General features: G+C 32.6%; 46 protein-coding genes and 2 tRNA genes (1 of these 48 running past the window's edge). 24 read left to right on the top strand and 24 right to left on the bottom strand.

The features are described from left to right. Nucleotides 1–236 carry the start of a peptidylprolyl isomerase gene (locus EYD46_RS16115; protein WP_130938201.1) on the bottom strand. The gene continues 463 nt to the left of window position 1, outside the view, so 236 of the gene's 699 nt are visible here — the first part of the coding sequence; it begins with the start codon at nucleotides 234–236; its stop codon lies beyond the left edge, outside the window. Between the two features lie 5 nt (nucleotides 237–241). Here EYD46_RS16115 and EYD46_RS16110 point away from each other — a divergent pair, with 5 nt between their 5' ends. The 3 genes from EYD46_RS16110 (at nucleotide 242) to EYD46_RS16100 (ending at nucleotide 3355) form a co-directional block, all read left to right on the top strand. Then, nucleotides 242–883: an NUDIX hydrolase gene (locus EYD46_RS16110; protein WP_130938200.1), complete on the top strand. Its 642-nt coding sequence runs from the start codon at nucleotides 242–244 to the stop codon at nucleotides 881–883. Nucleotides 884–932: 49 nt separating this feature from the next. Continuing rightward, nucleotides 933–1730, top strand: coding sequence for a lysophospholipid acyltransferase family protein (locus EYD46_RS16105; protein WP_130938199.1), 798 nt, complete (start codon nucleotides 933–935; stop codon nucleotides 1728–1730). A gap of 161 nt (nucleotides 1731–1891) precedes the next feature. Next, on the top strand, nucleotides 1892–3355 hold the full coding sequence (locus EYD46_RS16100) for a PQQ-dependent sugar dehydrogenase (RefSeq protein ID WP_130938198.1): 1464 nt from the start codon (nucleotides 1892–1894) through the stop codon (nucleotides 3353–3355). Between the two features lie 224 nt (nucleotides 3356–3579). Here EYD46_RS16100 and EYD46_RS16095 read toward each other — a convergent pair whose 3' ends face one another. Next, nucleotides 3580–4260, bottom strand: coding sequence for an SIR2 family NAD-dependent protein deacylase (locus EYD46_RS16095; protein WP_130938197.1), 681 nt, complete (start codon nucleotides 4258–4260; stop codon nucleotides 3580–3582). Between the two features lie 135 nt (nucleotides 4261–4395). On the opposite strand from EYD46_RS16095, the gene EYD46_RS16090 reads away from it, so the two are divergent. Continuing rightward, the gene (locus tag EYD46_RS16090; protein WP_130938196.1) at nucleotides 4396–5058 is read left to right on the top strand and encodes a TrmH family RNA methyltransferase; all 663 of its coding nucleotides are present in this window, start codon (nucleotides 4396–4398) and stop codon (nucleotides 5056–5058) included. Nucleotides 5059–5065: 7 nt separating this feature from the next. Here the strand turns inward: EYD46_RS16090 and EYD46_RS16085 are convergent, their stop codons facing one another. The 4 genes from EYD46_RS16085 to EYD46_RS16070 all read right to left on the bottom strand — a co-directional run bounded on the left by EYD46_RS16085 (nucleotide 5066) and on the right by EYD46_RS16070 (nucleotide 9610). Further along, the gene (locus EYD46_RS16085; RefSeq protein WP_130938195.1) at nucleotides 5066–5842 is read right to left on the bottom strand and encodes a carboxypeptidase-like regulatory domain-containing protein; all 777 of its coding nucleotides are present in this window, start codon (nucleotides 5840–5842) and stop codon (nucleotides 5066–5068) included. Nucleotides 5843–5989: 147 nt separating this feature from the next. Beyond that, nucleotides 5990–7753 (bottom strand): DEAD/DEAH box helicase, encoded by a 1764-nt coding sequence (locus EYD46_RS16080; RefSeq protein WP_130938194.1) that lies wholly within the window; start codon nucleotides 7751–7753, stop codon nucleotides 5990–5992. A gap of 252 nt (nucleotides 7754–8005) precedes the next feature. Then, nucleotides 8006–8974, bottom strand: coding sequence for an alpha/beta hydrolase family protein (locus EYD46_RS16075; protein WP_130938193.1), 969 nt, complete (start codon nucleotides 8972–8974; stop codon nucleotides 8006–8008). Nucleotides 8975–9052: 78 nt separating this feature from the next. Further along, nucleotides 9053–9610, bottom strand: coding sequence for a Crp/Fnr family transcriptional regulator (locus EYD46_RS16070; RefSeq protein ID WP_130938192.1), 558 nt, complete (start codon nucleotides 9608–9610; stop codon nucleotides 9053–9055). Between the two features lie 193 nt (nucleotides 9611–9803). On the opposite strand from EYD46_RS16070, the gene mazG reads away from it, so the two are divergent. Genes mazG through EYD46_RS16055 form a run of 3 tightly spaced genes read left to right on the top strand, consistent with a single transcriptional unit; the run spans nucleotide 9804 to nucleotide 13654 of the window. Then, a complete protein-coding gene (gene mazG / locus EYD46_RS16065) occupies nucleotides 9804–10583 on the top strand; it encodes a nucleoside triphosphate pyrophosphohydrolase (RefSeq protein ID WP_130938191.1) in 780 nt (259 codons plus the stop codon). Between the two features lie 52 nt (nucleotides 10584–10635). Continuing rightward, nucleotides 10636–12195 carry an NAD(P)/FAD-dependent oxidoreductase gene (locus EYD46_RS16060; protein ID WP_130938190.1) on the top strand — a complete coding sequence of 520 codons (1560 nt, stop codon included), beginning with the start codon at nucleotides 10636–10638 and terminating at the stop codon, nucleotides 12193–12195. Beyond that, on the top strand, nucleotides 12182–13654 hold the full coding sequence (locus EYD46_RS16055; protein WP_130938189.1) for an ArnT family glycosyltransferase: 1473 nt from the start codon (nucleotides 12182–12184) through the stop codon (nucleotides 13652–13654). The genes EYD46_RS16060 and EYD46_RS16055 overlap by 14 nt, the downstream gene beginning before the upstream one ends. A 14-nt stretch (nucleotides 13655–13668) precedes the next feature. Here EYD46_RS16055 and EYD46_RS16050 read toward each other — a convergent pair whose 3' ends face one another. The 5 genes from EYD46_RS16050 to EYD46_RS16030 are packed head-to-tail and all read right to left on the bottom strand — an operon-like array spanning nucleotide 13669 to nucleotide 18529. Beyond that, nucleotides 13669–14811 carry a lycopene cyclase family protein gene (locus tag EYD46_RS16050; RefSeq protein WP_130938188.1) on the bottom strand — a complete coding sequence of 381 codons (1143 nt, stop codon included), beginning with the start codon at nucleotides 14809–14811 and terminating at the stop codon, nucleotides 13669–13671. A 6-nt stretch (nucleotides 14812–14817) separates the two neighbouring features. Further along, on the bottom strand, nucleotides 14818–15270 hold the full coding sequence (locus EYD46_RS16045) for a sterol desaturase family protein (RefSeq protein ID WP_130938187.1): 453 nt from the start codon (nucleotides 15268–15270) through the stop codon (nucleotides 14818–14820). A gap of 9 nt (nucleotides 15271–15279) precedes the next feature. Then, nucleotides 15280–16119 carry a phytoene/squalene synthase family protein gene (locus tag EYD46_RS16040; RefSeq protein ID WP_130938186.1) on the bottom strand — a complete coding sequence of 280 codons (840 nt, stop codon included), beginning with the start codon at nucleotides 16117–16119 and terminating at the stop codon, nucleotides 15280–15282. A gap of 1 nt (nucleotide 16120) precedes the next feature. Further along, complete coding sequence (locus tag EYD46_RS16035; protein ID WP_130938185.1) at nucleotides 16121–17584, bottom strand: phytoene desaturase family protein; 1464 nt, start codon at nucleotides 17582–17584, stop codon at nucleotides 16121–16123. A 42-nt stretch (nucleotides 17585–17626) separates the two neighbouring features. Continuing rightward, nucleotides 17627–18529, bottom strand: a complete 903-nt coding sequence (locus tag EYD46_RS16030; protein WP_130938184.1) for a MerR family transcriptional regulator — start codon at nucleotides 18527–18529, stop codon at nucleotides 17627–17629. A gap of 248 nt (nucleotides 18530–18777) precedes the next feature. Between EYD46_RS16030 and EYD46_RS16025 the strand changes: the two genes are divergently transcribed. Next, complete coding sequence (locus tag EYD46_RS16025) at nucleotides 18778–21021, top strand: tetratricopeptide repeat protein (protein WP_130938183.1); 2244 nt, start codon at nucleotides 18778–18780, stop codon at nucleotides 21019–21021. A 49-nt stretch (nucleotides 21022–21070) separates the two neighbouring features. Here EYD46_RS16025 and EYD46_RS16020 read toward each other — a convergent pair. Then, nucleotides 21071–21154, bottom strand: a tRNA-Leu gene (locus tag EYD46_RS16020). A gap of 54 nt (nucleotides 21155–21208) precedes the next feature. After that, nucleotides 21209–21281 (bottom strand) — tRNA-Lys (locus tag EYD46_RS16015). Nucleotides 21282–21421: 140 nt separating this feature from the next. Here EYD46_RS16015 and EYD46_RS16010 point away from each other — a divergent pair. Beyond that, nucleotides 21422–21943 (top strand): shikimate kinase, encoded by a 522-nt coding sequence (locus EYD46_RS16010; protein WP_130938182.1) that lies wholly within the window; start codon nucleotides 21422–21424, stop codon nucleotides 21941–21943. Here EYD46_RS16010 and EYD46_RS16005 read toward each other — a convergent pair. Then, complete coding sequence (locus EYD46_RS16005) at nucleotides 21935–22438, bottom strand: phosphoribosyltransferase family protein (RefSeq protein WP_130938181.1); 504 nt, start codon at nucleotides 22436–22438, stop codon at nucleotides 21935–21937. The two genes, EYD46_RS16010 and EYD46_RS16005, sit on opposite strands and share 9 nt — an antisense overlap. Before the next feature lie 27 nt (nucleotides 22439–22465). After that, entirely contained in the window at nucleotides 22466–22837 is a 372-nt protein-coding gene (locus EYD46_RS16000; protein ID WP_130938180.1) for an RNA-binding S4 domain-containing protein, read from the bottom strand. An 81-nt stretch (nucleotides 22838–22918) separates the two neighbouring features. On the opposite strand from EYD46_RS16000, the gene EYD46_RS15995 reads away from it, so the two are divergent. Then, nucleotides 22919–24007: an FKBP-type peptidyl-prolyl cis-trans isomerase gene (locus tag EYD46_RS15995; RefSeq protein WP_130938179.1), complete on the top strand. Its 1089-nt coding sequence runs from the start codon at nucleotides 22919–22921 to the stop codon at nucleotides 24005–24007. A gap of 82 nt (nucleotides 24008–24089) precedes the next feature. Here the strand turns inward: EYD46_RS15995 and EYD46_RS15990 are convergent, their stop codons facing one another. The 3 genes from EYD46_RS15990 to EYD46_RS15980 form a co-directional block, all read right to left on the bottom strand. After that, nucleotides 24090–24725, bottom strand: coding sequence for an outer membrane beta-barrel protein (locus tag EYD46_RS15990; RefSeq protein ID WP_130938178.1), 636 nt, complete (start codon nucleotides 24723–24725; stop codon nucleotides 24090–24092). A 143-nt stretch (nucleotides 24726–24868) separates the two neighbouring features. After that, on the bottom strand, nucleotides 24869–25822 hold the full coding sequence (locus EYD46_RS15985) for a transketolase family protein (RefSeq protein WP_130938177.1): 954 nt from the start codon (nucleotides 25820–25822) through the stop codon (nucleotides 24869–24871). An 18-nt stretch (nucleotides 25823–25840) separates the two neighbouring features. Further along, nucleotides 25841–26686: a transketolase gene (locus EYD46_RS15980; protein WP_130938176.1), complete on the bottom strand. Its 846-nt coding sequence runs from the start codon at nucleotides 26684–26686 to the stop codon at nucleotides 25841–25843. A 160-nt stretch (nucleotides 26687–26846) separates the two neighbouring features. Here EYD46_RS15980 and tgt point away from each other — a divergent pair, with 160 nt between their 5' ends. The 6 genes from tgt to EYD46_RS15950 all read left to right on the top strand — a co-directional run bounded on the left by tgt (nucleotide 26847) and on the right by EYD46_RS15950 (nucleotide 33989). Beyond that, nucleotides 26847–27977 (top strand): tRNA guanosine(34) transglycosylase Tgt, encoded by a 1131-nt coding sequence (gene tgt, locus EYD46_RS15975; RefSeq protein ID WP_130938175.1) that lies wholly within the window; start codon nucleotides 26847–26849, stop codon nucleotides 27975–27977. 12 nt (nucleotides 27978–27989) lie between these two features. Further along, nucleotides 27990–29066, top strand: a complete 1077-nt coding sequence (locus EYD46_RS15970) for an LptF/LptG family permease (RefSeq protein ID WP_130938174.1) — start codon at nucleotides 27990–27992, stop codon at nucleotides 29064–29066. Beyond that, nucleotides 29053–29952, top strand: a complete 900-nt coding sequence (locus EYD46_RS15965; RefSeq protein ID WP_130938173.1) for a DMT family transporter — start codon at nucleotides 29053–29055, stop codon at nucleotides 29950–29952. The genes EYD46_RS15970 and EYD46_RS15965 overlap by 14 nt, the downstream gene beginning before the upstream one ends. A gap of 67 nt (nucleotides 29953–30019) precedes the next feature. Next, nucleotides 30020–30973, top strand: coding sequence for an acetyl-CoA carboxylase carboxyltransferase subunit alpha (locus EYD46_RS15960; RefSeq protein ID WP_130938172.1), 954 nt, complete (start codon nucleotides 30020–30022; stop codon nucleotides 30971–30973). 167 nt (nucleotides 30974–31140) lie between these two features. Continuing rightward, nucleotides 31141–32682, top strand: coding sequence for a replicative DNA helicase (dnaB, locus tag EYD46_RS15955; protein WP_130938171.1), 1542 nt, complete (start codon nucleotides 31141–31143; stop codon nucleotides 32680–32682). 122 nt (nucleotides 32683–32804) lie between these two features. Further along, nucleotides 32805–33989 carry an asparagine synthetase B gene (locus tag EYD46_RS15950; protein ID WP_130938375.1) on the top strand — a complete coding sequence of 395 codons (1185 nt, stop codon included), beginning with the start codon at nucleotides 32805–32807 and terminating at the stop codon, nucleotides 33987–33989. On the opposite strand, the gene EYD46_RS15945 is transcribed toward EYD46_RS15950, so the two are convergent. Together EYD46_RS15945 and EYD46_RS15940 are read right to left on the bottom strand one after the other, a co-directional pair. Continuing rightward, nucleotides 33990–34460 (bottom strand): hypothetical protein, encoded by a 471-nt coding sequence (locus EYD46_RS15945; protein WP_130938170.1) that lies wholly within the window; start codon nucleotides 34458–34460, stop codon nucleotides 33990–33992. Nucleotides 34461–34543: 83 nt separating this feature from the next. After that, nucleotides 34544–35350 (bottom strand): HAD family hydrolase, encoded by an 807-nt coding sequence (locus EYD46_RS15940; RefSeq protein WP_130938169.1) that lies wholly within the window; start codon nucleotides 35348–35350, stop codon nucleotides 34544–34546. A gap of 203 nt (nucleotides 35351–35553) precedes the next feature. On the opposite strand from EYD46_RS15940, the gene EYD46_RS15935 reads away from it, so the two are divergent. The 8 genes from EYD46_RS15935 to EYD46_RS15900 all read left to right on the top strand — a co-directional run bounded on the left by EYD46_RS15935 (nucleotide 35554) and on the right by EYD46_RS15900 (nucleotide 53194). Next, entirely contained in the window at nucleotides 35554–36000 is a 447-nt protein-coding gene (locus EYD46_RS15935; protein ID WP_130938168.1) for a hypothetical protein, read from the top strand. A gap of 274 nt (nucleotides 36001–36274) precedes the next feature. After that, the gene (locus EYD46_RS15930) at nucleotides 36275–37597 is read left to right on the top strand and encodes a hypothetical protein (protein ID WP_308807871.1); all 1323 of its coding nucleotides are present in this window, start codon (nucleotides 36275–36277) and stop codon (nucleotides 37595–37597) included. Nucleotides 37598–37715: 118 nt separating this feature from the next. Beyond that, nucleotides 37716–39155 carry a T9SS type B sorting domain-containing protein gene (locus tag EYD46_RS15925; protein ID WP_130938167.1) on the top strand — a complete coding sequence of 480 codons (1440 nt, stop codon included), beginning with the start codon at nucleotides 37716–37718 and terminating at the stop codon, nucleotides 39153–39155. A 1-nt stretch (nucleotide 39156) separates the two neighbouring features. Continuing rightward, nucleotides 39157–41940, top strand: a complete 2784-nt coding sequence (locus EYD46_RS15920) for a PorP/SprF family type IX secretion system membrane protein (protein WP_130938166.1) — start codon at nucleotides 39157–39159, stop codon at nucleotides 41938–41940. A 70-nt stretch (nucleotides 41941–42010) separates the two neighbouring features. Continuing rightward, nucleotides 42011–50257 carry a T9SS type B sorting domain-containing protein gene (locus EYD46_RS15915; protein ID WP_130938165.1) on the top strand — a complete coding sequence of 2749 codons (8247 nt, stop codon included), beginning with the start codon at nucleotides 42011–42013 and terminating at the stop codon, nucleotides 50255–50257. 40 nt (nucleotides 50258–50297) lie between these two features. After that, on the top strand, nucleotides 50298–51275 hold the full coding sequence (locus EYD46_RS15910) for a PorP/SprF family type IX secretion system membrane protein (RefSeq protein WP_130938164.1): 978 nt from the start codon (nucleotides 50298–50300) through the stop codon (nucleotides 51273–51275). Nucleotides 51276–51676: 401 nt separating this feature from the next. After that, nucleotides 51677–52099, top strand: coding sequence for a secondary thiamine-phosphate synthase enzyme YjbQ (locus EYD46_RS15905; protein WP_130938163.1), 423 nt, complete (start codon nucleotides 51677–51679; stop codon nucleotides 52097–52099). Nucleotides 52100–52111: 12 nt separating this feature from the next. Further along, on the top strand, nucleotides 52112–53194 hold the full coding sequence (locus tag EYD46_RS15900) for an adenylate/guanylate cyclase domain-containing protein (protein ID WP_130938162.1): 1083 nt from the start codon (nucleotides 52112–52114) through the stop codon (nucleotides 53192–53194). Between the two features lie 282 nt (nucleotides 53195–53476). Here the strand turns inward: EYD46_RS15900 and rplT are convergent, their stop codons facing one another. From rplT to thrS, 4 genes are all read right to left on the bottom strand, one after another. Continuing rightward, nucleotides 53477–53821, bottom strand: a complete 345-nt coding sequence (gene rplT / locus EYD46_RS15895; RefSeq protein ID WP_130938161.1) for a 50S ribosomal protein L20 — start codon at nucleotides 53819–53821, stop codon at nucleotides 53477–53479. Between the two features lie 99 nt (nucleotides 53822–53920). Further along, entirely contained in the window at nucleotides 53921–54118 is a 198-nt protein-coding gene (rpmI, locus tag EYD46_RS15890) for a 50S ribosomal protein L35 (protein WP_019388182.1), read from the bottom strand. 68 nt (nucleotides 54119–54186) lie between these two features. Then, nucleotides 54187–54657, bottom strand: coding sequence for a translation initiation factor IF-3 (infC, locus tag EYD46_RS15880; RefSeq protein WP_229731371.1), 471 nt, complete (start codon nucleotides 54655–54657; stop codon nucleotides 54187–54189). A 118-nt stretch (nucleotides 54658–54775) separates the two neighbouring features. Further along, the gene (gene thrS, locus EYD46_RS15875) at nucleotides 54776–56710 is read right to left on the bottom strand and encodes a threonine--tRNA ligase (RefSeq protein WP_130938159.1); all 1935 of its coding nucleotides are present in this window, start codon (nucleotides 56708–56710) and stop codon (nucleotides 54776–54778) included. Between the last annotated feature and the right edge of the window lie 961 nt (nucleotides 56711–57671).

The following is a 57671-nucleotide window of genomic DNA, read 5'->3' as shown; positions in this document are numbered from 1 at the left end:
TAATCTGTAGAAATTCTAACTTTATTTTCTTTGTTTTCTGTATCGTATTGTAAAAAGAATTCCATTGCCATTTTACTGTCTAGTAAAGGAAATTCTTCAGCTTTCTTTGTTATAGTATCCTTTATCTTTTTTGCTTGCTTTTTTACTGTAGTAGTATCTTTTGCTTTGCTTTTAGATTGTTTATCTTCACAATTGAAAAGACATAAAAAGAGACTTAACAAAACTATAATACGCATAAAGAATGAATTTTGATGAGTTCGTAACATTGCTTTCAAAAATAAAAAATATAGAGCTACCAGCCGAATCATCACATTTTAAAATGGTGCCGCCAACTAGAAAAGATTTTGCAAAATACTCGAAAGAACAGCTAGAAAATGCTAAAAGAGCTGGAGTTCTGGCATTATTTTATCCGAATAATATAAATGAAACATATTTTGTGCTTATGTTACGAAAAACCTATAAAGGCGTACATTCTGCTCAAGTATCCTTTCCGGGAGGGAAGTTAGAACCAGATGACAAAAATATAGAAGAAACTGCCTTGAGAGAAACATTTGAGGAAGTTGGTGTGCCAATATCAGATATTGAAGTGATAAGACCATTATCTCAAGTGTATATACCACCAAGTAATTTTTGTGTACAGCCTTTTGTTGGTATTTTAGAGAAACCTCCTGTTTTTAAAAAGGAGGAAAATGAAGTTGAACAAATAATTGAAGTAAAATTATCTGATTTAATGAATGATGACAACTTTACTCAAACTACCATGAAAACTTCATATAGTATTGGTATAGAGGTACCTGCATTTGTTCTTAATGGGTTTATTGTTTGGGGGGCAACAGCTATGATGTTAAGCGAAGTTAAAGATGTACTTACAAAATTGACATAGATAATAGTTTTATTACCTTTGCCGTCCAACTCTAACAAGATAGCAGTACATGGGATTGTTTAAAAAAAATCCTTTCGGACACATATTATTTCTCAAAAAATGGCTCATTCGTATTTTAGGAGCCATGACCCACAGACGTTTTAGAGGGTTTAACGAGCTACAAATAGAAGGCTCGGAAATTATAAAAGGTCTTCCGGATAGAAAGGTACTTTTTATATCTAATCATCAAACCTATTTTGCAGATGTTGTAGCAATGTTTCATGTGTTTAATGCGAGTTTAAGTGGACGTACAGATTCTATAAAAAATGTAGGTTACCTCTGGAATCCAAAACTCAATATATATTATGTAGCGGCTAAAGAAACTATGAAGGCTGGTTTATTGCCAAAAGTTCTCGCTTATGTGGGGTCAGTGAGTATAGAGCGTACATGGCGTTCAGAAGGTAAAGATGTACAGCGACAGGTTAAAATGAGTGATATTTCTAATATAGGGAAAGCGCTAGATGATGGTTGGGTGATTACTTTTCCGCAAGGCACCACAACACCATTTAAGCCCATTAGAAAGGGTACAGCACATATTATAAAGCGCTATAAACCTATTGTTGTTCCTATTGTAATAGATGGTTTTAGACGTTCGTTCGATAAGAAAGGGCTTCGCATAAAAAAGAAAAACATACTACAAAGTATGGAAATAAAAGCGCCTTTAGAGATTGATTACGATAATGAAACTACTGATGAAATTGTAAAGAAAATAGAATTTGCTATTGAGCAGCATCCATCTTTCCTAAAAGTTATTCCAGAAAAAGAGTTGAAAGCCCAGCTTGAATTAGATAAACTACGAGAATGGTAGTCCGTTTTAATTGAAAAAATGATATAGTATTTTGATTTGCAATAATTTAACAATAAAATTCGTTATATTAGTATTGCAAAATTGTTAGACTGTTAGTTCTATAAACTTGTGTTTTTTAGGATTTAGATCAGAGCTAGCGGCAACCCCAAAACCTATCTGCTATGAAATATCTTAACCATTTTAAATTAGCTTTTTTAAGCGTTCTCCTCATTACTTTTGTATTTAATTGCTCTAATCAAACAGAGACTACTAGTCAAGATGATTTACAAGAAGAAGAGGAGGAAGAAGTAGTAACTGACTTAACTAAAGCAGCTGTAAATTATACAAACCATTGTGGTGGTTGTCATGGACAGAAATTTGAGTCTTTTATAGAAAGGCAATGGCTATATGGCAATGCCTCTGCCGATATTGCTAACTCCATTACTGTTGGATATGAGCCCAATGGTATGCCTGCTTACGAAAACACGTTTTCTACACAAGAAATAAAGGATTTGGCAGATTATATTCTTCAAGAAATCGAAGGGAAAACCAAAGCTGATATTGAAGTTGAAAACCCTAACCTTTCTGGGATTATAGAATCAGACGATCTTATTTTTAGATTAGAAACAATAACTAATGAAATTAACGGTGTGCCTTGGGGTATGGTACAGCTACCAAACGGAGATTTTTTAGTTACACAACGAGAAGGAAACCTTTTTAGGGTTACCAGTGAAGGTGTAATATCAGAAATTAGCGGTACTCCCAATGTTGTTGCACAAGGTCAAGGCGGTTTACTAGATGTAACGTTGCATCCTGATTTTGAGAATAATACTTATATATATTTATCTTATTCTAGCCCAAACCCAAATAACTCCAATCAAAGGACAACAGCTGTAGCGCGTGGACGTTTGTCTGGCAATACTTTAGAAGGGGGCCAGGAAATTTTTACGGCCTTACCATATCTTACTAGTGGAAACCATTTTGGTTCAAGATTGGTATTTGATAATGCAGGTTACCTTTATGTAACAGTAGGAGACCGTGGTAATAGAGATACGTATCCTCAAGCTTTAAATAATGGTGTAGGCAAGGTGCATAGGTTAGTGGATGACGGGACAATACCAACTGATAATCCATTTTACAATATGCAAGATCACGAATGGTCTGTTTTTAGCTATGGCGTTAGAAACCCTCAAGGTTTAACAAAACATCCCGTTACTGGTGCTATTTGGGAGGGAGAGCATGGCCCTCAAGGAGGCGATGAAATTAATATTTTAGATTCTGGAAATAATTATGGTTGGCCTACAATTACTTACGGTATTAATTATAATGGGACACCTATTACAGATCAAACTGCAATGGCGGGAATGGAACAACCAATTCACTATTGGGTGCCCTCAATTGCGCCATGTGGTATGGATTTTATGTCTGGTAACTTTTATGGCAAATGGCAAAATGATCTTTTCGTAGGGTCTTTAAAATTTAGATATTTACATCGTTTAAAAATGAACGGAAATGAAGTTATAGGGCATGAAGAGTTACTCAACGATATAGGTCGTGTTAGGGATGTTCATATGGGTATTGACGGATATATGTACGTTTTAGTTGAAGGACCAGGAAGACTTATAAGGCTTGTGCCAGAGCAATAATAATATTTTTATGATGTTTTGGGCGTTACCCACAAGGGGTCAGGCTTTCCGCTATATCTTTTTTAAAGAATACATCATTATTGGGAGCTGTAAGTGCTAACCTCAATGATATGAGTTCTAAATAAACTTTGGTTTTCAAAATTTAAAAAAGGATGCCGCTGCAATCCTTAACGCAGATTCGGATCTATATTTACATGAGGTTTTATATATGTATATTGGAAGTACTAATTCAATAAATTAATAAACTCTTGCATACCAACTGTGGCTGTTTCAGCAATTACAGTAATACGGTTGTTACTCTCAATATTGGGCTTTGGATCAATAAAATAAATAGGAGTATTGCTTGGTGCATAATGCATTAAACCAGCAGCAGGATACACTTGCATAGATGTCCCAACAATTAATAAAATATCTGCTGTTTCACAAATTTGAGCAGCTTTTTCAATAAGCGGGACATCTTCCCCAAACCAAACAATATGTGGGCGTAATTGATGTCCTTTTTTACAAAAATCTCCCAAAACTAAATCAGTTTTCCATTCTTGTATATCATTTGAATCAAAGGTGCTACGTACTTTTAATAATTCGCCATGTAAGTGTATTACATTTGTGCTACCAGCGCGTTCATGCAAGTCATCAACATTTTGTGTGATTATGGTAATGTTATGTTCGTTTTCTAATTTAGCAATATCTATATGTGCAGCATTAGGGGTAACTTCAAACAGCTGTCGTCGCCGTTGATTATAAAAATCTAAAACTAATTCTGGATTTTTCGCAAACCCTTCGGGAGTTGCTACTTCCATAACATCATGACCTTCCCATAATCCGTTTTCATCTCTAAAGGTCTTTACGCCACTTTCAGCACTCATGCCAGCACCAGTAAGTATAACTATATGTTTTTTCTTCATATTATTTTTCTATGCACTACATAACTTAGGGTATGCTAAAGCTAATAAAATATTCTCTTCAACAACCTTTAAAACACCAATTATATGCATCATGCGTTAAATTGTATCTTTATCCAATAAATATTGTTGAATTACATGATAGATCAAGATTTACTGCATCATTTAGAAGGATATTTAACCGAAAACAGAAGAAATAAATTTATAAAAGTACTTGCCCAGCGTACAAAACATTTTACTGTTGCTATTGAAGATGTGTACCAATTACATAATACTAGTGCTGTAATAAGAAGTTGTGATGTGTTTGGAATACAAGACGTTAATATTATAGAAGAGCAAAACACTAAACGTATAGACAGAGAAATAGCCATGGGTGCTCAGAAGTGGGTAGATTTAAATAGATATAATTCTGTAAAGTCTTGTATTACAGATTTGAAACAAAATGGCTATCAAATAGTAGCTACAACACCTCATAAAAACGATTGTGATTTACAAGATTTTGATGTTACTGAGAAGGCTTGTATTTTTTTTGGACGGGAAACTGAAGGCTTATCAGATGAGGTTTTAAATGCAGCCGATAGCTTTTTAAAAATTCCAATGGTAGGTTTTACAGAAAGTTTAAACATATCAGTATCTGCTGCCATTATATTACAGCATATTACAAGTGAGTTGAAAATCACTAAAATACCTTGGCAATTATCTGAAAATGAACAGTTAGAAAAGCGAATTGATTGGTGTAAAAAAACGATTAAGAGCTTTGATGAGATTGTAGAGCGTTTTCATCACACTAAAAATATATAACTTCTTACTAAATACGGTCTTTTCGTCTATTACTTAGTAATTTGTACTCTTCGTAGCATTCACTTATGGCATCCAGTATTTGCAAGTCATTTGCTGTTTGAATAAAGCCTTTAGAATAGTTACATTGACTTACTATTTCATCAAGATCTACACGTTCAACTTTTAAAAGTGCAGTTAACATTTCTCTGTCAAAACGAGAAGCTAGTAAATTACGTATCTCGTCATTTTTTTTCATTTGCTTAAGTTTTCTAAGCTCATTAGGCTTTTTGCCAAACATACGATGTAAAAAGTCAGCCGGATTAAAAATAGATCCAATAATCTTAGTTAATCCGGATTTTTTACCAGCCTCATATCCTTTTGATAAACCAGCAATTTGATAACGATAATTATCATTTATTTGCGGTACTTGTTTAATGTCTACTTCCAGATAACCCGTTAGTTTTAGTTGATTTACAACAACCTCTTCTAAAGCCAAAGCCAGTTCTGTTAATTCAATAGTAGAACTTCCATATTTCAACCAGTCATTCGTTACTCTAACTTTTATAGATTTAAATCCAATAAAGGAGAAGTGTAAAGTATCATTTACTTCAGCAGTAATCGCAAATTCTCCTTTACTATTGGTGGTAGTACCTTTAACTTTATTCAAGTTAACAATATTAACACTTTCTAAGGGTTTATCATCTGCTGCATTTACCACTACACCAATGGCCTTAGCATCATCCTGTTGAGCAAATACAATTGTACTGACAAAAAGTAGTATAATAATACTTAAAATGCGTTTCATGAGTGGTATAATCACAGTTATGAGATGTTAAAAATACTAAACAAAACCCTAACATGTTGGTGTTATGGTTTTAATTTGACTAAAAATTAACAAAAAGCATACCTAAATGGTAGTTTTATGTTGTTAGTCGGTTTTCTCATAAAAAACTTAACGTCTAGAACGTCTAGGTCTAGAACTTGCAAAATCTCCTCCCGACTTAGAACGTCTGGATTTTGATTTATTATCGCGTTTGCGATCATCTTTTCTGCCGCCAGAACTAAAGTTTGCTTTTCTGTCATCTCGACGTCTACCTCTATTTCTGTCACGTTTTCTGCCCCTCCCACGATTTTCAGAAATCTCTACATTCACAAAGCGTCCATTATATTTAAAATCGGTAAAGAACCCGAGTATTTTTTCTTGTAGTTCTTTTTCTGTATTAAAAAATGAAAACGTATCCTTGGCTTCTACCTTAAACACATCATCTTGTCCCAATTCTAAGACTTCTTTTAGAAAGTCCTTTAAGCTCATCCAGTCAAAACCGTCTTTCTTTCCAACATTAATGAAGTAACGAACTGAATTTCCAGAATCCTTATGATCGTCGTTAGATGTAGAAATATTTAAGTCTAAAGCTTTTTGGTAATAATTATAAAACCTAGAAAACTCAACAGAGAAGAATTTTTTAATCAATTCGTCTTTGCTGGTATCTTCAAATAAGGCATTAATATCCCCTAAGTAAGTATCAATATCATGATTAACCTCAGTATGGTGTACTTTTTTAGCAAGAGACATTAATTGCACTTCGCAAATTTGCATTCCATTTGGGATGTCTTTCTTTTCAAATTGTCTCTTTATAATACGTTCTATACCCTTAATTTTGCGTACTTCACTTTTAGAAACAATAACCATAGAAACCCCCGTTTTTCCTGCACGACCTGTTCGTCCAGAGCGATGTGTATAGGTTTCAATCTCATCAGGTAATTGATAATTAATTACATGAGTAATATCGTCCACATCAATCCCACGAGCAGCTACATCAGTAGCAACTAACATTTGTATTTGCTTATTTCTAAAAGATTTCATAACCAAATCTCGCTGATTCTGACTCAAATCACCATGCAATGCTCCAGCGCTATATCCATCTTCAATTAAACGCTCAGCTACTTTTTGGGTATCGCGCTTTGTTCTACAAAAAATTACAGAAAAAATATCTGGGTTAGCATCAGCTAAACGTTTTAAAGCTTGGTAACGGTCTCTAGCATTAACTAGATAATATTCGTGCGAAACTTGGCTAGTACTTTCATTTTTACGTCCCACAGTAATTTCCTGTGGGTCATACATAAAGTTCTTAGCAATTGCAGCTACTTCGCGTGGCATAGTAGCCGAAAATAGCCATGTGTTTTTATCTTCAGGAGTATGCGATAAAATTGAAGTAATATCTTCTTTAAACCCCATATTTAACATTTCATCAGCCTCATCTAAAACTGAATATTCAATTTTAGAAATATCTACCAAACGTCTGTTAATCATATCTTTCATACGACCAGGAGTGGCAACAATAATTTGGGCACCACGTTTTATCTCTCTAGCTTGTTCCGTAATACTCGCACCACCATAAACAGCAACTACATTTAAACCTTTACAGTATTTACCATAAAGCTTCATTTCGTTAGTAATTTGCAGACAAAGTTCTCTGGTAGGTGATAAAATTAAGCCTTGTGTTGTACGACTGTTAACATCAATTTTTTGAAGCATAGGGAAACCAAATGCGGCGGTTTTACCTGTTCCCGTCTGTGCTAACGCAACTAAATCAGTTTCGGAATTTAATAAAATGGGGATGGCTTTTTCTTGGACTTCACTAGGTTTCTCAAAACCTAAATCAGTAATAGCTTGTAATAGATCGTTATTTAGACCTAAATCTTGGAATGTGCTCATGTGTATTATGTATGCGATATTTATTATGCGGTGTTGCATAAGAAGCGCATCGACATACGTAACCTAAACTTCTAGCAACACATCCTCACCCTGAGGAATTAGATCGGCAAAGATACATTAATATTTTTAGTATTTATGATGATCTTTACATTGTTACATCACAAAGAAGAGGAATTAATCAATCTTCTCTATTGAATTTCAAAATAATAAAAAGCATAAACCTGAAATAGGTTTATGCTTTTTATTATATAATTATTTTGTTTCAATTTTTCCAAGAGGATTTTCTGTTAAAGAAAGTTCTGTTTTTATGTGTTCCCAATCCCTATTTTTGTGATATAGTTGTGATTTTAAATAGGCTGTGGTTAATTTTTGAATAAAAGATACACGTTCAGGATTTTCGTCTGTTGTTTCTGCAGCATCATATCCCGAAAGGCCCCCAAGTAAATGTTCTCCACCAAATACAGTAACTAATGCTTTAGGCCTTGGACTTAAAAAATAGGGATCAGTAGCCCAATCTGCTTCTCGAATACTTAAATACGTAGAAATGTCATTATCGCCTGCTATAACTAAAGTGTTTGTTTTCATAGTAGTGAAATTAGAATTTTTTAAAAAAGGATAATTTTCATTAGCAATTTTACTCAAATCTTTTCCTCCATTCCCATTTCCAACTGAAGAGAACAATATTCCAGCTTTAATTCGGTTATCCCTTAAACTTATTACTGAATTACCATCTTCAGGATCGTCATATTCTGCTCCTAGTAATAGGCTAGTAGTGTGTGCTCCCATTGATAAGCCAGCTGCGACTATTTTATCATAATCCACTCTGTTTTTTATTTCAGGTATAATAGATTCTATCCTTTTAAGCTGATTTAAAATATGTATCATATCTTCGGCTCTGGATCTCCAAAATAAGGGCCAACCAGTTATATTTTCCCCTAACTTTAGGGTTTTAGAATCTAAATGTGTGGGTTGTATAACAATAAAACCTTGTTCTGCCCAATAATTGGTAAGAGGCAAATTTCCATTTAAAGATGAGAGGTAATTTGACATCCCATGTCCATGAGAAAACAAAATAACTGGTAAGTTTTCTCCTTGTATTGTGGCTGAAATTCTCAATTGCAATTTTACTGGTCTTTCAGGAATAGTAATTTCTATTGGGCTTAAAGAAATTATTGAGTTTTGCGTTAAATTAACTTCTAATACCTTACTTTGATGTATCATTTTATAGATTTTAAGATTAATACAACAAATATGTAGGGTATAACAATTAAATTATTTACCATTTGGTAAATAATGATTCTAGTGAATATTTCTTCTTATTCTACTGAGAGATTGTTGGGTAATTCCTAAGTATGATGCTATGTAAGAAAGCGGAATTCTATTAGCTAGCATAGGGTATTTTTTCATAAACTCTAAATATCGAGTAGTAGCATTTTGAGATACTAAAGGAGATACTCTTTCGAGTTTCTGGGATAAAGCCTTGTTAGTAATTCTTTGAATTATATTTTTCCAATCAATAATTGTGTCTGATATTTCATTCCAATCGGAATTGGAAAATACAAGTAACTTACAATCAGTTGCAGCTTGAATATATTCAGTAGAAGGTACATTGTTTAAGTTAAATAATAAGTGGTGTTCTTCAATGAAAATTTTTGCAATCTCGTCTCCTTTATTGTTATAGTAACATATCCTGAGTATGCCATCAAGGACAAATCCCACTTGTTTTAATACACTACCAGCTTCTACAAAATACTGTTCTTTACAGAGTTTTATTTCTTTGGCTTTTTTAGATATGAGGTCTATTTGTTGCTGGTTTAAATTACCATATTGTAATATGTATTCTATAAATTCTTCCATTGGAACAATTTAAAAAAGTTTACCCAATAAGAATTTACCAATTGGTAAAAAATGTTTTCTTTACAGGCTATTTACATGTAGATATTCTTTTATTGCACTAATTTATTACAACCCTTGATTGATATATTAATTTTTTAAGCGAATTGTAACAGACCAAACATAACCAAATTGTATTTTTACCAAAACATCTTATATGAATTCTAGACAAGATCAACTCAAAGCTTTTGATAGATTGCTAACCATTATGGATGAGTTAAGGGAACAATGCCCATGGGATAAAAAGCAAACCATGGAAACGTTACGGCACCTTACCATTGAAGAGACTTATGAATTAGGCAATGCTATTTTAGATAAGGATTTAGAGGAAGTTAAAAAAGAGTTAGGAGATGTATTACTGCATATTGTATTTTATTCTAAAATAGGGAGTGAGACCAACGATTTTGATATAGCCGATGTATGTCATGCTATATGCGAAAAATTAATAAATAGGCATCCGCACATATACGGAGATGTAGCTGTTGAAAACGAAGATGATGTAAAACGTAATTGGGAAAATTTAAAACTAAAAGAAGGTAAAAAAAGCGTTTTAGAAGGAGTGCCAAAAAGTTTACCAGCACTGGTAAAAGCCAATCGTATTCAAGAAAAAGTAGCAGGCGTTGGTTTTGATTGGGAACAACCAGAACAAGTTTGGGAAAAAGTACAAGAAGAACTAAATGAACTAAATACCGAAATTAAAATAGGTAACCCAGACAACATAGAAAGCGAGTTTGGAGATGTATTATTTTCTATGGTAAATTATGCTAGGTTTTTAAATGTAAACCCAGAGAATGCTTTAGAACGTACTAATAAAAAATTCTCAAAGCGCTTTCAATATCTAGAAGAAAAAGCAAAGGAATTAAATAAACCGCTAACCGATATGACACTTGCTGAAATGGATGTGTTTTGGGAGGAAGCAAAAGGGCAGTTTAAATAATAATACTATATGATTTGCAATTATAAAGAGTAAGAAGTTGCAATAAGAAGATATGAATAAATATGCTATAATAATAGGAGCAGGACCAGCTGGGCTTACTGCAGCTTATGAATTTTTGACTAAAACTGATATTGTTCCTATCGTTTTGGAAAAGACTGATAAAATAGGAGGAATTTCAAGAACTGAGGTTTATAAGGGTAATAGAATTGATATCGGAGGTCATCGTTTTTTTTCCAAGTCTGATACTGTTATGGATTGGTGGCGAAATATTCTACCTGTCCAAGGATTTCCATCAAAAGATGAAATTACTAACACAAAAAAGAATAATATATCAAAATTTAAAAAAGGAGGTCCAGACCCAGAAAAAGAAGATCTGGTAATGCTAATAAGATCACGATTATCTAGAATCTTTTTTTTAAGAAAGTTTTTTGATTACCCGATAGCAATAAACTGGGAGACTTTATCCTCGTTAGGTTTTAAGAAGATTTTAAAAATTGGATGGACTTATCTACAAATACGATTTTTTCCAATTAAGAATATCCAAAACTTGGAACAATTTTTTATTAGTAGGTTTGGAAAAGAACTGTACGAGACGTTTTTTAAGGATTATACAGAAAAGGTTTGGGGAGTGCCTTGTTCTCAAATTGATGCAAATTGGGGGTCACAACGTATTAAAAAGCTTTCTATCTCTCGTACCATTATTCATTTTGTAAAATCTCTTTTTACAAGTAATCAGTCTATTGATCAGAAAAAATTAGACACAAGTTTAATTGAGCAATTTATGTATCCTAAGTTAGGACCTGGACAAATGTGGGAGACTGTCGCTAAACTTGTAAAAGAAAAAGGAGGTCAGGTAATAATTAATGCAGAAGTTATTGGCATACAACTTACTGATGGATTGATAAATAGTGTATCCTACAAAGATATTTCTAGCAATAAAGATACAACTGTAGAAGGGAGTTATTTTTTCTCTTCAATGCCTGTAAAACATTTAATTAGAAGTATGTCTAGCACGATAGTCCCTAATAATGTAAAGAGAGTTAGTGAAGGTTTGGTGTATAGAGATTTTATTACTGTTGGGTTGCTTCTTAAGGATTTAAAAATAGGAGATCGAGAGAACCTCATTAAAGATAACTGGATATATATTCAAGAAAAAGAAGTTAAGGTTGGTAGATTACAAATATTTAATAATTGGTCTCCATACTTGGTTGCACAACCAGATAATGTTTGGATAGGACTTGAGTATTTTTCTAATGTAGGAGATGAACTGTGGCGCATGGAGGATGCAAAATTTATTGAATTTGCAATTGATGAATTAGTTTCCATAGATATTATCCAAAGAGATGCCGTTCTTGATAGTACAATCATCAAGATGCCTAAAGCTTATCCTGCTTATTTTGGGACTTATAATGAATTTGATAAAATAAGAGATTTTACTGATAAAATCGAAAATTTATTTTTAATTGGAAGAAACGGCATGCATAAGTATAATAACCAAGACCACTCTATGATGACGGCTATAACAGCTGTAAACAACATTAAAAATAATATTAAGAGTAAAGCCAATATATGGGATATTAACTTGGAAAAAGAGTACCATGAGGAAAAGTAGTTATGAAAATATAGCCTTATCTCCGTTGTTTATTGGTTTAGGTTTATTTTTAATTCTAATTTTTATCGCTCTCTATCCCTATTTACTATATGATGAAATTATCTGGGCTTATATTGGCAGAATATGGGAAGAGGATGGGTTGGCACCTTATAAATACGCTGTAGAAAATAAAACTCCGGGGATTTACTTTTTAAACGTAATAAATAATTTTGTGTTTAATGGAAGTATTCTCTCCATTAGGCTTTTAGGGGCAGTTTGTATTATTGGGACTTCCTACTTATTATATCTTTTAGGAAGGTTAATAGATAGTAAATTATGTGGGGTTTTATGTATGTATATATACGGACTCATAATGAGTTGGCATGTAATGGACGGAGTTGCACTTTCTTATACAGAGGTTTTCATGTCTTTGTTTACTGTGGCCTCATTTTATGTTATTTTTAAGTATAGAGATATAAGTGCAAATATATATTACTTACTACTCGCTGGGATTTTTATTGGAAGTTCTATTGTTTTTAAGCAAATAGCAATTTTAAGTCTAGTAGCTCTAATTATTATCGTTTTTCTAATCAATAAAGAACAATCATTTAAGAGTAGATTTTTAGACATTGGTACTATTATACTAGGTGCTTTTATAATAAACATAATTTGTTATTTGGTTTTATATTTAAATGGGGTATCTGTAAGAGAATATCTAGAAGGAGCTTGGAGTATTTTATTTAATCAAGGGTCAGGGCAAGGGCTTAGTGAGTTACGTTTCAGTAGGTTTTTTGATGTTTTTTTTACTACAAGGTTTTTATGTATTTATCCATTTATTTTTCTTTTCTGGATAGACAGAAAATTATACAACAGAGAACTATTAATACTTCTTCTAGTATGGCTTTTCTTTGATTTTTTAGGGGCAAATCTATCAGGAAATTACTATGGGCATCAGTTAAAACAAATGTTACCAGTACTTTCAATTTTATTGGCTTTAGTATTTTGTAGATTGAAAGTTAGACTAAGCCACATTAAAAAACTAAAAGGATTACATAGTTTTAAATTTATAATTTTGGTGGTTATCTATTTTTTTCCTTACTACCAAATAGCCAAAATAGGGAAGTCGTTTTTAGATTATCCAAATGCTCCATATGTTGATATGCAAGGTTGGATTGAGAATAACTCTTCTAAAAATGATAATATATTCTTGTTAGGTGGTGATATTAGTTTGATGCATGCGTTGTATGAATCAAATAGGGTATCTTCTAGTAAATTCTTTAATTTAATGTTTGTAAAGAGCTTTAAGGAACAAAGTGTTATTATGGATGATTTATTGAATCGTCCTCCATTATTTATATTAAAACTAAAAGAGAATAGTGAGATTGTATCAATTTATGGTAATACTATCTATGCTTATTTTGTTGAAAATTATTATTTAGAAAAAGTTGTAGGTAATGTGGAAATTTATAAAAAAAAGTAGCGTATTAATGCTAATTATAGTGTTTTAAAAAAAGCCTTTATAAAACTCCAAGAAAAAAGTGAAGACATAATTTTTAACTCTTCTAAAAAGGTAGATTCTTCATCTAAAAAACGAAACATAGTTTCAATATCATTTTTAGCATAAAACTGTTTAAATATCCACTCGCCTTTGTGGTTTTCATCTTTTAAAACTTTAAGAAACACTTTGTCATAAAACTTATATTTCTTTTTAAAGAGATGGTGCGAAGGTCTTTTATTTGCTTTAATGTTAGTTATAATTTTTGCTACTTTCTGTTCTGTATGTTTAAATGAGTATCCTGATGAAGGTTTTACCCAACCACCACCAGTACCAATTTTTGTGATATTTTTAGTATTGTAACTATCAAATGGAAAGGTTGTCATGGGTATATTTCCCATTTCAGATTCTATAACTTGGTAGTTTTCAATTTGCAGGTGGTTTTTAATATATGTCTTTACATAATCATCATATACACATTCATCAACAGTATTTTCTGTAAAATATGTAAACTCCACTAAGCCCTTATTTTTTGAAAAAGGTAAAACATAAGTAAATGTAGTTTGTTTGCCATCTTTTAAACGGTAATCCATCATAGTAAAAGTATCTACATCAAAAACATCACTTTCGGTTTTGATGACAATACCTTTAAAATGCTGATTTATCTTGATACTTTTAGAATCTTGATAGAAAGATTCTGGTATTCTACTATCAAAAACATGATTTGCAGAAAAACTATTTTTTTTAGTATTGATGGTTAAAGTTTCGTTTTCAGATAAGGAGACCACTTCATCAATTATAAAGTGAATATTATTATGACTTTTTAATTGTTGTTTAGCGTAATTATAAAAGTCAATAGCCTTAATAGATTTGTAAGTGTAAGGAGAAAGATTTAAATAGATAGACTTTTCAAAAGTTATAATCTTTGCTTTTTCCCATGTTTTGTAGGGTAGGTTATACCATTGAGAAGGTTCGGTTTCCCAAAAACTCCAAGTTTTATCGTTAGTTTTTTTTTCAGAAGGGTCTATTAATGCAATTTGTTTATCATCAAAAAAAGTATCAGAAGCCATTTTTAAAACCAATTGCAAACCAGCTAAACCATTGCCAATAATGATATAGTCAAAATGGGAACCAAACACCATTTATAATTATTTCTTTTTGAAGTATTTAAAAGGGACGAATAGCATGCCAAAGCACTCACCATCACCTTTACCTAAGTGTTTATGATGGATTTTGTGTGCTCTACGTACACCACGAGCATACCAGTTGTTAGCATTTCTAAACATTTTAAAACGCTGATGAATAAAAATATCATGTACCAAAAAGTAGCATAAACCATAAGCAAAAATACCTACACCTATTGGGAATCCAACCCATAAGATTTCGTATTTCCAAAGTAAAAAGAAACCAATGCTTACTACAGCATAAAAAATAAAAAATGCATCATTACGTTCAAACCAGCTTTCATGGTCTTTGTGATGATGATCTTTATGTAAACTCCATAAAAACCCATGCATAATATATTTATGAGTAAACCAAGCCATGAATTCCATGAAGCAGAATGTTGCTAAAAAAACCAATATCCACAGTACAACTTGCATAGTATAAAATTACATTAAATTTAATTGATATTTTACATAACTACGCATCAAGAGTTCAATTTTTTTAGGGTTAGAAACTCTAATGCGAGTATCTTTTATTCTTAACGCGGGCGTTTTCTTTAGTTTTTTAAGAAGTTGGCTGTAATAGCGATAGGCCATAAAAACACCAAATTTAGCTTCCATTGGCAATTTTTTTATACCACTCAAACCTTTTTCAAAATCACTTTCTATATCGTCAATAATTTGCTGTTTAGAATTTTCATCTAGATTATCTAAATCAATATTTGGAAAATAACTTCTGTTTAATTCATTAAAATCAGCTTTTAAATCTCTTAAAAAGTTTACTTTTTGAAAAGCAGATCCTAACGACATTGCAGTATCTTTTAACTCATTAAATTTATTTTCATCTCCTTTTACAAATACCTTCAGACACATTAACCCAACCACATCAGCAGAACCATAGATATAGTCTTTGTATTCTTCGTCAGATAGATAATCACTTTTATGCAAATCTAATCGCATACTTCTCATAAAAGCATCAACCATACTCTTATCAATATTAAACTTATGATAAGTATACTGGAATGAATTTAAAATTGGGTTAAGACTTATTCTATCTTTGAGTGCATTTTCTAAATCTTCAGAAAAACGCTCAAATAAATCTTCTTTATCGTAACTATGGAAAGAATCTACAATTTCATCTGCAAACCTTACAAATCCATATATATTGTAAATATGCATTCTAATGGAATTAGATAGCATTTTAGTGGCTAATGAAAATGAAGTACTATAACTTTTAGTTACTACTTTACTGCAATTGTATGAAACGGTATCAAATAATGCTTTCATATTATTGATTATGGTGTTTATTAATAAGTTGTGCTACTAACTTTCCAGAAATTAGCGATGGTGGTACTCCAGGTCCTGGTACAGTAAGCTGACCAGTGAAATACAAATTTTTTACTTTTTTACTTTTTAGTTTAGGTCTAAGAAAGGCAGTTTGAGAGAGTGTGTTTGCCATTCCATAGGCGTTACCTTTATAGGAATTGTATTCCTTAATAAAATCCTTAACACAGAAGGACTCTTTAAAGATAATATTATTTGTAACATCTTGTTGTGTTAATTTGTTAAATCGGGATATAATAATATCAAAATATTGAGCTCTAATTTCATTTGTGTCTTCAATCCCAGGAGCTATAGGTATTAAGAAAAAACCTGTTTCACAATCTTTTGGAGCCATTGAGGCATCAGTTACAGAAGGGAAATTAGCATAAAATAAAGGGTCTTTAGGCCATTTAGGATTATCATAAATTTCTTCAGCATGGGTTTCAAAACTTGTATCAAAAAATAAATTATGGTGTTCAATATTCTTAAGCTTTTTATTGAAGCCTACATAAAATAATAAGGAGGAAGGAGCAAACGTTTTTTTAGACCAATAGGTTTCGGAATATTGTCTATGCACTTTATCAAGTAAAGATTCAGAATGATGATAATCTGCACCACTTAAAACAATATCAAATGTTTTAATTTCATTATTTACTTTTATCGAGGTTGCAGTTTTTTGCTTTACATTTATTTTTTCAACTGCACTATCAGTATATATTTTAACACCCAAGCTTTCAGCTAGAGCCTTCATAGCTTTAATCACTTCATACATCCCACCTTTGGGATGCCATGTGCCTAAACCAAAATCAGCATAATTCATAAAACTGTAGAATGATGGTGTATTACTAGGTTTAGCACCTAAGAAGAGTACTGGGAATTCTAGGGTGGAAATTAGCTTAGGGTTTTTAAATTTTTTTCTAACATCTCCACTTATGGTTTTAAAAAACTGATCTACTCTTGTAGCTGTTTCAGGAGTGATTAATTCAAAAGGAGATACTCCAGGTTTTAACACTACTTTATTAATAGCTATATCATAATTTGTAGCTGCTTTATTGATAAATTTTTGTAGAGGTTTAGAGCTGCCTGGTTCAATACGCTCAAATTCTGCACATATTTTGTCCATAGTATCTCCAATAGTAATGATTTCATCTTTGAAGAATATTTTGTACGCAGGACTTAATTTATCCAACTGATAATAATCAGAGGTTGATTTGCCAAAATCGTTGAAAAACTTTTCGAATATATCTGGCATCCAATACCAACTGGGGCCTATATCAAAAGTAAAACCGTCTTTTTTTAACTGTCTTGCACGTCCACCAACTGTGCTGTTTTTTTCAAATACAGATACTTCAAATCCATACTGTTTTAAATAACTACTAGCAGAGAGTGCTGAAAATCCAGAACCGATTATGGCTATTGTTTTATTCATGTTTAACAAATATAATTAAAAGTTAAACAAAAATAAATCTATTTATAAATCTTTAACTAAATTTTCGATAGAATCATACATTTTAACGCGCTCAGGTAAACTTATGTTTTCATCTAGTGAAACTAATTTAGGGCCTAAAAGCATTAAATTAATTTTAGAGTTACCTAGTAGTAATTCATTAAATTCCTTAATGTAATTTGGAATTTCTTCAATTTCAGGTTTAACTGTAAAATATGTTATAAAAGTTATTTCGTCAAAAAATTCTAAGACACTAACTAAACTAGACATAGGAACACTTTCTCCTAAAAATATAGTATGGTAGCCTTTACTTCTAAGCTGATAATTGATAAAGAGTAGACCAATATCATGTACTTCATTATCAGGTAGAAACAATATAAAAGTTGTAGAAACAGGTTTAGGTTCTAAACTTTGGAGTCGTTCTATATTTAATAGAATTTTCTGTTTTATGTGTGATGTTAAAAAGTGTTCATGGGCTGGGGTTATAGTATCTGTTTGCCATAAAAGCCCAATTTCATGTAATAGAGGGAGAAATATATCATAGAAAATATCATTAAAAGATTTGTTTTCTATAAGATTGTTGTAAGTGTTGTAAAATAATACTTGATCAAAATTAAGCATTGAGAGCTTAAAAGCATTTATAGCATGATCTTCTACTTTAGCTCTAGATGCTATTTCTCTTACTTTAATAGGAATTTCTTCTTCACTTAATTTTGCTATTTTAGATATTTTATAGCCACTATTATTTAAAAAAGATATATTTAGTAGCTTTTGAAGGCTGGCTAAACTGTAATTTCTAATGTTTGTTTCAGACCTATTAGGCTGCAATAAATTATATCGCTTTTCCCATATTCTTATAGTATGAGCCTTTATACCTGTTAGGTTTTCAAGATCTTTAATACTAAAATTTACTTGCACATTGTTCATTAAAAAGCAATTTTTCTTAAACAAAATTACGAATACCTATTGAATAAACCTTAAAAAAGACACGAAAAAAATAAAAAATTAACAAAGGCAAGTTTATATTAAGTCGTTTTTTACAATTTATTTTTTAATTTTTTTAATAATTTGTTTAAGCTGTTTTCCTTTCAAAAACCTTTGTCACTCTGAGATTATTGAGTATTTTTGATTATTCACTATTTAAATATCACTTTAGAATTTTACAGTTTTTATCTATGCGTTGGATAGTTTTGATTTTAACATTTTTATTGTTTTTTTCTTGTAAGAATGATAAGTTTGAATATGTTGATAAACAGTATGTTACAGGTAAAGGTTTCTCATCTACGCATTTAATCCCAGATAGTCATTTTTTGGGTGATGAAACTTGTGCTAGTTGCCATAAAGAGCAATTTAAAGATTGGGAAGGTTCACATCACGATAAGGCAATGCAAATAGCCGGTGATTCTACAATTTTAGGAAATTTTGATAACTCGGTTTTTAAAAGTCAAGGAATTACCTCTAGGTTTTTTAAAAGAGAAGGAAATCACTATGTAAATACTGAAGGTAGAGATGGTAAGTATCATGATTATAAAATTGAATATACTTTTGGTATTACTCCTTTACAGCAATATATAGTTAAATTTCCAGATGGTCATTATCAGTGTTTACGAACGGCTTGGGATACTGAAAAAAAGGTATGGTTTGATTTATATCCAGATTTTAAAGTAGTGCATTCTGAATGGTTGCATTGGTCTAGAGGAGGGCTTAATTGGAATAATATGTGTGCGGATTGTCACTCTACCAATGTTAGAAAAAACTATAATATTGATAACCATAGTTACAATACAGAATACGCACTAATTAATGTAAGTTGTGAAGCGTGTCATGGTCCTGGAAAAAACCATGTGCTACAAGTTAATAAGCTTGGGAATGAATATAAGCCTACTGGAGATTTAAAAATGACGCATGCTACTTTGCCTAAAACGTTGGTTGATGAATGTGCAAGATGTCATGTTAGACGCGAACAATATTCAGAGTATTACAATTTTGAAGGCACGTTTTTGGATCATTATTTCCCGCAGTTAATTACTAACGGATTGTATCATACAGATGGACAAATTCTAGATGAAGTTTATGTTTATGGATCATTTCTTCAAAGTAAAATGTATCAGAATAACGTAACATGTACAGACTGCCATAATCCACATTCTTTAGAATTAAAGTTTGAGGGTAATTTGTTATGTGCGCAATGTCATGAGCCACAAACTTATAACGTCCCTTCTCATCATTTTCATAAAGAAAATTCAGAAGGTGCACAGTGTATTAATTGTCATATGACTGGAAAAACTTATATGGGTAATGATTACAGAAGAGATCATAGTTTTAGAATTCCTCGTCCAGATTTAAGTTTAAAATATGGCACACCTAACGCATGTACTCAATGCCATACAGATAAAGATGATGAATGGGCATGGGAAAATTATAAGAAATCGCATGGTACTCCTAAAAACAAACATTTTTCCGAGTTATTGACACCAGCGCTTACAGGAGACCCTCACGGTTTTGAAAAACTATTAGAATTATCAAAAGATACTATTTACCCTGAGATAGCTAGGGCATCTGCTGTAAGAGCAATGCCAAATTACTTGAGTAAAACAGCTATAGAAAATATGCTGACATTTTTAAATGATGATTCGCCACTTGTAAGAGGTGCAACTATAGATGCATTTAATGATATAAATTCTGTAGACTATATTGATTACTTTTTGCCCTTACTTAAAGATGAAAAACGAGCAGTGAGAGTAAAAGCCTTTTTGGCAGTTGCTAGCCTAAATGAATTTCAAATACCAAAGGATTATAAAGCGGTTTATAGCATCGTTAAAAAAGAGTTTGAAACTCATTTAAGTGTTACATCTGACTTTACTGGGGGAAGAGCAAAAAAGGCATTGTATTTTCTTAACAAGGGAGATGTAGCAAATGCAATAAAATGGTATGAAAAAGCACTACAAATTGATGGTATGAATAATATGATTCGCACTAATCTTGCTAATTTATATTACAGAAGTAAAGATATGGCGAAAGCGGAAGAAGCCTTTAAAACCATTATCCAACAAGAGCCTGATTTTGGGCAAACTTACTACTCTTATGCACTATTATTAGCAGAACAAAATAGAGTAGATGAAGCTATAGATCAAATGGAATTGGCGATAAAATATATGCCAGAAAACATAAGGTTTTATTATAATTTAAGTTTGCTTTATGAGAAAGCAAATAACTTAAAGAAAGCAGAGGAGATTGCGGCAAAAGGGTTGAAGTTAGATGCTAATAATGATAGTTTACTTTATGTTATGGCTTATATTTTTCAAAAACAAGGCGATTTAGTTAAGGCCAGAAATATGGCATCTAGATTGGTACAATTATATCCAGGAAATCAACAATACCAGCAATTTTATCAGCAATTGAATGCGCCAAATAGATAAGACTAAAATCTTAAAATTTATAAAGAACTTCTTGTAAAGATTTTTAAAGTGCACACGAGAAGATTCGAACTTCCACGTCCATAAGGACACTGCCCCCTCAAGGCAGCGCGTCTACCAATTCCGCCACGTGTGCTTTTTGAAGTATGCTAAAATAAAAAAAGTTAAGCGATAATGCTTAACTTTTTTGTGACCGGGCTGGGGCTCGAACCCAGGACCCTCTCCTTAAAAGGGAGATGCTCTACCAACTGAGCTACCCGGTCTTACTAAAACAAATATCTTTGTTGTTAGCGGGTGCAAATATATAATGTTTAATTAATAAAACAATGCTTTTTTAATATATTTTTTTGTTTTTTTGTGCTCAAATTATCTATGTTTTTAATAATCAATTACAAGCACTAAAATGATCATAGTTTTATTAGGATATATGGGGTCGGGAAAGTCTTCCGTTGGAAAAATTTTGTCAAAAAAATTAGACTACAATTTAATTGATTTAGATGATTATATAGTAGAAAAAGAAAATGCTTCGGTAAAAGAAATCTTTAAAACTAAAGGTGAAATCTACTTTAGAAAAAAAGAAACAGAGTATCTAAAAGATTTACTAGGGCTTCAAGAAAATACTGTTTTAGCTTTAGGAGGCGGAACACCATGTTTTGCTGGCAATATGGAAGCAATTTTGGCCTCAGATAATGCGGTTTCTATCTATTTAAAGGGATCTTTACCGTTTCTTTCTAAAAAGTTGTTCAAGAAAAAAGCTAAACGCCCCTTAATTGCGCATATAGAAACCGAAGAGTTGATGACTGAGTTTATTGGAAAACATCTTTTTGAACGTTCTCATTTTTATAGTAAAGCTGAGCACCATATTATTACTGATAACAAAGAAAAAATTGAGATTGTTGAAGATATTATTTTAAAACTATTCTAAAACAACTTGATTATTCTTTCCTACTAAATTTACTTGTACATGTTCATGTAAGGAAGTAGACAAAGAAATACCTTTAAAATCAGCTTTTACAGGATATTTTTTATGATTTCTGTTAACTAAAATAGCCGTTTTAAATTTCTTCAAAGGTACATTTAAAAAATGCTTCACACCATAGATTAATGTCGTACCTGAATTTAAAACATCGTCAACTAAAACGATAGATTTATTTATATATTCTTCTGGCGTTAAAGATGTAAGTATTGGAGCCAGAGGGTTTTCTTTGTCAATAGTAACTTTACAGAGTATAGGATTGATACTAGAAATCTTTTCGAGTGTGGATTTAAGTTTTTTAGCTAAGATATAACCATTATTACCTATACCAGCAATTATTACTTCCTCTTCATCTACATTGGTTTCATATATTTGAAATGCTATACGTCTTATCTTGTGTTGAATTTCTTTATGACTTAAAATAATATTGTTTTTTAACTCCATGATACTTATCCCTATTTAATTTCTAAATTAATCATTTTCAGTATTAAAATCATCTATATCTCTTCTATCTTTTTTTGTGGGTCTTCCTGTTCCTTTCTTTCTATAATAATCTTTAGAATATTTAAGTAATTCTTGAGCTTCAAATTCAGTTTTAGGTGTAGTGTCTACTCTATATATATCAACAAGTTTAGCAGACACTCTATTAGGTGGAATGTCTTTAACTGTAAGTTGGTAATTAATTTGATTCTTCCGTAGGGAAATTTTATCAGTAGCATAAACTTCCCTACTGGGTTTAACTATGCTACCATTAACCCTTACTTGTCCCTTTTTGCAAGCAGTAGACGCTAAAGTTCTTGTTTTGTAGTATCTAACACACCATAAATACTTATCTATTCGCATACAATTTATGTAAAAACAACGTTAATGTAGTTGTGCAAAATTACATTTAAATTGTATCTTGCGCGTCAAAAATAAGCAATAATGAGTTTAAGAAAAATAGGTTTTATTATATCAACAATTACTTTAGTATTGGTCGGATGTAAAAGCGATGATGATAGTACAGAAATTCCAGAGGTAGTAATTAGGGATAGAGGGGAACAACAAACAACAGATGATGCTGCGTTAATTGAGTATTTATCAACCCATTATTACAATGCTGGAGATTTTGATGGTAACTCGAACAGTGGAATTGCTGATTTAATTATAAGTGAAGTGCCTAGTAGCGGTGTTCTACCAAATGCTACTGATAGATTATTGTATACTGATGATGGAGATGAAAATAATGATGCGGTACAAATAGTAACCACCACTTTTGCTGAAACAGAATACAAGTATTATCTCTTAGAATTGAATAAAGGAGGAGGAGCAACTTCTCCAAATTTTTCAGATAGAATTAGAGTTGTTTATCAAGGGTTTTTACTTGATGGTTCAGTATTTGATAGTGCTGTAACACCAGTAGATTTAAATTTAATTGGAGATGGGACTAACACTTTTGGTACTATTACAGGCTGGAGAAAAGTTTTTCCATTATTTAATGTTGCAGAATCTTTTGTTGATAATGGGGATGGTACTGTATCCTACACCAATGCTGGTACAGGTGTAATGTTTTTACCTTCTGGTTTGGCATATTTTGCAAGCCCTCCATCAATAGATATCCCTGCTTATTCTCCTTTAATTTTTGAGTTTGAATTATTGCAAAGTTTTGTTACTGATCATGATAATGATGGAATACCTTCTTATTTAGAAAAGTTTTTAAATGAAGGTGAGTTTGCGGATCAATTCGTAGTGTTTCAAGAAGAAGGTCAGTTAGATGATGATACAGATAGTAATAATTTCCCAAATTATGTTGATACTGATGATGATGGAGACGGTATTTTAACGCAAGATGAAATTGTAGTTCGTGAAGTTATAGGGGATAGTGAGGAAGAATTAAATAATACACCCTTAAATAATAATGAGATGTTAGTTAGTATTAACTATGATGTAGCTACTCAGAAATACATTGGAATTATTATTGATTTTATTGATACAGATAATGATAATACACCTGATTATCTGGATGCAGATTAAATTAAAAGTACAGGGAATTTTAAACAAAAAAACTTACCAATCTGGTAAGTTTTTTTTGTTTTATATAAACCATATAAGTGTATTATAATATTAAGGATAAACTTAAAATAAGTTGGTCTGGTCTGGTATCCAATCTATCTTGTACATTTATATTATTGTTTTGTAAAAACGTAGCTTCATTATTACTAAAACCACGCTCATACCTTAAATCTATTCCTAATTTCTTTAAATTAAAGCCTATTCCAAAATTTAGTCCTACGGAAAAGTCGTTTTCAATATTACTTATAGAGACATTGTCAAACTCTGAATCTAGGATATACTGAAACGAAGGACCTCCAAATACGCTTAATGGTCCTAACACTTTTACTCCAACAAGTACAGGCGCATCTAGTTTACTCATTTCAAAACTGTCGTTTCTATAATCACTTTTAGTTCTGGTATAAACCAACTCTGGTCTTAAATATACTTTTTGGCCAACCTTTCCAAAAATACCAACATGATAACCAATATTTCTGTCTGGGTTTTCAGCATTATTTTGGACAGCATCAAAGTAGTTGCCATTAGCATTATAATTTAAACCAACTTTTAAACCAAAACCAGTTTGCGTTTGGCCAAAGCTAGACAGTGATAGAAGTAAAACTGCTGCTAGAAATAAAAACAGTTTTACAGTAGAAAATTGGTTTTTTAGTTCGCTTTGCAATTCATTTGTACTTTTCATAATTATTCGTTTTTAGATTTGATGTCAAGTATAATATCAAAAACGTTGCCAAACGTTAAATATTTTAACAAAGAAATAGAATAGACAAAAAAAGGTTCTTTCTAGTAACTAGAAAGAACCTTTTATAATATTTAAAATAAATGTTACTTTCTTTTAATAACTGCCTTAGATTTTTCAACAATGGTAGCACTGTTTAATCCGTACTTTTCCATTAATTGAGCAGGAGTTCCAGACTCGCCAAAAGTGTCGTTAGTACCAACAAATTCTTGAGGGGTAGGAGTATTAGTAGCTAATAATCTAGCAACACTTTCGCCCAAACCTCCTAAAATATTATGCTCTTCAGCAGTAACGATGCATCCTGTTTTAGATACTGATTCTAAAATAGCAGTTTCATCTAAAGGTTTAATGGTATGAATATTTATCACTTCAGCAGAAATTCCAGCTTCATTTAAAACTTTAGAAGCTTCTAAAGCTTCCCAAACTAAATGTCCAGTTGCAACAATGGTAACATCGGTACCTTCTGTAAATTTAACAGCTTTACCAATTTCAAATTTTTGATCAGCTGGTGTGAAAATTGGAACAGATGGACGACCAAAACGTAAATATACTGGCCCGTCATATTCTGCAATAGCAATAGTTGCAGCTTTTGTTTGATTAAAATCACATGGGTTAATTACCGTCATACCAGGTAACATTTTCATCAAACCAATATCTTCAAGTATTTGATGTGTTGCCCCATCTTCACCTAAGGTTAAACCAGCATGCGAAGCACATATTTTTACATTCTTACCAGAATAAGCAATAGATTGACGAATTTGATCATAAACCCTTCCAGTAGAAAAGTTGGCGAAAGTTCCAGTAAACGGAATTTTACCTCCAATGGTTAGTCCTGCAGCTATCCCCATCATGTTTGCTTCTGCAATACCTATTTGGAAAAAACGTTCTGGGTTTTCTTTAATAAATTCGTTCATTTTTAAAGATCCAATAAGGTCTGCACATAGGGCAACTACATTAGGGTTGGTTCTTCCAAGTTCTGCTAAACCAGCACCAAAACCACTTCTAGTATCTTTTTTTTCTGTGTACGTATATGTTTTCATTTGTTTTTAAGTAAGTGGTTAATAATCGCCTAAAGTTTCAGGGTTTTGTTCTAAACCAACAGCTAATTGCTCATCGTTTGGTGCTTTACCATGCCAAGCATGTGTATGCATCATAAAATCTACGCCATTCCCCATAACAGTTTTAAGTAAAACACAAATAGGTTTTCCTTTACCAGTTTCAGCTTTAGCTTTAGCCATACCGTCTATAACAGCATCAAGATTATTACCTTCTTCAATTTCCAATACAGTCCATCCAAAAGCTTCAAACTTAGCTTTTATACTTCCCATAGGTAAAACATCATCTGTAGAGCCGTCAATTTGTTGACCATTTAAATCTATAGTAGAAATTAAATTATCCACTTTTTTAGCTGAAGCATACATAATGGCTTCCCAATTTTGTCCTTCTTGCAACTCACCATCGCCATGTAAAGAATATACAATCTTATCATCGTTGTTCATTTTCTTAGCTTGAGCAGCACCAATAGCAACAGACATACCTTGCCCTAAAGAACCAGAAGCAATCCTTACGCCAGGTAAGCCTTCATGAGTAGTTGGGTGACCTTGAAGGCGAGAATCAATCAATCTAAACGTATTTAATTCTTCAACAGGAAAATATCCTGCTCTTGCCAAAACACTATAAAACACAGGAGAAATATGTCCGTTAGATAAAAAGAATAAATCCTCTCCAATTCCGTCCATATCAAATGTGTCCTTTCTATCCATAATTTCGTTGTAAAGCGCAACGAAAAATTCGGTACAACCTAAAGACCCTCCTGGATGCCCAGAATTTACTTTATGCACCTGTCTTAAGATATCTCTTCGTACTTGTGTGCAGATATCTTCTAAGTGTTTAATGTTTGGCATGTTAAATGATTATTTTTTGCGCGACAAAAATAGGGGATTAGAACAGTTTTACAAAGTATTAACATTCTATTTTTTATAAAACTACTTAAACGTTAAGTAGTGTTGATTAGTTTATTTTTTTTGCCATAAAATATGTAGGTTTGCGCATTGGTAAAAGGTTATGAAATTCGATTTAAAACATAAAGATGTAAACAGTAAAGCGAGAGGAGGAAAGATTACTACTGATCATGGTATAATTGAAACTCCTATTTTTATGCCTGTTGGCACAGTAGCAACTGTTAAAGGAGTACATCAACGTGAACTGAAGAATGATATTAATCCGGATGTCATATTAGGAAATACATATCATTTGTATTTACGTCCACAAACCAATATAATTGAAAAGGCTGGTGGTTTACATAAGTTTATGAATTGGGATAGAAATATTTTAACCGATTCTGGAGGCTATCAAGTGTATTCTCTTTCTGCTAATAGAAAAATTAAAGAAGAAGGTGTGAAATTTAAATCTCATATAGACGGCAGTTACCACACATTTACACCAGAGAATGTCATGGAAATTCAGCGTACCATTGGTGCTGATATTATTATGGCTTTTGATGAGTGTACACCTTATCCTTGTGATTATAATTATGCTAAGCGCTCCATGCACATGACGCATCGGTGGCTGGATAGATGCATTAAGCATTTGGAAAAAACACCATTAAAGTATGATTACAATCAAGCATTTTTTCCAATAGTTCAAGGAAGTACTTATAAAGATTTACGAATACAATCTGCTGAATATATAGCAAATGCAGGAGCAGTAGGTAATGCCATTGGAGGATTATCAGTAGGAGAGCCTGCTGAGGAAATGTATGCCATGACAGAAGTTGTTTGTAATGTTTTACCAGAAGATAAACCTAGATATTTGATGGGAGTTGGCACACCAATCAATATTTTAGAAAATATTGCGTTAGGTATTGATATGTTTGATTGTGTAATGCCAACACGAAATGCGAGAAATGGTATGTTATTTACGGCTCATGGTACCATAAATATAAAAAACAAGAAATGGGAGGATGATTTTTCTCCTATTGATGGAATGGGTATCACTTTTGTGGATACAGAGTATAGTAAAGCTTATTTAAGACATTTGTTTACAGTAAACGAATTATTAGGAAAACAAATAGCAACGATACATAATTTAGGATTTTATTTGTGGTTGGTTAGAGAAGCAAGAAAACATATTTTAGCAGGAGATTTTTCGGAATGGAAAAATATAATGGTAAAACAAATGGATAAGAGGTTATAATAATTATACAGCGTGAAAATATTAGACTGGTACATATTAAAGCGTTATTTATTTACATTTTTGATGATGTTATTACTGTTTATTCCAATTGGAATTACAGTAAATTTAGCTGAAAAAATAGGTAAGATTTTAGATAACGATGTACCTTTTAATGAAGTGGCATTGTTTTATTTAGATTTTACAATTTATTTTGCCAACTTACTATTTCCTCTATTTTTGTTTCTATCTGTAATTTGGTTTACATCAAAGCTTGCCAATAATACAGAAATCGTTGCATTTTTGAGTTCAGGGGTATCTTTTTCAAGGTTTTTAAAGCCTTATATATATGGTGCTACAATTGTATCGATTTTTGCCCTTATTCTCGGAATGTTTTTAGCACCAGAGGCTAGCAAAGGATTTAATGAGTTTGATTATAAATATTTTAAAAGAGGTAAGAGTGCAGTTGATAATAAAAATGTATATCGTCAAATAAATGATACCGATTTTATTTATGTAAGTAGTTATGATTCAAAGAATAAAAAGGGACAAAACTTTACTCTGGAGCATTTAGAGGATAATGAATTGAAGTATAAAATCAGTTCCCGAAGTATACAATATGTAGAAAAGGATACTACATATAGACTAATAGATTATGTAAAACGCAAAATAGGTACTCTAGGAGATACCCTAGAGATTGAAAGAAGAAAAGATACTTTATTTTCTTTTGAAGCTGAAGATCTTACTCCAGTAATTTACATAGCAGAAACATTACCTTATCCAGAACTAGTAGATTTTATAAAAAAAGAAGAAGCTAGAGGGTCTTCAAACATAGGGCGCTACAAGTTAGTACTATACAGAAAATGGAGTTTGCCAGTTTCTATTTTTATATTAACCATTATAGCTGTGGCAGTATCATCTATAAAGCGAAGAGGTGGTATGGGAGTAAACTTAGCACTTGGAATTTGTATTGCTATGATATTTGTGTTTTTTGATAAGATTTTTGGTGTAATGGCTCAACAATCTAACTTCCCGCCAGTAATAGCAGTATGGTTTCCCAATTTCATTTTTGGTATTTTAGCTATATATCTATTATATAATGCTAAGCGCTAAATTTAAGAACTATCTTCATTTACATCTTTTAGTTTTTATTGCGGGTTTTACAGCCATTTTAGGAAAAGAAATCTCAATTACAGCTATTCCTTTAGTTTGGTTTCGCATGTCTATAGCTGCTATACTAATGTACCTCTATATAGTAGTTAGAAAAGTTAAATTAAAAATAGACAAAACATCATTAGTAAAATTATGCTTAGCAGGTATTATCATAGCATTACACTGGATTACTTTTTTTGCAGCCATTGATGCTGCTAACGTTTCTATTGCGTTAGCTATGTTTTCAACAGGAGCTTTTTTTGCTTCCATTATTGAGCCTATTTTTTATAAGAGAAAAATTATAGGGTATGAAATACTATTTGGAATTTTGGTTATAGTAGGTGTCTTTATAATTATGCAAAGTGAAATAAAATATCTAAAAGGTATAATATTAGGTGTTTCATCTGCATTTTTTTCATCATTCTTTGCTGTTTTAAATGGTGTTTTTCTCAAAAAATACTCTGCAACAGTAATATCGTTTTATGAATTTATCAGTGGCGTAATATTCATTTCTATATTTATCTTATGTTTTGGAGAAGGCTTTTCAGTAGGCTTTTTTCAGCTAAGCGGGAAAGATGTTTTGTATCTGTTTATACTAGCTTCTATATGTACAGCTTATGCTTTTATTGCGGCTGTTTATGTTATGAAATTTATAAGTCCATTCACAGTAGTACTTACTTATAACTTAGAACCTATTTATGGCATAATACTAGCAATAATCTTATATCCTGAAACAGAAAGAATGAGTACTAATTTTTATTATGGAGCTATGATAATCATTAGTACCGTTGTGCTAAATGGTATTTTAAAAAATAAACATGCATTCAAACGAAAACAAATACATTAATTTCTAAAATTGAAACAAAATAAATTCCTTAATTTTGTACGCTAACCAAAAACTGAGTTAAATTCTTATGGAATATTTAGAATTTGAATTACCAATAAAAGAGCTCGAAGATCAACTTCAAAAATGTAAGGTTATTGGAGAAGAAAGTGAAGTTGATGTCTCTGAAACTTGCGAGCAAATAGAGCAAAAGCTTAAAAAGACAACTACAGATATTTATAAAAACCTTAGCCCATGGCAACGTGTACAGTTATCAAGGCATCCTAATAGACCATATACGTTAGACTATATAAAGGCCATTTGTGGAGATACATTTTTAGAACTTCATGGGGATAGAAGTTTTAAAGATGATAAAGCAATGATTGGAGGTCTAGGGAAAATAGGAGACCAAAGTTACATGTTTATTGGACAGCAAAAAGGATATAATACTAAAACGCGACAATACAGAAATTTTGGAATGGCTAATCCTGAAGGGTATAGAAAAGCCCTGCGCTTAATGAAATCTGCTGAGAAATTCGGGATACCTGTAGTAACACTATTAGATACGCCAGGGGCTTACCCAGGACTTGAAGCAGAAGAAAGAGGTCAAGGAGAAGCCATAGCTCGAAATATTTTAGAAATGACTCGCCTTAAAGTACCTGTAATAACAATAGTAATAGGAGAAGGTGCATCTGGAGGCGCTTTAGGAATAGGTGTTGGAGATAAAGTATTAATGCTAGAAAACACATGGTATTCAGTTATTTCTCCAGAATCATGCTCTTCTATTTTATGGCGTAGTTGGGAACATAAAGAAAGAGCAGCAGAAGCTTTAAAGCTAACTGCTACAGATATGAAAAAACTAAAAATAGTAGACGATATTATTAAAGAACCTCTAGGAGGAGCTCATAGGGATAGGGAAAAAACTTTTAAAGCTGTAATTACTGCTATTGAAAAACATTACAGTGAGTTAAAAAACTTATCACCAACAGATCTTGTAAACCAACGTATGGAAAAATACTCCAATATGGGAGTGTATAAAGGATAACTTCTTTAAAACCAAAAGATAAAAAATCTGGAGTTTAGGCTTCAGGTTTTTTTTTATGGTTATCCACAAGATAATTAAGTTATCAACATTAATATTGTTGATGAAGCGTGTACAACCAAACACATAATTTTTAAAATACAATTCTTTATTTGTATATTTTCGTAGTTATGAAACAACCTAACCAAATAAAGGGATTTAAAGTAGATAAAAGTACAATCATTAACCTTGAAAAAGGAAAAATACCACCTCAAGCTATTGATTTAGAAGAGGTTGTGCTTGGTGCAATGATGATTGACAAAAAGGGTGTTGATGAGGTAATTGATATTTTAAGCCCTGATGCATTTTATAAAGAGGCGCATCAGTTGATTTTTGAAGCGATTTTTCAGTTATTTGAAGGAAGCGAACCTATAGACTTATTAACCGTTTCAACACAACTCAAGAAAAACGGAAGGTTAGAGATGATAGGGGGGGATTTTTATCTTATTTCTTTAACACAAAAAGTATCATCTTCTGCTCATATTGAGTTTCATGCGCGCATCATACTTCAAAAATTTATTCAAAGAAGTTTAATTAAAATTTCTAATGAAATTATTGAAGATTCGTATGATGAAACAAAGGATGTTTTTGATTTATTAGATAAAGCGGAATCAAAACTATACGAAGTTACACAAGGTAATATTAAAAAATCCAGTGAAACAGCACAGGAATTAGTAATTCAGGCCAAAAAGAAAATTGAGGAGATTTCCAATAAAGAAGGTTTAAGTGGTATTCCTACAGGGTTTCATAAATTAGATAAATTAACTTCTGGATGGCAACCTTCAGATTTAATTATAGTTGCAGCAAGGCCAGGTATGGGTAAAACAGCACTTACCTTGTCAATGGCTAGAAATATAGCTGTAGATCAAAATATTCCAGTGGCGTTCTTTTCATTAGAGATGGCATCAGTACAACTTATAACACGTTTAATATCTAGTGAAACAGGACTATCTTCAGAGAAATTAAGAACTGGTAAGCTTGAAAAACACGAATGGGAACAACTCAATGTAAAAGTTAAAGATTTAGAAAAAGCCCCATTATTCATTGATGATACACCATCATTATCAATTTTTGATTTAAGAGCAAAAGCACGTCGTTTATCATCCCAGCATGGTATTAAACTGATAATGATTGATTATTTGCAGTTAATGACGGGAGGTAGTAGCCATGCAGGAAATCGTGAGCAGGAAATCTCTATGATTTCCAGAAACCTAAAAGCATTGGCTAAAGAGTTAAATGTGCCAGTTATTGCTTTATCGCAGTTATCTAGAGCCGTTGAAACTCGTGGAGGAAGTAAACGACCTTTACTGTCTGATTTACGTGAATCTGGTGCGATTGAGCAGGATGCGGATATTGTGAGTTTTATTTACAGACCAGAATATTATAAGATTGACGAATGGGACGATGAAGAAAGATCTCCTACTGAAGGACAAGCAGAATTTATTATTGCAAAACACAGAAATGGTGGTTTAGAAAACATTAGACTAAAGTTTATTGGGCACTTAGGTAAGTTTGATAATTTAGATGATTTTGATTCTCCTTTTGAGTTTCATAGTAAAATGAATGCAGCTGCTAATGATGATACATTTAAAGCCGATAATTTTACAGCAAGCCCAGACCAAGCCTTTGGAAGCTCGTTTAACGATGATGATGATAACGATGTTCCTTTTTAACATTTGATTAATTCGCTTAGGTTGTTTTTTTCTTTATCTTTCGACTTATGAAGAAAGCCCTGATATTTTCTATAATATTATTTTTTAGCATCAAAATTCACGCATCCTACATTCTCATTCCAATGGATGCAGAAAGCCAAAAAAATCATTTGAAAGCTTATGGGATAACCTATTGGACGTTAGAGAAACAATTAAAAGTAAAGTGGCTATTAAATTATAGAGGCGGGTCTTTTTTATTACCTGACACTGACGTAATCCAACAAGAATGTCAAATTCGAGGCGTGTCTTTTGAAGTTATTTCAAATGGAAAAGCAGAAAATATTCTTGAAGAAATAGCAAGCCCAAGCCAGAATATGGAAGCCGTAGTATTAGAAAAGGCACCAAAAATAGCAGTGTATACGCCTAAAGGTAAATTACCTTGGGATGATGCTGTTACAATGGTTTTAAAGTATGCTGAGATTCCCTACGAAACAGTTTATGATGAAGAAGTTTTAAATGATGGCCTTCTACTATTCGATTGGCTACATTTACATCATGAAGATTTTACAGGACAGTATGGTAAATTTTATGGGATGTATCGTTCTTCTTCATGGTATATACAAGAAAAAAAAGAAGCAGAAGCTCTTGCAGTAAAGTTAGGATATGCGAAAGTGTCTGATGCAAAATTAGATGTAGCATTAAAAATAAGAAACTACGTTTTAGGAGGAGGTTTTATGTTTGCTATGTGTAGTGCCACGGATAGTTTTGATATTGCACTTGCAGTAGAAGGTATTGATATTTGTGAACCTATGTTTGATGGAGATGGAAGCGATCCAGCGTATCAGAATAGAATTGATTATAATAAAACTTTTGCTTTCACAGACTTTCTATTAGAAAGAAGCCCTAAGGTTTATGAGTTCTCATCTATAGATACTACTAGAAAGAGGGCTATATCTAAGACAACAGACTATTTTTCATTAATGGAGTTTTCAGCAAAATGGGATCCTATCCCAACCATGTTATGTCAAAGTCATACAGCATTGGTTAAGGGATTTATGGGGCAAACTACTGCGTTTACACGAGATGAGATAAAATCAAATGTACTAGTAATGGGAGAAAATCGTACTAATGGAGAAGCCAAATACATTCACGGTATTAAAGGAAAAGGATTCTTTACATTTTATGGAGGGCATGATCCTGAAGATTACCAGCATAGAGTAGGCGATGCGAAAACGGAATTAGATTTACATCCAACCTCACCTGGTTATCGCTTAATTCTTAACAATGTATTATTTCCTGCAGCAAAAAAGAAAAAGCAAAAAACTTAATTAATTGTCAGATTCAGTGATTACTTTGCGTTTAAAAGTATAAACAAAGCCATCTGAGATAGTATTTCCGTCCGATTTTATATTCTGGCTAATAATTAAGTCATTTTCACTAGGAGTGAGTAACCCAGCATATTCATTTCCATCAATAAAAAGGATGGATTGTGTGTCGTATACTGGTATAGAAATAGGGTAGGTTCCTGTATCTAAACCATCTTCTAAAGATATATCCGTATTATTATTTTGTACTTGTAGTTCGCCACTACCTACAAGATCAACATTAAAAACCCATACAATAGTATCCATTTTAAAATCAATGTCAATACCAGCAATACCTCCAGAAACATTGGTTAAATGCCATTGGAATATCTCTTCATTTTGAACTGCTTGAAAATCTAAACTATCATCATTACCAATACTACAACTAAGTAGAAAAAATAATGATATAATGGGAATTAAAAACTTAAATTTCATAGTAAAAAAAATACTTTTTACTTTAAAGATGGTAAAAATAAAGAAAGGTTGCGTATTAAATATAAAACTTAAAGCTTAGAGGTTTATTTTTCTTTTTCTAACAAGAGTTTTTGAAGTACAGTTTCAACACCTAAATCGTTGTTACTTTTTGTCTGAAATCTTGCCGTAGATTTTACTTTAGGATGAGCATTTTCCATAGCAAAACTAAAATATGCACTTTCTAACATTTCAAGGTCATTATTATAATCTCCAAAAGCCAGAGTTTCTTCTGTACTAATATTATAGCGTTGCTGTATTTGTTTAATAGCGGTGCCTTTATTAGCAATATTTTCAGATATATCAACCCAATGTGTGGCAGATAATTTTACTTTAAAATTAGATTCTAATTCCTTAATGTGTGGATATATATACTTTTCCGAGCTTTCCTCATGAAATAAAGCAACTTTATATACTTCATCTTTAATTTCATTTGTATCATTTATTACTTTATAGTTATGGTAATATTCAGAGAGTAGATTTAATAATTGTTGAGACCTACTCATCACATAAGCCCTATTTCGAGTGCAAAAAACAGGATGTGCATTTTCAACTGTACTTATTATTGTTATTATTCTCTTTAAATTGTTTTCATTTATAGGATTAGAAAGAAATACACTATTTTGATGAATAGCTAAACCTCCATTTTCTGCAACAAAAATCATATTGTCTTTTATTTCAGACAATTTTTCTACCATACCATAATATGGTCTCCCGCTGGCTGCAACAAAAATTATATCGTGCTTAATTAATTTTTGAAAAAGTTGTAAAAATAAAGGACTTACTTCATGGTTGGTATTAAGTAGTGTACCATCCATATCAGTAACTACAAGTCTAACTTTTGATAAATTCATGCATTTGTTTTAAATCGTAAAAATACTTTATTTATGCATTTTAAATTTATATAAATTAATTAATTCTCTAGAAGATATTTTTTAATCATATTAGAATTTAAAGGAATTATTATTCAAGTAAAAATATTTTAAAAAAATCGACAAAACGCTTGTTTTTTACGATAAATTACATAATTTAGCAACCTAAACCCAAATCATAATCCATGAAAACGAAATTATTCTTCCTTAGTTTTTGCTTTATACTAATTTCTGGTATTGGTTTTGCTCAAAAAAAGAAACAGCCAAAAAGTATTATTAGTGATAACGTTGCTATAAAAAAATATCATAGTAAAGATGAGCTAGATAGAATGGCAAAAGGAGAGTTATTAGTACTTTACGTTGAAAGAATTGAAAGCTTAGTAAAATTAATGCCTTACATTGCCTTCGCCACTAAGCCTGGAGTTACAATGTCTACTTTAGGTATACCAAACGATAGTGATAATAGAAAAGCTTTAGATGATCAGTTTGATGCTACAGATGAGTTTTTAGAAAGAACATCAGAATTTCAAGAAAGAATATTACCTTATTCTGATACTGATGATTTAGTTTCAGCCATCATTTTTTATGAAGAAACATTGAAGTCTTTACACGAATATAGCGAATTTCATTAAGTGAATTTTTTGTTAGTTATAATGTAGTACAACCCAATTTTATTATTGGGTTTTTTATTGTCTTCCGTTTTATGATACTTCAATTTTTATAAAGAAAGATTATTCTTTCTTTATTGTTTTATATCTTTATTTAATGTATTTCATCGATTATTTTGAGATAATTCTATGAATAAATATGTGTTTCATCGAAATATTTGGTATTTCATAGATAATTCTATTATTTTTGATTATGTTGAATTGTAGGTATTTATCCCTCAACAGAAAAAATATAAGTATGATGAAAAACATTACTCAAATTATCTTAGTATTCCTGATTACCTTAAGTTGTTATGCGCAACAGGAAAAAGGTATAGTTGGAGAAAATAATTGGTTAAACAATTGGACACAATTTAAATCCAATAAAATTGATTATGGAGAGCCTACACAAATTTTGGCAGGAACTATATCTGAAAATGAAACATTAAAAAAGGGAGAAATCTATTTGCTTTTAGGAAGTGTTTTTGTGGCCCCAAACATTACTTTAACTATTGAACCAGGCTCTGTAATTTTAGGTGATTACAAGACAAATGGATCATTAACAATTTCTAAAGGGGCTAAAATTTTGGCTGAAGGTAAATCTACAGATCCTATAATATTTACTTCCAATAGAAGTGTTAAAAGAGCTGGAGATTGGGGAGGTTTAATACTTCTTGGAGACGCTCCTATTAACAGATATGGCTCTGGTTCTGTAGCATCTTTTTACCCTAATCTTAGTCCTGCAGATTATGCAAATACCAATTATGGAGGAGATGAAATATTGGGGTCTTCAGGTATTTTGAGGTATGTTCGTGTAGAATACGCAGGAAAGCGTATATCTCAAGATAAATATTTTAATGGACTCTTATTAGCCAGTGTTGGTGCAGCTACTGAAATTGATCATGTAATGATTAGTAATTCTGGTGAGGATGGATTTGAAGTTTGGGGAGGAAATGTTTCCTTATCAAATACAGTGTCATACAAATCAAAAGGAACGGATTTTAAATTTAATTATGGTACAGCGTCAATAATTTCAAATTCATTGGCTATTAGATCACCTTATGTTTCTAATGGTAGTGGAGATAGGTGTTTAGAAGTACTGTCATATTATAAAAAGGAGGAAATAGATTTTGAAAAAAGCAAAACTACAATAGAGGCTACAAATTTAACTTTTTTAAATTCTAGTAAAGATTTAGAAGCAGATATTAAGATGAACTTAGTACATGAAGCTATTTACGTAGGAGTAGATGCTGAATTAAACATGTCAAAAAGTGTGATTTCTGGTTTTAATCCAGCCGTTGTTTTAGATGAAAACATTCATGTAAATCAGAACAATTTGGAAAAAATAGGATTAAAGGAGATGTATTTTAATAATTGTAATGGTAACATTTTTGTTGAAAATAATGCTAATAATGATGATTTAGAGAATTGGTATGGGAATAGAGCTTTTTTCAATGTGTATTCTAAGAGTAATAACACTGAAACTTTTATAGCAGCAGATAATTATAAACGACCAGACTATAGACTTAGAATAAACAAAATTATAGCATCTAATATTGATAGAGAATCATTAGATGACTAAAAAAAGTATTAACTAATAATGTATGATATAACTCTAGGTATTTAATCTTGTAATACAAATCCAAAGCTTATTTGGACAAAATCTAATTCCTAGAGGTTTTATTAAATGATAGAACTGCATGCGGAATTTTACTATTTTTAATTTTCTTATTATCGTTTTAGGTTTAAGTACAACCCTAAATGCACAGATAGCAATAAGTAAACCCAATTTAGGGTTTACACAGGCTTGTGCTAGTTCTTCTTTTAATGCTTACGAGGTTACATTTTCGTTCTCTCCTGAGGGAGATTTAGAAGCATCTAACAAATTTATTATAGAATTATCTGATGCAAATGGTAGTTTTTCCAATGCCAAAATTGTGTTTTCTACTGAAGCAGGAAATGTTACTACCTCACCTGTTACCTTAAGTTTTTCAATACCAAATGAAACTGCTGGAGAAGGTTACAAAGTAAGGGTAAAAAGTACGGCTCCTGAAGCTACCAGTAGTGCTTCAAATGGGTTTGCTGCTTATTATAAAATTCAAGATAGCCCATTTACCATCAATAATTTAATAGATACAGGTGTGTTTTGTGCTGGTGGTAGCTATTTGCTAACTATTGATAATCCAGGTGATGCTATGAACGATTCACCTCTGCAATATCCTAGTTTAACTTTTAATTGGTATAAAGAGACTAGCCCTACAACATCTGTTCTTATTGCATCAGGAGAAAGTTTAGAGGTAAGTGCTGAAGGTACTTATTTTGTTGAAACTAATTATGGAACATGTACTTCAGATTCATTTTCAAATAGAGTAACAGTAAGTGAAGCCAACTCAGGTTCAAACTCATCTTCTATTAGTTCTAGTTTAGGTAACCCTTATTGTTCAGCAAATGGTCCAACAATATTAAGTGCAATTAATGGAGTATCCTATCAATGGTTTAGAAACGGAGAAGAGATCGATGGAGCAACGAGCCAGATGTATGAAACTAATGAAGCAGGTAAATACGATGTAAGAGTAGATTTGAATAGTTGTACCGCCTCAGCATCTATCGATTTAATTAATAGAGATTTTACAAGTGAGATTGATGTTGATGAAAATAACAGATTAGAGTCAGGAGAAAGACTTATGGTAAATGTAACTACATCAGCAACTAATCCAATATTTGAATGGTATATAAATGATGTACGTATTGCTAGTGCCAATGAAAGTAATTATGAAGTAACAGAACAAGGCAATTATAAAGTAAAGATTACACAAACTGAAGGTTGTAACGCAACACAAGAAATAAGTTTTAGGGTAACAGAACCTTTTCCTAATGTAGCAAATATACCTAATGTAATTACACCTAATGGAGATGGTATAAATGATACTTGGGTTATTCCTCAAGAATTTGTGAGTGGAACAAACACTGAAGTTACATTAATAAGCGCTCAAGGAAAAGTAGTGTTAAGTACAAACAACTATCAAAATAATTGGCCTGAAAAAGAATTAAGTTTTAAAGACGTAAACCCTATTTACTATTACATCATTAAAACCTCAAATAAAAATATAAAAAAAGGATCTATCACAGTTCTAAAGTAAAATGAACAAATATCTATTATATATGTTTCTAATGTTATCTATCATTCAACAATTCCATTCTCAAGAGAGTAATGGTGTTGTTGCTTTAGCATTACCCGTTAGAAACTCATTAAAGTTTAATAGATATGCCATTAACCCAACCTTTAGTTTTGTTAGAGAGCAAAATAAATATATAAGTTTTACTAATAAAAAACAGTGGGCACAATTTAGTGATGCGCCACAGTCATATTTATTCAGTTATTCAGGTCGTTTTTCAGAGAATGTAGGTGCTGGTATTGGTTTATTTCAACAAGATTTTGGTGTTTTAACCACTTTTGGGGGTATTTTAAACTTCGCATATAATGTAAATATTAGTAGGGAGAGTAACTTAACTTTTGGATTGAATATTGGTGCTTACCAGAGTGGATTGAATGAAGGTAGAGTAGTTGTTAATGTATCTGATCCATCTTTACAAAATATACCATCTAACTTTTTAATAGCAATAAACCCAGGAATAAATTATGGTACAGATTTTTTTGATTTTGGTTTATCTATAAACAATTTAGTAACGTATAATTTAAATGAATCTCAGATAATAGAAGATAACCCAGAACAAGCACTTCAGGCCCATGTAATGTATACGGGATATATGAACTCAAGAGGCTTTTTTAATAACAGTAAGTTTTCAACATTAATAAGGAGTGAATTTAAAAAAGACCAAACGGTTATTTCTGGACTAGCAATGCTAAATGTGCCAAAAGGAATTTGGGGACAAGCAGGATACAATACTTTATATGGAGCATCGGCAGGTATTGGTATTAATGTTACCAATAATATTGCTATTGAATATAATTATGAACAGTCTATGGGAGATTTCTCCGAGTTTGGAAGCTCACATGAAATTACACTTGCGTATCGCTTTAATAATAAATATAGATACAGTTATGGCAATGATGATGAGGAACAATCTGTTTTCAATACTACTAAAAAGCGAAGACCTAAAAAAAGTAATAGCTTAACTGACGAAGACCGTACTAGAATAGCAGAACGAAGAGTAGAAATTGAAGCAAAAAGGCGAGCTGAAGCTAAAAAAGAACAAGCTAATGCAAAAATTGAAAAACCTGAAATTTCTAAGGAAACATCCATAGATAATAGCGATGAAACTATAACTAAAAAAACAACTAAAGAGATTCCTGTGGTTGATGAGCAAGAGCAACTAGAACAAGAAGCAAAAAGAAAAGAAGCCGAAGAACAGTCGAAATTGAAAGCTGAAGAGGAGAGAAAACTCGCAGAAGCAGAGAAAAAGAGAATAGAAGAAGAAGCTAAGATTAAGTCTCAAGAAGAGGCACGTAAAAAGCTAGAAACCGAAAAATTAGAAGCTGAAGCTTTAGCTAAGGCTAAAATAGAAGCAGAAAAAGAAAGATTAAGATTAGAGGCAGAGAAAAAAGCTGAAGCAGCTAAACGCCAAGCCCAAGAAGAAGAAAAATTACGACAAGAGGCTGAAAGAAAAAGAATAGAAGAAGAAGCTCGTAAGAAACTTGAATTAGAACAGCAAAGAAAAGCTGAAGAGGAGAAAAAATTACAAGAAGAAAGGTTAAAACTTGAAGCTGAGAAAAAGGCTGAAGAAGCTCGTAAAATAGCAGAAGCAGCAGAAAAAGAAAGATTAAAATTGGAGGCAGAGAAAAAAGCTGAAGCAGTTAAACGCCAAGCCCAAGAAGAAGAAAAATTACGACAAGAAGCGGAAAGAAAAAGAATAGAAGAAGAAGCCCGTGAGAAACTTGAACTAGAGCAACAAAGAAAAGTTGAAGAGGAGAAAAAGTTACAAGAAGAAAGGTTAAAACTTGAAGCTGAGAAAAAAGCTGAAGAGGATCGTAAAATAGCTGAAGCAGCAGAAAAAGATACTGCTAATAATGAAGTAGAAATTCCTGTAGCAAATGACGAAGCAGCCAAATTAATGAATGCTTTGGTAAATGAAACCAGTGATGCCAAAGAGGTTCAGGATGAATTGATGAAAAGGTTATCTGAAAAAATTGATATTAAGCAAAAAGACTTAGATGATTTAAAAGAAGAAAACGATTTAAGTGAAAAAGGAATTTATCTAGCACCTAAGCCTTTTAAAAGTTTAACAGCAGAAAATCAAGAGCTTGAAACTCTAAAAGATGAAATAGATAAAAAATTAGAAGAGCAACAAATAAAAATTATTGAGTTGGAAACGGTTTATCTAAAACGCAAAAGAAAAGTAAAAGATAAAAATGATTCTGTAAATGAATTTTATTTAGATGCTTTAGAACGATTGAAGTCTGAACAACAACAACTATTAAGTGCTAAAAGAGATTTGATACTGAATTTAGAGCAAATAAATGAAGCTACAGATTTTGAGAGAAAACGAAGAATTCGTCGTGCAGCTTATGATAACCAACAAGACAGGTATAACAAAGATAAAGCAGCTTTAGCTAGAATTAAAAAATTTACAGATGAAAGAGCGACCCAATTACTAGAAAAGGATTTTGATTTTGGAGAAGAACAAACTAAAAACATTCAAATTGTTAAAAATGTATTGAATGAAGAACCTGGTTATTATATGGTAATCGCAGTACATAATACTGTTGAGAAACGAGATGATTTTGTAACTAAAGTTGTAGCATCAGGAGAGAAGAATGTGAACTTTTTCTTTGATGTAAACACGAATAAATATTTTATATACTATGAAAAGTTTAATTCCATTAGTCAAGCAAAAAAGGCTTTAGAACAAAAAGGAAGTAAACCTTATAATGGTAAAATGTCCCTTGTTAAAATTGATAATTAGAAGAATTAGATAAAAACAGATTGCTATTTCTCTCAACCCCAAATGAACTGAAATAGAAAAACTAACAACTATGAAAACACCTACTTATGTAAATAACTGTATCCTTGCTTTGATGCTCTTAATAGGTATACAGTGTTTTGCACAAAATGTTGTTCCATTTTTACCTAGATATGACGAGGCTATTAAGGGTGATATGCTTTTAATTGGAAATAGTAATGTTGGGCTACATATTACTAACCCTTATAATGGAAATAACACAAATGACAGAATAGATGCTGCAGTTTATGTAGATATTGACAGCGACCCCACTACATTTAATTCTAGTACAGCAGATTTAGATGTGCCAAGCGATACAAATTGCTATCAAATTGTATATGCAGGATTGTATTGGAGTGCAGTAGTTAATGGTGCTGAACCAATATCAGATATTAAATTTAGAGTCCCTGGAAGTACAGCTTATCAAGATATTACAGGAACACAAATTTATTTTCAAAATGCAGCAAATAACAGAAATTCAAATACTTATGTATATTATCATGACGTAACCGATATACTAACTGCTTTACCTAATCCAGAAGGAACTTATGGTGTAGCAAATATATCATCATTAGTAGGTCCCAAACCTAATTCAGAAGGGCTTTCGGCAGGTTGGTCTCTTTTCGTTATTTATGAAGACCCACTATTACCAAGTAAATACATTACATCATTTGATGGATTTACAAAAATTACCAGTGCCATAAATGAAACCTTTCCTATTTCTGGTTTTCAAACCATTCCAGTAGGGCCAGTTCGTGCAAAATTTGCATTTAGTACTATTGAAGGAGATAGACGTTATACAGGTGATTATTTAGAATTAAATAACAATATCATTAATGCTACCGACAATTCAGGAACGGTAATTCGTCCTGGTAATAATTTCTTTAACAGTACAGTTTCCATAATTGACCCAGTTACCAACACACCAGAATTATTTTTTGACAGAAATCCTGCAGGTACAAACACATTAGGATTCGATGCGGGAATTATAAACATACCAAATGCAGGTAATACCATTATTGGAAATGGAGACACTAATGCAACTATAAGTTTAGGAAGTAATTTGGATATATATTACTATTATTTCAGTGCCTTTGCTATTGAAATTATTGCACCAAATATAGTGCTTACCAAAATTGTTGAAGATGAATTTGGTACAGACATAGAGGGACAGGAAGTAGATCTGGGAGATGAATTAAATTATGTTATAGGATTTCAAAACACAGGTAATGATGATGCTAGACCGCCAGTAGGTGAAACAGGAATCATAATAAGAGATATACTACCAATCAATATTATATTCAATTATCCTGCCGACATTGTATCACTACCTCCTGGAGTTACAGTAAAAAGTTATGATGCTAGTACACGTGAAATAATTTTTCAAGTAGATGAATCCCTTGTAGAGGAAAACGATCCTGTACAAGAAATTCGTTTTAGTGTAACTGTAGTGTCAGATTGTAGTTTGTTAACCGATGCTTGTTCTAACATAATTAGTAATCAGGCTTATGTAACTTATCGAGGTACTATAAATGATACTTTTGAAATTTCTGATGACCCAAGTTATAATAGTAATACTGGGTGTTTAATCACGCCAAGAGCTACAAACTTTTTAGGAAATTTAAACTGTACGTTTGATGAAAATGTAGTGCTTTGTGGAGATTCTACAACACTAACGGCTGGTAATGGATACGATTCATATACTTGGTCAACAAGTCCTAGTGGCACACCTGTTATTGGAACTGGACAATCGATTACGGTTACTTCAACAGGCACCTATTATGTATACAATGCTGCAACTGCACCATGTCAATCAATAACCCAACAATTTGATGTTACACTTTTTGGATCTAATGTTACAAATCCAGTAATACCTTTTGCTGATGAAGTGGTAATATGTCCTAATGATGGTAAAGAATTACCAAATATCTTTTTATGTGGTGCAAACGATTCAAGATTTATACAAACCAATATCACGGATACATCTTCAATGATTTGGGAAGTGTTAGATGAATCAAGCTGTACAGCTGTTTTAAATCAGGACTGTGCTAATGAAAGTGATACTTGTTCATGGAATCAAGTTGCTACAGGAGCAAGTTATACTGCTGATACTGCTGGACAATATAGGTTAACACTTAATTATGATGGAGGGTGCTTCAATCAGTTTTACTTCAATGTTTACGAAAACTTGTTGGTTCCTAATGTTGCATCACGTGATATTATTTGTACCACACCTGGAGAAATTATTATTGGAGGAGTGCCTAGTGGTTATGAATATAGTATTGATGGAATTAATTATCAAGTTAGCAATACTTTTGTAGTGAATACACCTGGTATTTATTCAGCTTATATAAGACAAGTTGGTGTAACACCTAATCCATGTATATTCACTGTTCCAGATGTTCAAATTAGAGAGAGAGATTTCGCGGTTCAAACTACAGTTACACAGCCTATATGTTATGGTGAGTTAGGAAGTGTAGTTTTAGCTGCCAATGATGCGCGTCCACAGTATTTCTTTTCGATTTATGATGGTGTAACATTAGTAAATAGTGTTGGACCAATTACGGATGATAATTATACTTTTGAAAACTTAAATCCAGGAACATACATAGTAAATGTTTCAACAGAGGATGGATGTACATATACAGGCAATGTTGAAATTATTGAGCCTCCTATACTTGAGGCAACATCAGCAATAACCAAGCCTATTACTTGTACTGATGGGGAAATTACAGTGTATCCAACAGGAGGAACACCACCTTATTATTACTTTGTAAATGGTAGTGCAACATTTCAAAGCACTCCAATAATTAATGCTCCTACAGCAGCAACATATACGATTAGAGTAGTTGATTTCAATAATTGTGAAGTAGAGACAATTATTTCTATAGATGCCATTCCAGCACCAGATTTCACAGTTGCCCAAACCGATATTTTATGTTCTGATGATCCAGATAGTGGAACTATTACGGTTAACGTAACTAATCCAAATGGTAATACGCTACGTTATAGTGTTGATAATGGAACTACATATCAGAATTCTCCAAACTTTACAAATCTAACAGCAGGAGATTATGATGTAATAGTAGAATACACTTTGGGAACAGATGTTTGTACAACTACACCACAGACAATTACCATCACTACAGCAACAGCTATTAATGGTACAGTTGCTCTAACAACACCATACACTTGTACAACAAGTGGTATAATCACTGTCTCTGGAGTAACAGGAGGATTTCCTCCTTATCAATATAGTATTGATGGTGTAAACTTTCAACCTGGTACAACATTTACAGGATTAACCAATGGTACGTATACAGTTACAGTAAGAGATGCTAATGTATGTACATTTGTAGCAGCACCAATAACAATTGATGCGTTAAATCCACCTACAGATTTAAATTTTAGCAGTACGCCTATAACATGTCCAGCAAACACTTCAGATATTACTATTACAACTACTGGAGGATTAAGTCCATTAGAATATCAAATAATAGCACCAGCTAGTGCAGTAACAGCTTACCAACCATCAAGTACATTTATAGGATTGGTACCAGGAACATACACGTTTCAAGTAAGGGATGCCAATCAATGTACTTATGCTGAAACATACACTATAGATCCATTACCACCATTAACAGTAGGAACAGTAATAACAAAGAATTTAGATTGTACGGCCTCTCCAGATGGAACTATTCAAGGCACAATTTCTGGAGGAGTTGCACCATTTACTTATGAAGTTTCAATAAATGGAGGCGGTTTCACTAGTTTAGGAACTACAGCTACTACATTTAACTATACAGTAACAACTGATGGTACTTATCAATTCCGTATAGCTGATACTAATAATTGTACTACAGATTCAGCAGTAGAAACTATAAACGCCATTTCATTACCAGACATCACTTCTGTAATACAAACTGCTGATAATTTATGTAATGGAGATGCTAATGCTGCAATTGATATCACTATTAATAGTACAGTAGGGACACCACCATTCGTTATAAATGTTAATAACGATACAACAGGAACAAATTTTGGTACACAAACTTCAGGTTTGCCAGCAGGTACTTATACAATCACATTAACAGATGCTAATTCTTGTGAGGATACAGAAACTATAACTATTGCTGAACCAACACCAATTAGTGTTTTGCATACATCGCTACCAATTACTTGTGATGTTTTAAGTGGCGGAATCTCTAAAGGTTCTGTAATTGTACAAAGTGTTAGTGGAGGAACAGCACCATATAATTACTATGTTACAGGAACAAATGGGTATTCAGCAACAGAATTAAATGCTTCAGGAACAACATCAACAACCTTTGATGTCGTAGATTTTGGCTTGTATCAAATCAACGTAGTAGATGCCAACGGTTGTTCTGTTTTAGTACAAGATGTATTAGTAGCGTCTCCACCAAACGATTTAGATATTTTAGTAAATACAACTGTTGATTGTACAACAGGGGGAGAAGCGATAGTGAGTATTGGAACTACTTTAGTAAGTACAGGACCATTTTTCTTTGATATTTATACAGGCGTAATTCCACCTCCGCCACCAGGAGGTACATGGGTGGCTGAGGATACTCCAGGTAGTCAAACAGCAACCTTTACAGGATTATTGCCAGGAATTACATACACATTTATTGTTTATGACGATTCTACAGGATGTAGTTATTATGAAACAGCTACAGCATCAATACCAACAAATTCAACATTAACAGCATCAGCTGTAACCTCAAATAATATTACTTGTGTTGGAAGTGCTGATGGAAATGTATCATTTACAATCAACAGTGTTTATGGAGTTCCTACAAATGTAGATTATGAAATATTCAACGCTCTATCTATAGTTACAACAGGAATCACAGGTTCTGGAGTAGTGCCAGCTGGAGGAAGTTTACCTGTTGCCAATCTAGGAGCATTACCTTTTGGAACCTATTTTGTTTCTATAACAGAAACATCAGGACTAAATGCAGGTTGTGGTGTGGTAACTGTACCATTCAATATTTCAGAGTCAGCTATAGATTTAAGTATAACTGCGACAGTAGACAGAAATGCAAATTGTAATGCTAATTCAGGATTAATCAGTGCTATTGCGAGAGATGGTACACCACCATATACCTATCAAATTACAACGTCAAGTACAGCACCATTAGAAACAGATCCTTCATGGGCTTCTGCAAATACATTTAATGTTGATGCAAACACGTATTATGTTCATGTAAAAGATGCATACAATTGTATAAGAACAACTACAGCGATTGTTTTACCGCAAGACCCAGAACCAGCTATCTCTACAACATTAAATAATCAATGTACAGTAGCAGAAGGAGAGTTTGAAATTGATGTTGCTTTAGCAACAGCAGGAATTGCACCTTACAGTTATAGTATTGATGGTGGTGCATTTCAAACAAGAACAGCACCATTTAGTATATCTAATTTAGCTTCAGGAACACATACTATAGAAATTCAAGATGTCAATGGTTGTGGAAATTTAGTAACTGTTGATATTGCACCTCCAGTTAACCTAACACCTAGTATAACCACATTACCAACATGTAGTAATGACGATGGACAAATTACCATAAATGGAACAGGCGGTACAGGAGTATATACATATACCATTAGTCCAAATCCAACAGGCATAAGCTTAAGTGGAAATGTGTTTTCAAATGTACCATCAGGAACATATACCATTACACTTAGCGATGCAAACACTTGTTTCGCCGAAGTAGAAGTTATTTTGCCTGAGGCAATACCGCCTACAGTAACCACAACACCAAATGCAGTAACCTGTTTTGGAGATAACACAGGAAGTTTTGAACTTAGTTTAAGTGGCTATTCTGGACCATATACTTATGAAGTTTTTGATAGTACTTTAGCTTCGGTAACTGGTGTTGTTAATGCAAATACCTCTACAAACCCAGTATTAGTTTCAGGAATGACATCAGGAACTTATAGTGTAGAAATTATACAAACGGCAAACCCATTTTGTACTACAACTACTAATGTAATTATTCAATCTCCACCAGAAGCTTTAACTGTAGTGGCTACAGAAACATCAAATGTTACATGTGATAACAACCAAGGGACAATAACAGCAGTAGCTAGTGGCGGTTATGGTACTTACGAATATGAATTAACAGGAGCAGCTATAGTAGCATACACTCCAAACGGTACGTTTACAAATTTAGAAGCAGGTGTCTATACAGTAAACGTTAGAGATGCTGGAGGTTGTATAGCTACAGACAATGTGACACTAATTATTCCAAATCCAATTGATGCCACAATTTCAGCAAATACAACATTATTATCATGTTTTGGAGATACAAATGCTACCATTACAGTTACAAGTACAATAGGCGGACAAGGTTCAAATTATACTTATACGCTTAATCAAGTATTGCCAACAGTATCAAGTTCAGGACCGCAAACATCTACTGTTTTTGATAATTTAGGAGCAGGAACATATAACGTTACTGTAACCGATGGTTATAATTGCGAATTCAATACACCAAATATTGTAATTGATGAGCCTACAGAAGTACAAGCAACTTTAGTAAAAGCAACATCGCAAACATGTTTAACAGAAGCAACACTAACTTTAAGTGCTTTAGGAGGTAATGGTCCTTACAGTTATAGTACAGATAGTAACTTTTCATCCGTAATAGGCACATTTGCAACTTCAATAACATTCTCGGTACCGGCTGGCGATTATCAATATTATGTAAGAGACGCTAATGGTTGTATCACTGATGTATCAAATCAGATTACTATTGATCCATTACCAGATTTAACAGTTAGTATAGATGCAATGAATGCTAATATTAACTGTACTGGAGATATCACTGGCGTAATTATAGCTACAGCAGAAGGCGGATTGGGTAATTATGTATATACCCTACAAGATACTTCTGGAAATGCAATTCCTGCAACACAAAATAGTCCTGGTGTATTTACAGAGCTTCCAGCCGGAAACTATCAGGTAAGAGTAGATAGTGGAGATTGCTTAACAACTTCTGCAACTATTCCTATTACAGAGCCGTCTTTACCACTAGAAGTAACCTTTAATACAACAGATGTAACCTGTACAGCAGAAAATAATGGTTCAATAGAGATTTTAGCTACTGGAGGTACAGGAATTATTAAATATGCAATATCTCCACAAATGAATCAATTCTTTGATGAACCAATTTTTGAAGATTTAGCACCGGGTACATATCAAGCAGTAGTACAAGATGAGTTAGGATGTTTTGTAATCATTGATTTTAGTATTAATGAGCCTGCTCCAGTATTTCTAACTGTAGTTCCAAACTCCATAGTTCCAGAATTATGTACAGGAGAACTTAATGGTGCATTTAGTGTAGAGGTTTCAGGAGGAAGTTTACCATATAGTGTGAGTTTAGATAACTATGATGGCCCATATACAACGGGAACTAGTACACAAACTATTTTCGATTTCACAAATTTAGCAGGTGGAAATCATGTGATTTATATTAGAGATAATGAAGGTTGTGAAGTAGAGTTTGAAATAGATTTCCCTGAATCCATCGCGTTTAACCCAGAATTGGTTATCGAATATGGATGTGTTAATAACGCCTCAACTAATACAGTTACAGTAAACCTAAATGAAAACGATACTGTAGATCCTGCCGAATTGGAATACGCACTAGATGGTGGTACATATCAATCAAGCAATACATTTACAAATATAGCACCAGGGTTAGATCATTATATAGATGTTAGACATATTAATGGTTGTATACAGCGCAGTGCTTTGTTTGATATTGATGACTACCAACCGTTGGCTTTAGTGTTAAGAGAAAGTGGTTTAAACGAAATAGAAGCAACAACTACTGGTGGTACAGGAAACTATGAGTATTTCCTTAATGGAGAATCTTACGGTAGTACAAATACATTTATTATTTATGAAACAGGAACATACACTGTAACAGTTGTAGATACTAATGGATGTCAAGTTGAAGCCTCAATACCAATGGAGTTTATAGATATCTGTATTCCTAATTACTTTACACCAAATGATGATGGGACTTTAGATGGATGGGGTATAGGTTGTGCGTCTCAATATGACGATTTAACCTTTGATATTTTTGATAGATATGGTAGAAAAATTGCAACCCTTAATGTAAATGAAAAATGGGATGGAAGATACAAGGGGAAAGAGTTACCAACAGGAGATTATTGGTTTGTAGTAAAGTTAAACGATAGTAGAAACGATAAAGAATTCGTAGGGCATTTTACCCTCTATAGATAACATGAAGAAGGTGGTGAGGAAAGACATAAAATATATTAAGATGCGAAAAGTAATAATAGCCTTGTTACTATTATCTGTAGTAAATAGTTACGGACAAGAGTTAAACTTACCAGTATTTACACAGTATTTGGCTGACAACAATTTTGTTGTGTCACCAACCTATGCAGGTATTGGAGATAATTTAAAAATTAGAGCAAATGGATTAACGCAATGGGTTGGTATCAAAGGCGCACCAGATAACGCATCCATTTATGGAGATGTGAGAATTGCTGATAGAACAGGAATAGGAGCATCTTTCTATCGAGATAGAAATGGAAACACCATTCAATCTGGAGCCAAGTTTACTTTTGCACATCATTTAATTTTAGACTATTATTCAAAGCAATACTTGTCCTTTGGTATTTCATATAATTTGAATAACTTTAGAATAGATATTAATAATTTTAATACCACATTTGAAACCCCTACTATAGACCCTTTTGTTACTGACGATAGAAGAACAGCTAATCATAACTTTGATGTTGGGGCACTTTACAGATATGGAGGCTATTTTTTAAGTCTTAATGTGAATAATCTACTGCCTAAGAATTTTGATGAATTTATTAGAACCCGGGAACCAGGGCTACTATTAAACTATCAAATATATTCAGGTTACACCTTTAGAGGACCAAAGAAGAGTGGGATTGAATATGAACCCTCAGTGTTCTTTCAATGGTTTGATAGTGACGACCGTTCTGCTACAGATTTAAACTTTAAATTTAGAAAGTACAACCGCTATGGCGATTATTATTGGGGCGGGCTTTCCTATCGTTTCCTAAACGATCAAGTTTTAAAGCCATTAAATGTAGGTCCAATGGTTGGTTTTCAAAAAAACATATTTTACTTTGGTTATGCTTATCAAATCACAACCAATGAGTTAGCAGCATATAACTCAGGAACTCATGTTATAACCATTGGTATAAACTTTTTACAAGGTATTAGTAATTGTCCTTGTACTCAAGATCCAGTACACGATTAAGCAGTAAAAAGTATCCACTATTTGGGCGTTACCCTCCAAGAATTTTTTACGTGTAATTTGTAATAAGCGTAGTCGGGTCAGGCTTTACGTTCCAATTCCTCGCTTCGCTTTAGCTACGCTGTGGGATTTCCTCTGCAATCCCTAACGCAGCCTATCTGCTAACTATTATACTTTATTCAATGTAGCGATGGTTTGTTAACGTCTTTTTCTTAAATTGATCCAGATTATAAACATCTAAAAGTAACCATGGCTTCAAAGAAAACAATCATTAAGATGCTTCAAATTATACTTACCTTAAAAGAAATGGCTAGAGACGTTGAACAGGTATAATGAAACGTTCTGTCATTCCTGCGAGGTCAAGAATCTATTAAAGTTAATCTAAAGGAATTATTATATAAAATATGAAATGTTTTCAAAAAGAAATTAAATTGAGATCTTACGCTAGAGGGTTTCATTTAATTACAAATGAAGTTTTGTCGGCTATACAAGAAATAAGAGAAATACAAACAGGTCAGCTACAGGTTTTTATAAAGCATACGTCTGCAAGTTTAACCATCAACGAAAATGCTGATTATACGGTAAGAACCGATTTTGAGAGCCACTTCAATAAAATGGTGCCAGAAAATGCCCCGTATTATGAGCATACTTATGAAGGATCTGATGATATGCCCGCCCATATCAAAGCATCATTGTTAGGAGTTTCAGTGCAAATCCCTATTACCAATGGAAGATTAAATTTAGGAATATGGCAAGGTATTTATCTCTGCGAACACCGTAACCATGCGGGTGGGCGAAATTTAGTTATCACAGCTTATGGCGTTTAAAGTAATATATTAATGCGCGTAAAAAAGTTTTTAATTTCGGTTTTTCAATCTGTAGTATTTTGGATACTAGCTTTTTTCATATTTATTTTTATAAAGTACAATGGAATAGAAGCAGAACTTGAAATTTATACTGATGATGTACTTAATTTACCAATTCCAGAGTTTTATCAATTTGGGCTACTATTAGGCGCTATCATTGGCATATTTTATGGTATAATAGAGTTTTTATTTGATGAGTATTTAAGTAAAAAAATGATACTTGGTATCAATATTATGGTAAAGTCCATAATTTATTTTATACTCATAGTTGTGTTACTTAGCATATTTTCACTATTTATTGAAGAACAGATAGATATTGATTTACCTAACGAACGAGGTTGGTGGCATGATGATCCATTTTTTTGGACTACTATTCTTTATTTTTCAATAACCTCAATAATTTTCTCGCTTTTAAAAATAGCTAATGATAAATTTGGTCCTGGCGTATTTTTAAACATGCTTTTAGGAAAATATAGAAGACCAAGAGAAGAAGAACGTGTATTAATGTTTATTGATTTGAAGGATTCTACTAAAATTGCCGAAAAATTAGGACATGAAACCTATAGTAGGTTTATTCAAGATTGTTTTTCCGATTTAAATAGTGTGCTTAGAAAACATGAAGCTGATGTCTATCAATATGTAGGAGACGAGGCTGTGCTAAGTTGGACTACTAAAAAAGGGTTTAGGAAAAATAATTGTGTTAATCTATTTTTTGCATTTCAAGAAAAGCTTAATAAGAGCTCGCAACGCTATTTACAAACATATAGTGTGTCTCCACAATTTAAAGCAGGATTACATTGCGGGAAATTAATGATTGCTGAGGTGGGTACAATTAAAAAGGAATTGGCATTTCATGGCGATGTTATCAATACAGCATCTAGAATTCAAGGCTTATGTAATCAGTTTAATGCAGAGTTGTTAGTATCTAAGTCCTTTTTAGATAGATCATTAATAACTCTTAAGTACGAGGTTAATTTGTTAGGAGATATAGAATTAAGAGGTAAAAAGGATAAACTCGAAGTTTATGAAGTGCTACAAGGTAAGGGCATTAACTAAGTTAGTAGGCAAGTGCGTTAGGGATAGTAGTGGCATCCTTTTTAAAACTTTTGCAAATTAGTCGTCATTACGAGGAGGCACGACGAAGTAATCTGTTTTAATTGAAGAAGATTGCTTTTTGAAGTTAACAATGACGTTAACTGGTAAGTTTTAAAAAGATATAACGGATAGCCCGACCCGACATTAGGAGGGAAACGCCTAAATAAAACACAAAAAAAATCCGACTCTTTCGAATCGGATTTTTATTAAGCGAATAATATGTTTTACAATAGGCTAAGCGCCTTATTTTACTTTATCTACAACTGCTTTAAAAGCTTCTGGGTTGTTCATAGCTAAATCTGCAAGAACTTTACGGTTCAATTCGATATTGTTAGCTTTAAGTTTCCCCATAAATTGAGAATAAGATAAACCGTGTTCTCTGGCGCCTGCGTTAATACGCGTTATCCATAAAGCGCGGAATGTTCTCTTTTTGTTTCTACGGTCTCTGTACGAGTATTGCATCGCTTTATCAACCGCATTTTTAGCTACTGTCCAAACGTTTTTACGTCTTCCAAAGTAACCTTTTGCTTGTTTAAGAACCTTTTTTCTTCGGGCTCTTTTTGCTACAGAATTTACTGATCTTGGCATAATTTTAAATGTGTTTTGTAGTAGGCGGTTAGATAACTAACACTTTTATTGAGCCTAACTCCAGGGTTTATAAATTGTTTTAACCGATTAAAACTAGTGTTACTTTAAACGTAACATTGTTTTAATATTATCTTCGTCAGCCTTATGCACTAATGTGTCATGAGTTAACGCAAGCTTACGCTTTTTAGACTTCTTTGTTAAGATATGACTCTTAAAAGCGTGCTTTCTTTTAATTTTACCAGTACCCGTTAACTTAAAACGTTTTTTGGCACTAGATTTTGTTTTCATTTTAGGCATTTCTTCTCCTAGGTTTTAATTATTGCGCTTAATATTTTTGTAATGCTGAATTTGTTTCAGCATCTCATTTATTTCTTTTCTTTCTTTGGAGCAATAAACATCGTCATACGTTTTCCTTCTAGTTTTGGCATTTGCTCAACCTTACCAAACTCTTCTAAATCTTGAGCTAAACGTAATAATAAAATTTGTCCTTGCTCTTTAAATATAATAGAGCGCCCTTTAAAGAATACAAATGCTTTTAATTTAGCACCGTCTTTTAAGAACTTCTCAGCATGTTTCTTTTTAAACTCGTAGTCATGGTCATCAGTTTGTGGTCCAAATCTAATTTCTTTAACTACTACTTTAGAAGCTTTTGCTTTTAAAGCCTTTTCACGTTTCTTTTGCTCGTAAAGAAACTTTTTGTAATCCATAACTTTACAAACAGGAGGATCCGCTTTTGGCGAAATTTCAACTAGATCTAAGCCTAGTTCGTCGGCAAGCCTCATGGCATCACCTTTAGTATAAATACCTACTTCTACATTATCTCCAACTAAACGCAATTTTTGCGCTGTAATTTTGGAGTTAATCTTGTGTTTGTCTTCTTGAATAACCCTTCTATTGGGCTGTCTTCTTCTTCTAATTGCTATGGCTACTTCTTTTTTTAATTAAACTTTATTTCTAGAACGATTTTAACGTTTTACTAATATCCTCTTTTATTATTTTGGCGAATTCATCTATAGAAATCATACCTAAATCTTCGCCACCATGCTTACGCACAGTAATTTTGTTTTCTTTTTCCTCTTGCTCTCCAATGATGAGCATGTAAGGGTGTTTTTGTATTTCGGCTTCCCGAATTTTCTTCCCTATAGTCTCATTTCTATGGTCAACAAGGGCGCGAATTTCGTGATTTTCAAGCAAATTTAAAACTTTTTCAGAATAATTTTCATATTTCTCGCTGAGCGATAATATTTTAGCTTGAACAGGCATTAACCAAATAGGAAAGTTTCCACCAGTATGTTCTAGAAGAATAGCAATAAAACGTTCCATACTTCCAAAAGGTGCTCTATGAATCATTACAGGTCTATGTTCCTCATTATCACTACCCTTATAAGATAGATTAAAACGTTCAGGCAAGTTGTAATCCACTTGAATTGTACCTAGTTGCCATTGTCTACCTAAAGCATCTTTTACCATAAAATCCAGTTTAGGTCCATAAAAAGCAGCCTCGCCTTCTTCAATAATATAATCTAACCCTTTGTCCTTAGTAGCATTAATAATCGCCTGTTCTGCTTTTTCCCAATTTGCAGCATCACCAATATATTTTTCTGGGTTTTTCGGATCTCTAATAGAAACCTGTGCGGTAAAGTTTTCAAATCCTAGAGATGTAAATACATAAAGTACTAAATCTATAACGTTTTTAAATTCGTCATCTAACTGCTCCGAAGTACAAAAAATATGTGCATCATCTTGAGTAAAGCCTCTAACACGTGTTAGTCCATGAAGTTCGCCACTTTGTTCATATCTATATACTGTACCAAATTCAGCATAACGCACAGGTAAATCTTTGTAACTCCATTGGAAACTGTTATACATTTCACAATGATGTGGGCAATTCATAGGCTTTAATAAAAACTCTTCATCATCTTTAGGAGTAGTAATGGGTTGAAAACTATCTTCTCCATATTTAGCATAATGTCCAGAAGTAACGTATAGTTCTTTCTGTCCAATATGTGGAGATACCACCATATCATAACCAGCTTTCCTTTGTGCAATCTTTAAAAAGTTCTCTAAACGTTCACGCAAAGCAGCACCCTTAGGTAGCCATAAAGGTAAGCCCTGTCCCACTTTTTGAGAAAACGTAAAAAGTTCCAACTCTCTCCCTAGTTTTCTATGATCACGTTTTTTAGCTTCTTCAATTAATTCTAAATATTCCTTAAGTTCCTTTTGCTTCGGGAAACTAATACCGTAAACACGAGTTAACTGAGGTTTATTCTCATCACCACGCCAATAAGCACCAGCAATACTAGTAACCTTAACAGCTTTTATAATACCAGTATTAGGTATGTGTCCACCGCGGCATAAATCTGTAAATGTACTGTGGTCGCAAAAAGTAATCGTACCATCTTCAAGGTTTTCAATAAGTTCAGTCTTAAAGGCATTATCCTTATAAAGATTTAAAGCCTCAGCCTTGGTAGCAGAGCGCATTTTAAAATCATGTTTACCACGAGCAATTTCTAGCATTTTATCCTCAATAGTCTTAGCATCCTTTTCAGAAATACTATGTTCGCCAAAATCAACATCATAGTAAAACCCATTTTCAATCGCAGGGCCAATGGTTAATTTAGATCCAGGATACAGCTCCTCAATAGCCTGTGCCAAAACATGAGCCGAAGAATGCCAAAACGCCTGTTTCCCTTCATCATCTCTCCATGTGTAAAGCACTAACGAACCATCGGTGGTTAGAGGGGTTATAGTTTCAACAGTTCTACCATTAAAACTAGCCGAAATTACATTTCTAGCCAAACCTTCACTAATGCTTTTCGCAACATCCATTGGTGTAACGTTTTCCTCAAACGCCTTCACACTGCCATCAGGCAAAGTAATCTGTATCATTAAATCAATTTAAAAATAGGCTGCAAAGATAATATATAAACAAATCCATACAATATATAAGTAATTATAATTTTTTGGGCGTTAACCTCCTTAGGTCGGGGTCGGGCTTTCCGCTATACCTGCCAGCCGGCAGGCAGGTCTTTTGTTACTCACCACGAACGTTATTGCGAATGTAGTGAAGCAATCTCGTCATCCAAGGAGATTACTTCGTCGTGCCTCCTCGTAATGACGGCTTGTGTGTCAACGCAAAATAGGATGCCACTGCAATTCCTAACTCGAGGGTATTTGCTGGTGTAAGCTTTAATCCACGACTCCATGGTTTTTCAGGAGCCATTATGGCGTAGTCTGTAGAAAGAAAATAAAGTTAAACCAAGTGCTGAGTTTTGTAAAGAAGTCAAACCCTTATTTCATGAACGTAAGACAAAGTAAGAGAACAAATTTCAGTGAGATACAAATTATCGGGCATGAAATTTCGTGAGCGATAAGTGCTTTATTAATTTCCTTAGATTGATATGATCTTTTATTTCCATGTATTCAAATAAAAATATTCAGAGTATACTTTTATTTAGATAGTACATCAATAAAAAATAGACATATATATTATAAGAAAAGAAATTGGATATATTGTGTGTAATTCATTCCGTCGTTAGTTCAATTGTAGTTAAGAATAATACAAAGCGAATATGTAATATTGAGATACATATAAAGATTAGTCTTACTAGATGATTCTTTTACGTCATTGCGTCTTTATGAGAGTTAATAGGTTCTCATTTGATTTTAAAGGTTTGAGATATTAAAGCATATAGATAAGAAGCGTTTTAGTTTTGAGAGGAAGCGGAATTTTTCTCATGACATAAAACACAGATTTATAGGGTATTAAAAGCGTGTAAAAAAAAGGGGTAAAAAAATATTAAAAAAGTCATTGTGTAATTAAAAATAGGTAGTATGTTTGCACCCGCAA

This window comes from Hyunsoonleella pacifica (assembly GCF_004310335.1).
GTDB lineage: Bacteria > Bacteroidota > Bacteroidia > Flavobacteriales > Flavobacteriaceae > Jejuia > Jejuia pacifica.
Note: the sequence above shows the minus strand (reverse complement) of the source record. Positions and strands in the feature narration are given on the sequence as shown.

What these genes read in the sequence shown, in the direction of transcription:
- EYD46_RS16110 (WP_130938200.1), top strand. Translation starts at nt 242, where the DNA reads ATGAATTTTGATGAGTTCGTAACATTGCTTTCAAAAATAAAAAATATA.
- EYD46_RS16105 (WP_130938199.1), top strand. Translation starts at nt 933, where the DNA reads ATGGGATTGTTTAAAAAAAATCCTTTCGGACACATATTATTTCTCAAA.
- EYD46_RS16100 (WP_130938198.1), top strand. Translation starts at nt 1,892, where the DNA reads ATGAAATATCTTAACCATTTTAAATTAGCTTTTTTAAGCGTTCTCCTC.
- EYD46_RS16095 (WP_130938197.1), bottom strand. Translation starts at nt 4,260, where the DNA reads ATGAAGAAAAAACATATAGTTATACTTACTGGTGCTGGCATGAGTGCT.
- EYD46_RS16090 (WP_130938196.1), top strand. Translation starts at nt 4,396, where the DNA reads ATGATAGATCAAGATTTACTGCATCATTTAGAAGGATATTTAACCGAA.
- EYD46_RS16085 (WP_130938195.1), bottom strand. Translation starts at nt 5,842, where the DNA reads ATGAAACGCATTTTAAGTATTATTATACTACTTTTTGTCAGTACAATT.
- EYD46_RS16080 (WP_130938194.1), bottom strand. Translation starts at nt 7,753, where the DNA reads ATGAGCACATTCCAAGATTTAGGTCTAAATAACGATCTATTACAAGCT.
- EYD46_RS16075 (WP_130938193.1), bottom strand. Translation starts at nt 8,974, where the DNA reads ATGATACATCAAAGTAAGGTATTAGAAGTTAATTTAACGCAAAACTCA.
- EYD46_RS16070 (WP_130938192.1), bottom strand. Translation starts at nt 9,610, where the DNA reads ATGGAAGAATTTATAGAATACATATTACAATATGGTAATTTAAACCAG.
- mazG (WP_130938191.1), top strand. Translation starts at nt 9,804, where the DNA reads ATGAATTCTAGACAAGATCAACTCAAAGCTTTTGATAGATTGCTAACC.
- EYD46_RS16060 (WP_130938190.1), top strand. Translation starts at nt 10,636, where the DNA reads ATGAATAAATATGCTATAATAATAGGAGCAGGACCAGCTGGGCTTACT.
- EYD46_RS16055 (WP_130938189.1), top strand. Translation starts at nt 12,182, where the DNA reads ATGAGGAAAAGTAGTTATGAAAATATAGCCTTATCTCCGTTGTTTATT.
- EYD46_RS16050 (WP_130938188.1), bottom strand. Translation starts at nt 14,811, where the DNA reads ATGGTGTTTGGTTCCCATTTTGACTATATCATTATTGGCAATGGTTTA.
- EYD46_RS16045 (WP_130938187.1), bottom strand. Translation starts at nt 15,270, where the DNA reads ATGCAAGTTGTACTGTGGATATTGGTTTTTTTAGCAACATTCTGCTTC.
- EYD46_RS16040 (WP_130938186.1), bottom strand. Translation starts at nt 16,119, where the DNA reads ATGAAAGCATTATTTGATACCGTTTCATACAATTGCAGTAAAGTAGTA.
- EYD46_RS16035 (WP_130938185.1), bottom strand. Translation starts at nt 17,584, where the DNA reads ATGAATAAAACAATAGCCATAATCGGTTCTGGATTTTCAGCACTCTCT.
- EYD46_RS16030 (WP_130938184.1), bottom strand. Translation starts at nt 18,529, where the DNA reads ATGAACAATGTGCAAGTAAATTTTAGTATTAAAGATCTTGAAAACCTA.
- EYD46_RS16025 (WP_130938183.1), top strand. Translation starts at nt 18,778, where the DNA reads ATGCGTTGGATAGTTTTGATTTTAACATTTTTATTGTTTTTTTCTTGT.
- EYD46_RS16010 (WP_130938182.1), top strand. Translation starts at nt 21,422, where the DNA reads ATGATCATAGTTTTATTAGGATATATGGGGTCGGGAAAGTCTTCCGTT.
- EYD46_RS16005 (WP_130938181.1), bottom strand. Translation starts at nt 22,438, where the DNA reads ATGGAGTTAAAAAACAATATTATTTTAAGTCATAAAGAAATTCAACAC.
- EYD46_RS16000 (WP_130938180.1), bottom strand. Translation starts at nt 22,837, where the DNA reads ATGCGAATAGATAAGTATTTATGGTGTGTTAGATACTACAAAACAAGA.
- EYD46_RS15995 (WP_130938179.1), top strand. Translation starts at nt 22,919, where the DNA reads ATGAGTTTAAGAAAAATAGGTTTTATTATATCAACAATTACTTTAGTA.
- EYD46_RS15990 (WP_130938178.1), bottom strand. Translation starts at nt 24,725, where the DNA reads ATGAAAAGTACAAATGAATTGCAAAGCGAACTAAAAAACCAATTTTCT.
- EYD46_RS15985 (WP_130938177.1), bottom strand. Translation starts at nt 25,822, where the DNA reads ATGAAAACATATACGTACACAGAAAAAAAAGATACTAGAAGTGGTTTT.
- EYD46_RS15980 (WP_130938176.1), bottom strand. Translation starts at nt 26,686, where the DNA reads ATGCCAAACATTAAACACTTAGAAGATATCTGCACACAAGTACGAAGA.
- tgt (WP_130938175.1), top strand. Translation starts at nt 26,847, where the DNA reads ATGAAATTCGATTTAAAACATAAAGATGTAAACAGTAAAGCGAGAGGA.
- EYD46_RS15965 (WP_130938173.1), top strand. Translation starts at nt 29,053, where the DNA reads ATGCTAAGCGCTAAATTTAAGAACTATCTTCATTTACATCTTTTAGTT.
- EYD46_RS15960 (WP_130938172.1), top strand. Translation starts at nt 30,020, where the DNA reads ATGGAATATTTAGAATTTGAATTACCAATAAAAGAGCTCGAAGATCAA.
- dnaB (WP_130938171.1), top strand. Translation starts at nt 31,141, where the DNA reads ATGAAACAACCTAACCAAATAAAGGGATTTAAAGTAGATAAAAGTACA.
- EYD46_RS15950 (WP_130938375.1), top strand. Translation starts at nt 32,805, where the DNA reads ATGGATGCAGAAAGCCAAAAAAATCATTTGAAAGCTTATGGGATAACC.
- EYD46_RS15945 (WP_130938170.1), bottom strand. Translation starts at nt 34,460, where the DNA reads ATGAAATTTAAGTTTTTAATTCCCATTATATCATTATTTTTTCTACTT.
- EYD46_RS15940 (WP_130938169.1), bottom strand. Translation starts at nt 35,350, where the DNA reads ATGAATTTATCAAAAGTTAGACTTGTAGTTACTGATATGGATGGTACA.
- EYD46_RS15935 (WP_130938168.1), top strand. Translation starts at nt 35,554, where the DNA reads ATGAAAACGAAATTATTCTTCCTTAGTTTTTGCTTTATACTAATTTCT.
- EYD46_RS15930 (WP_308807871.1), top strand. Translation starts at nt 36,275, where the DNA reads ATGATGAAAAACATTACTCAAATTATCTTAGTATTCCTGATTACCTTA.
- EYD46_RS15925 (WP_130938167.1), top strand. Translation starts at nt 37,716, where the DNA reads ATGCGGAATTTTACTATTTTTAATTTTCTTATTATCGTTTTAGGTTTA.
- EYD46_RS15920 (WP_130938166.1), top strand. Translation starts at nt 39,157, where the DNA reads ATGAACAAATATCTATTATATATGTTTCTAATGTTATCTATCATTCAA.
- EYD46_RS15915 (WP_130938165.1), top strand. Translation starts at nt 42,011, where the DNA reads ATGAAAACACCTACTTATGTAAATAACTGTATCCTTGCTTTGATGCTC.
- EYD46_RS15910 (WP_130938164.1), top strand. Translation starts at nt 50,298, where the DNA reads ATGCGAAAAGTAATAATAGCCTTGTTACTATTATCTGTAGTAAATAGT.
- EYD46_RS15905 (WP_130938163.1), top strand. Translation starts at nt 51,677, where the DNA reads ATGAAATGTTTTCAAAAAGAAATTAAATTGAGATCTTACGCTAGAGGG.
- EYD46_RS15900 (WP_130938162.1), top strand. Translation starts at nt 52,112, where the DNA reads ATGCGCGTAAAAAAGTTTTTAATTTCGGTTTTTCAATCTGTAGTATTT.
- rplT (WP_130938161.1), bottom strand. Translation starts at nt 53,821, where the DNA reads ATGCCAAGATCAGTAAATTCTGTAGCAAAAAGAGCCCGAAGAAAAAAG.
- rpmI (WP_019388182.1), bottom strand. Translation starts at nt 54,118, where the DNA reads ATGCCTAAAATGAAAACAAAATCTAGTGCCAAAAAACGTTTTAAGTTA.
- thrS (WP_130938159.1), bottom strand. Translation starts at nt 56,710, where the DNA reads ATGATACAGATTACTTTGCCTGATGGCAGTGTGAAGGCGTTTGAGGAA.